Source organism: Collinsella sp. wc0583 (assembly GCF_046116915.1).
Classification (GTDB): domain Bacteria; phylum Actinomycetota; class Coriobacteriia; order Coriobacteriales; family Coriobacteriaceae; genus Collinsella.
The window spans coordinates 1-57,671 of sequence record NZ_JBJXBN010000001.1 but is presented as its reverse complement, the minus strand read 5'-3'; the positions used below and the strand labels follow the sequence as shown (position 1 = coordinate 57,671).

The following is a 57,671-nucleotide window of genomic DNA, read 5'->3' as shown; positions in this document are numbered from 1 at the left end:
CATATCGCGCTCGCGCGGATCGAGGCCAAGGCGCTCGCAAATGCGCAGGTCAAAGTCCTGCTCCGCGAGCAGCTGCGGCACGTCGTAAATGCTCGCGCAATCCTCGTTGGTAAAGACACAGTCGGTGTCGACGTCGCAGAAACTCGCGATCTTGCCGCGGATAGCGTCATCAATATGGTGATCGGAGCGCAGCACAATAATGTCGGGCTGGATACCAAAGCTGCGCAGCTCCTTGACGGAGTGCTGCGTGGGCTTGGTCTTAACCTCGTGGGCGGCGGCGATATAGGGAACGAGCGATACGTGGATGTAGCAGACGTTCTCGGGACCGGCCTCCTTGCGGTACTGGCGGATAGCCTCCACGAACGGCTGCGACTCGATGTCGCCGATCGTGCCACCCAGCTCGGTAATGACAACGTCGGAGCCAGTCTGCTCCTCAATGCGGCGGAATTTGTCCTTGATAGCATTGGTGACGTGCGGGATCACCTGGACGGTACCGCCCAAAAAGTCACCGCGACGCTCGCGGGCAATCAGGCTCTTGTAAATGGCGCCCGTCGTAAAGTTAGAATCGCGGGTCAGGTTCTCGTCAATAAAGCGCTCGTAGTGGCCCAGGTCCAGATCGGACTCGTAGCCGTCCTCGGTCACAAAGACCTCACCGTGCTGGAACGGGCTCATGGTACCGGGGTCGACGTTCAGATACGGGTCGGCCTTCTGCATCGTCACCTTGTAGCCGCGCGACTTGAGCAAACGGCCCAGCGATGCCGCGGTAATGCCCTTGCCCAAAGACGAAACCACGCCGCCGGTCACAAACACATGCTTAGTCATATTGAATTACCTGCGCTTCCCGTAGAAGTTGTCCATACACATCTTACGGGTCTTCATTGTAATACTCGAGAAAGAAGCAGTTCGCCATTTTTCACCAAAGTGCTTGCATTTCTCCATCTCGAAACAAAACGCCGCCCGGGACCCGAGCGGCGTAACAACATCTTAGGCGGCAGAACGTTACCGATCGGCAAGCTCGTCCCTGAGCATATCCCGAACGAGCATACCCGCGCGGATGCCTTTCAGATACCACCCGCCACGCTCGGTAAGGCAAATACCATTTGCAAGCTGGCCGCCATCCTCGCTATAACGCGAAACGACCTCGATCAAACCGTCAGAATCCAAGCGCTCAATTGCGGCGCGGGCTCGATACGGAGACACTCCAACGTGCTCCGCAAGCGTTTTGCGCGAGAAGCCATATGTCCCGCCACTTTCGGATTGCTGGGCAATCTCCATCAACACCAGCACTTCGACACGCTTCATATCGTTGACACTCGCACGACCCTTGCCCGCCATGGCAGCCTCCTCTAACCGAGCACGAGCATCCAGCGCGCCGTGCACGACCGACACACCTCACGATGGCAGGTAATATCCATCATGCGGCATCCCGCTAAGGATGAAACAGTTACGATTATTGTATACCGCCCAAATTGTTTTTAGGCAGGTAAACGGCTATTTTTCGCCGAAATAGACGCTTTATTGATCAAAAAGCCGTACTGGGCGCTAACCCGATACGGCCAAAATGCGATGCAATTACCGCGGTACTTCAAACTTAGCGATGGAAGAAACCACGACGCTCAAACTTGGGCTCGCAGCACACGTTGATGCCCAGTTTACGCAACACCGTCTCGTCCGTCGGCGAGATAATCACGCTAAAGAAGGCATCGCAACCGCGCAGCTGCTCCAGGCCCGAAAGGACACGAGCGGCCGTCTCGCTCGTAGCCGAGGTGATCGACAGCGCCATAAGCGTCTCGTCGGTGTGAAGGCGCGGGTTTTTGCTGCCCAGGAAATGCGTCTTGAGCTTGCTGATGGGCTCGATCGCCTCGTCGCTGATGACTTCAAGCTCAAGGTCGACGCCCGAAACATGCTTGAGAGCGTTCATAATGAGCGAACTTGCGGCGCCCAGGCGCGTGGAGGTCTTACCGGTCACCACGGAACCGTCCGGCATGACCATGGCGCCCACGGGACCACCCGTCAGCTGCTCCCTGGTTAGGGCCGCCGAGCGCGCCGGTGAGTAGTTCTTATCGATGCCGGCCTTCTTCATAATAATCTTGAGACGGTCGACTTGCTCATCGCCCACACCGGTACGGCGCACATTTTCGACCGCGGTAAAGTAGCGGCGGACGATCTCCATCTTGGAAGCGTCGCGGCAGGCATCGTCATCGGTGATGGCAAAGCCGACCATATTGACGCCCATGTCCGTGGGACTCTGGTAGGGGCTCTTGCCTAGGATCTTTTCCATCAGGGCACGGACCACCGGGAAGGCCTCGACGTCGCGGTTGTAGTTGACCGTGGTCTTGTTGTAGGCCTCAAGGTGAAAGGAATCGATGATGTTGGCATCGTCGAGGTCCGCCGTGGCGGCCTCGTAGGCAATATTGACCGGATGCGTCAGGGGAAGATTCCAGACCGGGAAGGTCTCAAACTTGGCATAACCGGCGGCGGTGCCGTGCTTATGCTCGTGATACAGCTGTGAGAGGCAGGTGGCGAGCTTGCCCGAGCCAGGGCCGGGCGCCGTCACGACAACGAGCGGACGCGTGGTCTCGACGAACTCGTTCTTGCCGTAGCCTTCGTCAGAAACGATCAGATCGACGTCGTGCGGATAGCCCTCAATGGGATAGTGCAGCTTGGCGGGAATGCCGAGTGCATTCAGACGATTGCGGAAGACGTCGGCAGCGGGCTGACCGGCATACTGCGTGATAACCACGGCCGCGACAGCAAAACCGTTGCCGCGGAACAGGTCGACCAGGCGCAAGACGTCCTCGTCATAGGTAATGCCCAGGTCGCCACGGGCCTTGTTCTTCTCGATATGGTTTGCATTGATTGCGATGATGACCTCGACGTCGTCGGCAATGCTCTTGAGCATGCGGAACTTGCTGTCCGGCTCAAAACCCGGCAGCACGCGACTCGCATGATAGTCGTCAAACAGCTTGCCGCCAAACTCCAAATAGAGCTTGCCACCAAACTGCGAGATGCGCTCCTTAATGTGAGCAGCCTGCAGCTCGATGTACTTCGCGTTGTCGAAACCCTGGCGCATGTGTGGCTCCCGTCCCGTTTCCATTTAATGTCCTAGGCGATTATAACGGAGCCCGCCCTCCCCGATACCCAGACCATCAACAGGCACCAACCAAACACGCTCACCACAACCACCGGGGACCCGGGGCAGCTCGTTTGGAACGGGGAACAAGTCACTCAGCACCAACAATGAAAACATCGCAGGCAGAGCCGAAGCCAGCGAACGGGCACCAGAGCGAGCAAGCTTCCCCCTGCACCAACAAGGGGAACGTCGCAGGTTGAGCATAAGTCAGCGAGCGACGTCCAAAACGTACAAGTTGGCATGAAAAAGGCAAGGCATAGACCTTCTGGTCATGCCTTGCCTTTTGAATGACAAATTGTCGTTCTGGGCGGTGCGCAACATGAGAGCGCCCCCTCCCGCGCACGGAACGGGAGGGGGCTAAAGGTAGGAGTCTACCGGTGGGTTGACCCCACCGGACAGACGATGACCAGGTGATCCTTTACAGGATCGTCAAGGTTTCCGTGGGGTACCCGTTGGGTACTTAGAGCATCACGCAAGCGACGGTCAGGATGATGGCGCAGACGACGGAGAGAGCGACGATGAGCTTAAGGGCAAACTTGAGCCAGGTCGTCCACTCGATCTTGGCCAGGGCGAGACCGCCCATGATGGCGCCGGAGGTCGGGGTGAACAGGTTCACAACGCCGATGGCAGAGGAGAAGATCATGACCATGACCTCGGGCGAGAAGCCGAGCTTAACAGCCAGCGGTCCCATGATAGGCATGGAGACGGTAGCCATACCAGAGGTCGAGGGGATCAGGAAGGACAGGCCGAAGTAGACCAGGAAGCTCATGGGAGCGAAGATCACGCCGGACAGGCCAGCCAGGGCATTGGCGGCAGCGTCGAGGACGTAGACGTCGAGGCCGGTGTTAGCCATGAGGACGGAGATACCACGGGCGAGGGCGATGACGAGAACAACGGACATCATGTCGGCAGCGCCGGTGATGAAGGTGTTAACGATCTGCTTCTCGGACAGGCCACCGATGATACCGATCAGGACGGCCATGAGGAAGAACCAGGTGGAAGCCTCATCGAAGTACCACTGGCCAATGGGTAGGCCGGTGATCAGGGCAGACCAGCCCTGGACGACGGCGTTACCGTCGGCGTCGTAGACAGCGCCAGCGTCGAAGAAGTTGGCGACGCCCTCGTTGAGGTCGGCCAGCGGAATGAAGCCGACGATCATGACGACGAAGGTGAAGGCAAAGGCGATCAGAACACCCTTCTGACGACCGGTGAGCTTGACCTCATTGTGAACCTCGGAAGCAGCCTTGCCGTGAGCCTCTTCGGCGTCCTTGAGCTCCTGCATCGACAGGATGGTGGAACCCTTGTCAGCCTTGACCTTCTTGGCATAGCTCATGACGAAGAAGATGGACATGGCAGTGGTAACAATCCACAGGACGGCACCGAGGCCGATGATGATGGACTGGTTGACCTCAATGCCAACGCCGGTCAGAGCGTCGACGGCAGCGCCGACGGCGAACGGGTTAACCGTGGAGCCCAGGCAGCCGCAGCCAGCGCCGAGCAGGACGGTAGCGGCACCGACCATCGGGTCGAAGCCGGCAGCCATCATGGTAGCGGCAAGCAGGGCGTAGAAGGGAACGGTCTCCTCGCACATACCATAGGTGGTACCACCGAGGGAGAAGATGAGCATCAGCACGGGAATGAGCATGATCTCGTTGCCCTTAAGCTTCTGCACCAGGACGGCGATGCCGTTGTCCAGAGCGCCGGTCTCGGTCATCATGCCGAGGAAGCCGCCCAGGATCATAACGAAGAGGCAGACGGGCAGAGCGTCAGCGAAGCCCTTAATCGGGGCGGTGCAGAAATCGCTCAGACGGGCGGCAGTAACCGCGCCGCCGGACGTGCCGGAGACGATAACGGTAATTACTGCAACAATTGCCAGCAGAGCAAGAAGAATGGTGAACGATGAAGGCATACCGCGCTTTTTCTTAGCGGTCTCAGTCATAGTTCTCATCCCCCCTTCATAAATCATTTACTGATCTCGCCCGAAGCGGCTCTTCCGTGCCGTGCCTGCCGCTTGATGCGAGATTTTTACCAGATAAAACCGCTCGGGGTGTGCTGTAATACACCCCGAGCAGGATGCTAGATGCTCTTACTTGAGCGTGGCGTACATGACAGCCTTAATGGTGTGCATGCGGTTCTCGGCCTCGTCGAAGACCTTGGAAGCGGGGCTCTCGAAGACCTCGTCGGTGACCTCCTGCTCGGTGATGCCGAACTGCTCGCACTTCTCGGCGCCAATCGTGGTGTTGGTATCGTGGAAGCTGGGCAGGCAGTGCAGGAAGATGGCGCCCGGGTTGGCCATAGCCATGACCTCGGAGGTGACACGATACGGGGTGAGCTGAGCGATGCGCTCGGCCCAGACCTCGTCAGGCTCGCCCATGGAGACCCACACGTCGGTGTAGATAACGTCGGCACCGGTGACGCCGTCCTTGACGTCGGTGGTCAGCTTGATGGTGCAGCCGTTGGCCTCGGCGATGGGCTTGCAGGCCTCGATGACGTCGTCAGCGGGCATGCACTCCTCGGGGCCGCAGGCCACGAAGTTCATGCCAAGCTTGGAGCAGACAACCATGAGGGAGCGAGCAACGTTGTTCTTGCAGTCGCCCATGAAGACGAGGGTCTTGCCCTTGATGTCGTAGTTGAAGTTCTCCTGGACGGTCAGGATGTCGGCGAGCATCTGGGTGGGATGCCACTCAGTGGTCAGGCCGTTCCACACGGGCACGCCGGACTTAGCAGCGAGCTCCTCGACATCGTCCTGGGCAAAGCCACGGAACTCGATGCCGTCATACATGCGGCCGAGAACGCGGGCGGTGTCCTCGATGGACTCCTTCTTGCCCATCTGCGACGAACCCGGATCGAGGTAGGTGACACCCATGCCCAGATCCATGCCGCCGACCTCGAAGGCGCAGCGGGTACGAGTGGAGGTCTTCTGGAAGAGCAGAACGATGTTCTTGCCCTCGAGATAGCGGTGCGGAACGCCAGCGCGCTTCATGTCCTTGAAGTTCTTGGAGAGCTTGAGCAGGTACTCGATCTCCTCGGTGGTGAGGTCGAGGAGCTTGAGGAAGCTACGGCCGGAGAGGTTAACACCCATGGTTCGTTTCCTTTCGAAGAAATGAATTACATAAGTAATTAGTGTTGCCCGTTTGACGGGCGAAACCGGTGCGGTTGTAGGGGGACCGCACCGGAAACGGAAAGACTTAGAGGTCCTCGCGCCAGAAGGGCATGCTCATGCAGCGCGGGCCGCCGCGGCCGCGGGAGAGCTCGGCGGAGGGCACGACGAGAAGGTCCAGGCCCTCCTTGTACAGCACGTCGTTGGTGACGGTGTTGCGGGCGTAGACGCAGATCTTGCCGGGCTCGACGCACAGGGTGTTGGAGCCGTCGTTCCACTGCTCGCGGGAGGCCGCGATCGGGTCGCCGCCGCCGCAGGGGATCAGCTTGACCTGGTCGACGCCGGTGGCGTCCTCCAGGACGTGCTCGAGGGTGTCCTCGATCAGGCGGATGTTCACGTCGCCCGGGTTCTTGCCGGCGGTCAGCTCGTAGACGCGCAGGGTGCCCATGATGGCGGGGTGGATCGTGAACTTATCGACGTCGATCTGGGTGAAGACCGTGTCGAGGTGCATGAAGGCGCGCGAGACCGGGATGTCGAAGGCAAGGATGCGCTCGACCTTGGAGTCGGAGTTCCAGAAGATGTTCTGGGCCATGATGTCGATAGCGGCGGCCTGGGTGCGCTGGGAGATGCCGACGGCGAGGGTCTTCTCGTTGATGTTCAGCACGTCGCCGCCCTCGGTGTGGAACTGGCAGTCGCGGCGGAAGTACAGGGAGACGTCCTTGTAGTCGGGGTGGTACTTGAAGATGTACTTGCCGTACAGGGTCTCGCGGTTGCGGGTGACCGAGTACATGCGGTTGAGGTTGACGCCCTCGCCGACGACCGCGAACGGGTCGCGGGTGAAGTAGAGGTTGGGCATCGGGTCGATGATCAGGTCGGACTCGGACTCGGAGTTGACCAGGGAGTCGAGGGTCGTGGACGCCGTGAGGGGCATGTCGATCTCGGCCTTGGTCATGCCGGCCATGGTCTTCTTGACGAACTCGAGGTTGTCCTCGATGGAGTCCAGCTTCTCGCGGACGATCTGCGGCATGTGCTGGCCGCGGATGCCGGCCTCGGCGATGTACTGGTCGGTGAACTCGGCGCGGGCGCCGGGGACCTGGTCGAACACCTCGGCGACGAGGTTCTCGAGGTAGAGCACCTCGACGCCCTGGTCCCTCAGGATCTGGGCGAAGGTGTCGTGCTCCTGCTGCGCGACCTCCAGGAACGGGACGTCGTCGAACAGGAGTCGCTCGAGCTCGTCGGGCGGCAGGTTGAGGAGCTCGTCGCCGGGACGGTGCAGGCAGACCTTCCTGAGCTTGCCGATCTCGGAAGGCACGTGCAGACCTTTCGTCATGGCCTCCTACCTTTCTTTCGGGCCTTACTGGCCGAATGTATCAGCGCCCCTCCATATGGGACGCTGCTTGCTGACAGCTCTAGTTATATCCAAATTCCATTCGTAATGCTACCTCGCCCCCGAACGGTCAGCAAAGTACGATGAACGGTATATCGCATATGATTTCCCATGATGCACTTCAGTTTCGTAAAGCAGATTTTCCTAGGTAAACGTTATTTTTCTAGGAAATCAAGCTTGAACACTCAAAGTTATCCATGATTCAAAATTGCATAGTGAAAACGGTTTTCTGCATATAAATGACGCTTGCCCTCGATTCAACCTACATTCGATTATATTCAGCTTGCTATCATTCTTATTCATACATTCTCACCAGTTGAGTGAGGATATAGATCGCTTGCTCAAATCACCGGACGTTAGTGCTTCGGCTTGTCAGCGTAAGAAGTAGGTAAAGATACCGTTCACGAGATACGTCCGTGCCGGCGGTCGACTAAATTGAGACAATAGTGAATTAGAGTTAGGCTACCGTCCCCTGCGGGGACTGAACGGACAGATGCATATGCCGAGCAAAATCGAAAAGAAGCAAAAGGCCGCTAAGCTGCGCAAGCCGCCGCGCGACTTCTCGTACACGCAAAACCGAGAGCTTAGCTGGCTGCGCTTTAACAACCGCGTGCTTGACGAAGCCTTCGACGAAACCGTTCCGCTGTTCGAGCGTCTAAAGTTCGTGTCGATTTTCGAGTCCAACCTCGACGAATTCCTTATGGTGCGCGTGGGCGGCCTGTCCGATCTGGCAGAGCTCAAAAAGCAGCCTGTCGACAACAAGAGCAATATGACCGCCTCCGAACAGGTCGATGCTGTCATGGCCGAAATGCCCGGGCTCCTTACCCGTTGGGAGTCCATCTTTAAGAGCATCGAAGGCAAGCTCGACACCCTGGGCGTTCACCGCGCCCGCATCGATTCGCTTACGCCCGAGGAGCGCACCTTTGTAACCCGCTACTTCCAGGCCTACGTGTCGCCGGTTATCTCACCGCTGGTCATTGACCCGCGCCATCCCTTCCCCAACCTGCGCAACGGCGCGCTCTATCTGGCTTGTGGCCTGGACGGCGTCACCGACGAGGAAAGCCTGCTCGGCCTTATCGAGATTCCCGCCTCGATGAACCGCGTGGTCGAGATTCCCTCGCCCGCCGGCACCTACTCCTATATCTTGCTCGAAGACGTTATCCTCGCCTGCCTGGACAGCTGCTTTGGCTCCTACAAGCCGCTGGATCGCGCACTGATCCGCGTCACCCGCAATGCCGATATCGACCCGGACGGCGAGGGCGTCGAGGAGGAGGAAGATTACCGCCAGCACATGAAGCGCATCCTCAAGAAGCGCCTGCGCCTGCAGCCGGTGGTGCTCGCCGTATCGGGCTCACTCGAAAAGCCAACGCTCAAGACCATCCGCAAGGCGCTCGAGCTTTCTCGCCGCTCGGTCTTTACCTGCGATATCCCCCTTGACCTTGGCTACGTCTTTGGCATTGAGGGTAAGATTCCCGAGCACCTGCGCAATGAGCTCCTCTTTACGCCGTTTAAGCCGCAGCCCAATCCCACCATCGATATGGCCCGCTCCATCCGCGAGCAGGTGCTGCAGCACGACAAGCTGCTCTTTTACCCTTACGAGGCAATGAACCCGTTCTTGGACCTGGTGCACGAAGCAGCCTATGACCCCGAGTGCATCTCGCTGCGCATCACGCTCTACCGCGTGGCCAAACAAAGCCGCCTGTGCGAGTCGCTCATCGATGCTGCCGAAAACGGCAAAGAGGTCACGGTGCTCATGGAGCTCCGCGCACGCTTTGACGAGCAGAACAACATCGAGTGGGCCGAACGTCTGGAAGAGGCCGGCTGCACCGTTATCTACGGCTCCGAGGGCTTTAAGTGCCACTCCAAGATCTGCCAGCTCACCTATCGTGAGGGCATGGCGCTCACCCGTCTCACGCTGTTGGGCACCGGCAACTTTAACGAGAAGACGGCCAAGCTCTACAGTGACTTTATGCTCATGACCGCCCATCCCGGTATCGGCGAGGACGCCAACCTGTTCTTCCGCAACCTGTCGCTGGGCAACCTGCGCGGCGACTACCGCTTCCTGGGCGTGGCGCCCGCCGGACTGAAACCGCTCATCATGCGCGGCCTGGACCGCGAGATTCAGCGCGCCCTTGTCGGCGAGCCCGCCCGCGTGTTCTTTAAGCTCAACTCGCTGACCGACCGCGAGGTTATCGATAAGATCGCCGAGGCATCGTGTGCCGGTGTGCGCGTGGACATGATCATCCGCGGCATCTCGTGTCTCAAGCCCGGTATTCCGGGCAAGACCGAGAACGTGCACGTGCGCTCCATCGTCGGACGTTTTTTGGAGCATGCGCGCGTCTATGCCTTTGGCGTGGACTCGGACATGATCTACCTGAGCTCGGCAGACATGATGACGCGCAACACCGAGCACCGCGTGGAGATCGCCTTCCCCGTGCTCGACCCCACCTGCCGCGCCCTGGTGCACGAGTACATGGGAATGCAGCTGCGCGACAACGTGAAGGCACGCAGCCTGACGAGTGACGGCACCTGGGTTCCGGTGGAGCGCAAAGAGGACGAGAAACCCTTCAACTCGCAAGAAGCTCTGCTGGAGCGCGCGTATCGCAACGCCGAAGCCGACACCGAGGCAGAACCCGCGCTCGCATCCCAGCCTGAGCCCGAGCCGCAGCCGGCCGCTCCCGAGGTCCAGAAGGTCCAAGCGACCATTATCGAGCCCGAACCTGCTCCCGCAGTCCAACCTCAGGCACCCACAACAACCCCCGAGAGCAACGCGTGTCACAAGAAGCCCGCTGGCAAAGCCAAGGCCATCGAGCGCCATCGCCCCGGCCGCGTGCGCATGGGCTTGGGTCTGATCGGCCTAGGCCTTAAGACGCTCATTACCGGCAAGACGAAATAGACGTTTGTAGAAGCGCCCCGTATTTGAGGAATGCCCCAGATACGGGGCGCTTTTCCCTGCTACCATGGTTGCGGACAATACCGCGAATGACAGGCAGGAACATGAAGCTCACCATAGAATCGATGACGTACGGCACCGACGGTCTGGCACATGCCGACAACGGCAAGGCCACATTTGTGCAAGGCGCCGTGACGGGCGACACCGTCGAAGCCGAGGTCGTGCAGGACGGCAAGTCGTTTATGCGCGCCCGCACGACCGAGATTCTGGAGCCAAGCCCCGATCGCATTCAGCCCCCCTGCCCCTTCGTGGGCATCTGCGGCGGTTGTTCGTGGGGCAATCTCTCGCGCACCGCTCAGCTTGCCGCCAAAGAGCAAAACCTGCGCTCCACGCTCGAGCGCATTGGCAAGTTCACCCCCGACCAGGTCAACGAACTTGTCCAGCCTATCCGCCACACCAAGGACGACTGGGGCTACCGCAATAAAATTGAGTTGGAGCCCGCCCTCGTTAACGGACGTGTGCGCCTTGGCATGCACGGCGTCGATCCCAGTAAGATCGTGACTGTCGATGCATGCCCGCTGTTCGATAAGCGTTTTCCCAAGGCACTCAAATCGGTCGTCGGCGCGCTCAACTATCTGAGCGGCAGCCACGACCTGGGTCTGGAGCGCGTGGGCATTCGCGCTTCGCGTCGCACCAAGGCGCTCGAGATCGCGCTTTGGACGCCCACAGGCTCCTTCCCGCGCTCACAGGTCTCGCGCGTGCTGGCAGACGCCGCACACCCCACGAGCGTCGTGCGCGTCATGAGCAAGGGCGAGAAGAAGGCCCGCCGCGTTTCCAAGGTGGAGATGCTCGCCGGTGAGGGCTCGTGGACCGAGAACATCGCTGACGGCCAGATGCGCTTGTCCGCCCCATCGTTTTTCCAGGTCAACACCAAGGGTGCCGAGATTTTGATCGAGCTCGTTATGGACGCCCTCGACCCGCAGGAAGACGAGCTTGCCGTGGACCTGTACTGCGGCGCCGGCACCTTTACCCTGCCGCTCGCCCGCCGCTGCGACTTTGTCGCCGCCGTCGAGGCCTACGGTCCGGCCGTGCGCGACCTGCGCCGTAACCTCGAGATCAACAAGCTCGACAACGTCGACGTCATCGGCGGCGATGCCGTGCGCGAGTTCCCCGACCAGGATGCCGATGTCCTGGTGGTCGATCCGCCGCGCGCAGGTCTGGCACCCGAGGCCATCGACCTCATCGCTAGCACGAGTGCACGCGATGTCGCCTATGTGAGCTGCGACCCTGCCACCCTGGCACGCGACCTTAAGCGCTTTGTCGAGGAAGGCACCTTCTCCCCCGTCAAGATCACGCCGGTCGACCTGTTCCCGCAAACCTTCCACTGCGAAACGGTCGTCCACCTCAAGCGCAACTAGACTGTTTGTCCAAGACCACGCTCGATGATTTTTTGGGGCGGGGACAAAAATAGATTTGCTCCGAATGATTATTTAATCCCCGTCCCGAAATTGAACCACCCCCTCATTTCTTGAACATTAGAAATGGGGGCTTCTTTATGGACGGGAGAGTCAGGCACGACGCCACGCTGAGGACTCTTGCAGCAGAGCTTTGCGACAGGGGGTACGGGCGCGCCGAAGGCCGGCGGGAGGCCGAAGGGTGCCCGTACCCGGCCGGGGCCGGCAGCGTGCGAGGGCAAGCTCATGCGACGGAGCTGCTGCCCGGGCGCCTGAAGGACGAATTCTACAGGAACCGGACGTGGCGGAGCTTCGAGGAGTTCAAGCGGGACCTCGAAGCCTATACCGTTCACTGGAACAAGAGGAGGCGGGTTAAGCAAAAGGGACTGACCCCGGAGGAGTTCCGGAATCAGTCCCCATGTGCGACATAGGTCGCTAATTGACCCGTCTAAGTTTCGGGGCGCAGTTCATTTCAGCGCCGCCCGAGAAAGCCAAACGCCTTCTGGCAGGTTGTCTCTGACACGGGGCGGCCGCCTCGACCGCCCTCGGCCTTCATCCACCTCAACTGCTCCTCAATTACATAGAGCTAGTCGAGGAGGGCGCAAGCTAGCGGACGCCTTCCTCGTCGTCGTTGGGTCGGTAGGTGATGAACTCGATAACAAAGGCCAGGACGGCAGAGACGAGCGCGGCGATGATCGCGAAGATCATGTGGGAGATCCCGGCGCCACCAGGGGTCCCGTCGATGAAGTTGAGCAGGTTGAAGACGCCGAGGCCGCCCGAGATGTACATGAGGGCGCCCGTCATTCCCACGATGGCGCCGCCAACGGCGGAGCTCAGGCATGCCACGACGAATGCGCGCTTGTTGGGGAGGGCGATGCCGTAGATGCCCGGCTCGGTGACGCCGAAGAAGAAGGCGGAGATCATCGCGGGAAGGGCGATGCCGCGGAAGCGCTCGTCCTTGTTTCTGAGGTACATGGCAAAGATGACCGCTCCGAGCGCGAACCCGTGGCCGATGGTGGCGGCGAGCACGCTGTCGTGGCCGAGGGTGTTCAGGTTCATGATGGAGATGGGGATGAGGCTCCAGTGGAAGCCAAAGATGACGAGGCACATCCACAGTCCGCCGACCAGGGCGCTGCCCAGGACGGAACCAACCACGGGAAGCTGGAAGATGAACGAGAACGCCGCGCTCAGCAGGTTGGTGATGAGGGTGGCCACCGGGCCGATGACGAGGTAGCCCAAGACGATGGAGACCGTCATCGTGGCGAGCGGGACGAGGAACATCTTGAGCGCAGCCGGCATCCAGCTCTTGAGCCAGCGCTCAAGGATAGAGCCGAACCACACCATGAGAAGGACGGGGATCACCGAGCTCACGTAGCCGGACACGGGCATGATGATGGGGAGCCCGAGGGCGGTGGCGTACCACGAGAACGTGCCGGCCACGCCGAGGTCGACGCTGCCGAGCGCCTCGCCCGAGGTCAGGGCGACCATCGTCGGGTAGAGGAGCGCCACGCCGATTGCCACGCCGGTGAACTCGTTCATGCGGAACTTGCGCGCGGCACTGAACGCCAGGGCGACGGGAAGGAAGTAGAAGAAGCCGTCAGCCACGGTGTAGAGCAGCGTGTAGAGGCCGTCGTTTGCAAAGGCCGGGACGAAGTAGGTGATGAGGGCAAGCAGTCCCTTCATGATGCCTGCGGCGGCAAGCGGTCCCAGGATGGGCTGGAAGATACCGGAGATGAGGTCGATGATGACGGAGGTCACGGTCTTCTCGCCCTGGGGCTCGTCGCCGGCGCTTGCGCCGCCCGAGAAGTTGCCGGCCTCCAGGACCGCGTCGTAGACGTCCTCGACGATGTTGCCCACGACCACCTGGTACTGGCCGTTGGCCTGGATGACCTGGATGACGCCCTTGAGGGCCTCGATCTTGGCCGTGTTGGCGCGGGACTCGTCCTTGAGCTTGAAGCGCACGCGTGTGATGCAGTGCACGACGCTGGTGACGTTCTCGGCGCCGCCTACGTTCTCGAGTATGGATCTGGCCAGGTCGTCGTATTTTTCTGCCATTATTATCTCCTTAGTGATATTGCCCGGGCGGCTAGCCCAGGTCGCCTCCGTTGGTGGCGATGGCCTGTTGATACCAGTAGAAGCTCTTCTTGCGCCTGCGCTCGAGCGTGCCGTTGCCCAGGTTGTCGCGGTCCACGTAGATGAAGCCGTAGCGCTTCTCCATCTCGCCGGAGCCCGCGCTCACGAGGTCGATCGGCCCCCAGGTGGTGTAGCCGAGCATCTCGACGCCGTCCTGCTCGATGGCGTCGCGCATGGCCTCGATGTGCTCGCGCAGGTAGGCGATGCGGTAATCGTCCTCGATCGTGCCGTCGGGAAGCACCTCGTCATAGGCGCCGAGGCCGTTTTCCACCACAAAGAGCGGCTTCTGGTAGCGGTCCCAGAGGTCGTTGATCGTGATGCGGAACCCCAGCGGGTCGATGACCCAGCCCCAGTCGCTCGTGCGCACGTAGGGGTTCTCCACGCCGGCGAAGGCGTTGCCCTCGGCGACGCCGCCCACGGAGTCGGGGTCGCCCGCGGTGCAGCGCGAGGAGTAGTAGCTAAACGAGATGAAGTCGACGGTGTTCTCCGCAAGGATGCGCTCGTCCTCGGCGGTCATGCCCACGTCGATGCCCTCGCGCTCGAGCATCTTGAGCGCGTAGCCGGGGTAGCGCCCGCGCGCCTGCACGTCCACGAAGAAGAGGTCCTCCTGGTTCTTGACCTGCGCCGCGCGAACGTCCTCGGGGCGGCAGGAGTAGGGGTAGTAGCTTCCCGCGGCGAGCATGCAGCCCACCTTGTTCTCCGGGTCGACCTTGTGGGCGATCTTGGTGGCCCAGGCGCTCGCCACGAGCTCGTTGTGCGCGGCGCGGTACTCGGCCTCGCGGGCATTCTCCCCGGGCTCGAGGACGATGCCGGCCCCCATGAAGGGACGGTGCAAGATCATGTTCATCTCGTTGAACGTGATCCACCAGTGCACGAGGCCGCGGTAGCGGTTGAAGAGCACCTTCACGAGCCGCTTATAGAGCTCGATGAGGGCGCGGTTTCGCCAGGCGCCGTACTTCTTGACGAGGTGGATGGGGCAGTCGAAGTGCGTGATGGTCACGAGGGGCTCGATCCCGTGCTCGCGGCAGCAGCGGAACACGTCCTCGTAGAAGGCGAGCCCGGCCTCGTTGGGCTCCTCCTCGTCGCCGTTGGGGAAGATGCGGCTCCAGGCGATGGAGAGGCGAAAGACCTTAAAGCCCATCTCCGCGAAGAGGGCTATGTCCTCGCGGTAGTGGTGGTAGAAGTCGATGCCCGTCTGGGCCGGGTAGTAGTACCCGGGCTCAAAGTCGAGCATGCGCCTCAGGCCGCGACTCACGTCGTTGCGCTCCGGCCCGTGTGGGATGACGTCGACGTTGGCAAGGCCGCGGCCGCCCTCGTCATAACCTCCCTCGCATTGGTTGGCGGCGGTGGCTCCTCCCCAAAGGAACCCTTTTGGAAATGGCATGGTGCCTCCTTCTCTCTGGCGCCCCCATCTCTGCGGGGGACGCTTTATAACGTCCTTGCGGCCTCGCGCGCCGGGCCCGTGGCCCTTTCCCTGATGCGCGCGGGCCGCCTGTGAAGGGGTGACTAGCTGACGGCTTGTCCCGCGGCGGCGCGACGTGCCTCCCGGCCTTCGACTAGGGAGGGGACCTGCGCCAGGCACACGCCGGCGAGGATGATGGCGACGCCCAGCCACTCGACGACGCCGAGCGGCTCGCCGAGGACGATCATGGCGATGAGCAGGCCGGCGGGGAGTTCCGCGGCGGCCATGACAGTGGAGAGGCCCGCGGGCAGGTGCGGAGAGCCCATGCCGAAGAGCAGGACCGGGCAGAGCATGCCAAAGAAGCCGGCGATGACGGCAAAGGGCAGGATGCCCTGGGCGAGGACGCCCGAGACGACGTAGTCCGGGCACACCGTGAGCGACATGACCACGGAGCCCGCGCATACGATGACGCCACGCTGCTCGGACGAGCAGGGGGCCTCGACCTTGCCGGAGAGGGTGACAAAGAGGGAGCAGGACACGGCCGCCCCCAGCGCGCAGAGCAGGGCCACGGGGTCGTACCCGGTGATGCCGGTCTTGTAGACGCCGCTGGCGAACACCGTCCCGAAGACGATGACCAGGGCGGAGGCCACTTGGAGGGGCCTCGGCGGCCGGCGCGTCATGACGGTCTGCCACACGAGCCCCAGCCACGTGAACTGGAAGAGGAGCGTGAGCGCCACCGGGGCGGGCAGCACGCTCATGGCGTAGCAGTAGAGGATTGAGGTGAGGCAGGTGAGGGCTCCCAGGCCCATGAGCTTGAGGGCGAGCTTCCAGCCCACGCGCTGCCAGCGGTGCCCGAGCGCGTGCCCTGCGAGCGTGGCGAGGGCGAAGAAGAGGCAGCCGAACCACGCCTGGCTCGCCACCACCTGTGCCGAGGTGAAGCCCGCGGCGTAGGCGAGCTTGTAGGTCGTGGCCATCGCGCCGTAGCAGGCGCCGCCCGCAAAGACCTGGAGCGCCGCCTTGACCTGTCCCGCGCCCGTGGCTCCTGCCCCGGCGGCCTGTTGCTTGATTGTGTTTGTTTCTGCCATTAGGCTCCCTTCCGTCTGCTCCCTGCAGTCGGAAGGTGGGCTCGTGCGGTCTTCTGGCGGTGCATGTGGTACCTGCTGCCAAGACGAAAAAAGCCACGCAACCGACTGCTCGGTTGCGTGGCAAAAAGGTGGCTAGCGCCCAGAAAAGTCCACGCGTTTTTAGACTGAGACAAGGTACTACAACAGGTGAGATTCCGTCAAGAAAAACCGAGGAAAAAAGTGAGCCTCTGCCCGCCGTACCTGTGGCAGTCGTTCCCCGAACGGGGCGGTGCTGTTGGGGACTGTCTCGATCTGTAACAGTAAGACCCGGTTTTGGTCCGTAGATGTTACAGATTTAGACGTTTTGTCGGGGCGGTTTCCGTTTGTCTTGATCTGTAACAGTTAGGGGTCAAAAGTGGGTCTAGATGTTACAGATTGAGATTGTTGAGGATGGGTGAGGGTAGCTAATTCGGACGGGGCTATTTTAGCTACCCTGCAAGTGGGGTAGCTAAAATAGCCCCGTCCCTTTTTAAACATTGGGAAATCGAGCGTGGCAAGCGGAGGTCTTCGGGGTATAAGACGGCTAATTGTATGCCGCCTATGAAAGGAACTCTCATGCCCAGCGTTGCCGTTCTCGCCGCCGATGGCTTTGAAACGATTGAATGCCTGACCATGGTCGACGTCATGCGTCGCGGCGGCGTGCGCGCCACGCTCGTCTCGATCATGCCCACGCGCGAGGTCGTGAGCTCGCTGCAGATTCCCGTGACCTGCGATGCACTCTTTGACGAAATCAACTTTGACGAGTACGACTGCGTCGTGCTGCCCGGCGGCCTGCCCGGAGCCACCAACCTGCGCGCCGACCAGCGCGTCTGCGACGTAGTCTGCGAGTTCGCCGCGACCAAGCACGTTGCCGCCATCTGCGCCGCCCCGTTTATCCTGGGCGAGCTTTGCCTGCTCGAGGGACGCCGCGCCACGTGCTTCCCCGGCTTTGAGAAGAGCTTCCCCGAGGGCACCTATACCGGCGAGAAGGTCACGCAAGACGGCAATATCATCACTGCTAGCGGCATGGCACAGTCACTCCCCTTTGCCTTGGAGCTGCTGCGCACGCTCGCCGGCGAAAAGGCCGTCGAGAAGGTCGCCGAGGGCATCCAACTATGATTTTGGCTTCGCAATCGCCGCGCCGCATAGAGCTGATGCGCGAGGCGGGCTATAACATTCGCGTAATTCCCGCAGACATCGATGAAACGCCTTTTGATGGCGAAGCTCCGCTTACGCTCGTCGAGCGCTTGGCGCGTGCCAAAGCTGCTGCCGTCGCGGCCGAGCATGCCGAGCCCAACGAACTGACCGTCGCGGCCGATACCATCGTCACCTTCGATGGCATGATTTTGGGTAAGCCGGCAAACGAGGACGAGGCGCGCACCATGCTCCGCGAGCTTTCGGGCCGCACGCACCAGGTGGCGACCGGCGTCTGCATCGTTAAAGCCGGCGACGCTACAGCTCCGCATGCCGCCGAGAGCCTGTCGTTTGTCGATGTGACCGACGTGACGTTCTACGAGCTCACCGACGAGCAGATCGAGCGCTACGTCGCCTCGGGTGAGCCCATGGACAAGGCCGGCGCCTACGGCATTCAGGGCACAGGCGGACGCATGCTCGTGCACGATATTTCGGGCGACTTCTATAACGTGGTGGGCTTACCCATCGCCCGCGTCGCGCGCGCGATTCAAAAACTCTCGTAATTGCATCTGGCGCTGGGTATTCCCCAGCGCCTACAATTTTGGCGTACCGTACGGATCCCGACCGGGCACAAGGCGCGGCGGAAAACCGATAGGAGTTAAACATGGATACACTGCTCGAGGCCATTGACGTCTGCGATGTCGATGGCTTTTGCTATGGCAACTATACGGACGAGGAGGCCGGCACCGGTTGCACCGTAATCGTGGCACCCGAGGGCGCCACCGGCGGCGTTGACGTTCGCGGCGGTGCTCCAGCATCGCGCGAAACCGACCTGCTGCGTCCCGAGAACACCGTCGACAAGGTCCACGCCGTCTGCCTTTCGGGTGGATCGGCCTTTGGCCTCGAGGCTGCAAGCGGCGTCGCTCGCGAGCTTGAGAGCCGCGGCATCGGCCTTCCCGTCGGCCCCACGCAGGTGCCTATCGTGTGCTCCAGCTGCATCTTCGACCTCGCCTTTGGCGACCCCACCGTGCGCCCCGACATAGAGGCCGGCATCGCCGCCGTGCGTGAGGCACTCGACAACACCCCCACCACGCTCGAGCAGGGCAATGTAGGTGCCGGCACGGGTGCCACCGTCGGAAAGCTCATGGGGCCCGCCACCTGCATGAAGGCAGGCCTTGGCGCTGCCGCCGTGGCGCTCGGCCCCATCAAGGTGGGCGCCGTGGTCTCGGTCAACGCCTGTGGCAACGTTGTCGACCCCTTCACTGGCGAATGGGTCGCCGGCATGCGCGCCGCAGCCGATAGCGAGCAGATCGTCGACATGGAGCTCGCCGCCTTTGCCGCCGCAGGCTCTATGCAGATGCCGCTCGACCGCACCAACACCACCATCAGCTGTATCGTCACCAACGTGGAGCTCACCAAGGCCCAGGCCACCAAAGTCTCTCAGATGGCCGCAGACGCCTACGCGCACGCCATCCGCCCCACACACACCACCAACGACGGCGACACCATCTACACCCTCGCCAGCGGCAAACTGGGTGCCCAGGCAAGCGCCGCCGTTCCCCTAGACCTGCTGGGTATGCTCGCAGTAAGGGCCCTAGAAGCTGCCATCGTAAACGGAGCCAAAACCGCCAAAACCTCCCACGGCATCCTCGGTGCCGCGAAGTAATCTCACTCGACCATCGGTCGGAGGCGGGCGGGCATTACGTTTGCTGCTCTACAGTCCTATGCAAGACGAAGGTCACATTAAGTGGCCTTCTTTGCATGCGGAACTCGCGACAAACGTAATGCCCGCCCGTCCCCGACCGACTTCCAACCTAATTCTTTTCAGCCCAGGCCCCTGTGTACCGCGCATCGAAGATCTTCAAATTCAGCTGCCTGACAATCGATTCTTATAGCAGAGGCCCCTTGGCCTTTAGTTTGATACAAGTTCCGCACGAGCCGGAAAGCACTTAATGTGCTTTCCGTGCGAGCAGGACTGTTCGCAGTAGCAAACTAAAGGCCAAGGGGCCCAGTCAACCTATCAGCAGCGAATACTCAGCAGCTAGTTGAATTTGAAGATTTTTGAGGCAAGACGGTATAGGCCGAGTGTGGTTTTGTCACCGGCACGACCGCGCAGATTGGTGAAGAAGCCGACCACGCCGTAGCGGGCACGACGATACATGCGCTCGTCGTAGGCCTTCAAATCACTCCACAACGTCTTCAGGCGCTCGTCGGCACAATCCTCGTCGGAAAGCTTAGTAAGCACCGAGCAGATTGCCATCATCATGGTGAAATAGCCCATCATGTACGAGCGCAGACGCGATGACTCAACATCGGTGTACAGATGGAACGACTCCATCATGATGCGCGTCACACGGAACTGCTGGTCCAGACGCTTGACCATCGTGGCCTCGTTGACGCTTTGGCCCTCGCGACCGATAAAGTAGCGATAGAGGTCGATGTCGGCGTAGTACATGGTCTTGCAGCGCGGCAGCGGCACGTAGGCGTAGATGTTGTCTACATAGAACGTGTGCGGCGGCATAGGCAGATTGGACGCGCGCAGCACATCCGTGCGATAGCACAGGCTGTGCATGAGTAGGTTCTGGTCCAGGCGGAAATGACCGATCTGATCCCAGGTAAAGATCTTTTTTCGCGGCAGGGCAAACTTGTAGCCAATAGCGGTGTGCGTACCCTCGTAAACCTTCTCGTACACATAGTTCGAGATAAAGAGGTCGACGCGCTGGTCGCGCTCCTCAAAACCGCGAAGAATCGAAAGCATTGTCGACAGGGCTGCGCCATCGAGCCAGTCGTCCGAGTCGACGACCTTGTAGTAGGTGCCCTGTGCCTCGCGCAAGCCCGAAAGGACGGCAATGCCGTGGCCGCCGTTCTCCTGATGTACCGCGCGGATGATTCCGGGGTAACGCGTCTCCCACTCATCGGCCTTGGCCGCCGTCTCGTCCTTGGAACCGTCATCGACGATGATGATCTCGATATCGGTGGCGTAATTGCTCCCCTCCAGAATGGAGGTGATGCAATGGTCCATGTCCTTGGCGGCGTTATACGAGGGAATACCGAATGATATGACTTTATGCATGGCAGGCGATAATCTCATCCGAAAGATCGAGGGCGGAGTTGGTCACGGCATCCATATCGTAGTAACGATACTCGGCCAGACGACCCACCGGGTGGAAGTTCGTCAGGTTCTGGACGCGCTCAAGATAGCGTTCATAGAGCTCGCGGTTCTCGGGCTCCAGAATGGCGTAATAGGGCGTCTCGCCCGAGCCGGGCGTATAGGCCTTGGAATACTCCTTCATGATGGTGGTCTTGCCGGGCAGGACCTGACCAGTCATGTTCTTGAACTCGGTGATACGCGTGTAATCCTCACTCGTGGTGTAGTTGACGGTGCCCACGGGCTGGAACTGGTCCATATCGAGCGTCTCGAACTTCATGTCGAGCGTACGGTACGGCAGAGCGCCCAGGTCGAGGTTGAACAGCTCGTCGAGCGGACCGGTGTAGACGATCTCGCCGCCATAGACCTTACCGTCGATCTTGACGGTGGTCTCGTCGATCTCGAAGAGGTCGCGGGCGTCCACGTCGCAGAACACATCAATCAGATCGTGGTCGAGCATGTGCTCGAACAGCGCGGTATAGCCGTCCTGCGGCATGCCCTGGAAGGGAGCCTGCGGGAAGTAGCGGTCATCGTCGCCCACAAAGACGGGAACGCGGCCGGTGATCGAGGGATCGATCTGATCGGGCGTCTGGCCCCACTGCTTCATGGTGTAATGCAAAAAGACGTTCTCGTAGACGTAATCGGCGACCTCGGCAAGATCCGGGTCGTTCTTCTTGCGCAGCTCCATGATGGGCACCTTGACGTCCTTGCCAAAGGTCTCCACGAGCTTCTGATACAGCTCCTCGCCGCGCTCGTCGCCAAAGGCGAGCTTGAGGCTCGCGTGGTTAAAAGGCACGGGCATGAGGGTGCCGTTGATGTTGGCAAGCACCTTGTGCTGGTAGTCCGTCCACTTGGTAAAGCGCGACAGGAAATTGTGGACGCGCTCATTAAAGGTATGGTAGATGTGCGGACCATACTCGTGGACCAGGATTCCGGCCTCATCAGCGCAGTCGTAGGCGTTACCCGCAATGTGGCTACGGCGCTCCAGAACGGCAACACGATAGCCGATGGTCTCGGCGAGACGGCGGGCACAAACGGCACCGGCATAACCGGCACCGACGACAATCATGTCGTATGCGCCGGCGTTAAAGCCTTCAGGCAGGCCTGAGGTAATCTGCATCGATACTCCTTGTCAAAAGCCACGGGCTCGTTAGCTGGGCTTTTCTCGAACATTCTTCGAGACATATTTATCAGAGCGATTATAGCGCTAATGCGTCCTATAATGAGCTTGCCACACAAGGAAAGCTCAAGCACCGCGGCGTACATAATTGAAAGGTAAACCCGCTAGCAGCGGGTTTATTCGTGAACAGCCGGGCGCCTGGAGCTTAGCGAAACGCTTGTAAGGAGTAACATGAGCGATTTCCTAAACCGTATGAAGTCTGCCGCCAAGGCCGACCTTAAGACGATCGTCCTGCCCGAGGGCGAGGATCCGCGCACCATCGTCGCGGCCACCAAGATCATCGAGGAGGGCCTGGCAAAGATCGTCATCCTGGGCAACCCCGACGAGATCAACGTTCCCGGCGCTACCGTCATCGACCCGCGTAATGCCGAGAAGCACGAGGAGTACGCGCAGAAGTTTGCCGAGCTCCGCGCCAAGAAGGGCGTCACCATCGAGCAGGCTCGCGCCCAGGTAATGGACGCTACCTACTTTGGCACCATGATGGTCAAGATGGGCGATGCCGACGGCCTGGTCTCCGGCGCCTGCCACTCCACCGCCGACACCTTGCGCCCCGCGCTGCAGATCCTCAAGACCGCCCCGGGTACCAAGCTGGTCTCGGCCTTCTTCGTGATGTGCACCGACACCCCGCAGTTCGGCACCGACGGCACGCTGATCTTCGCCGACTGCGGCCTCAACATCAACCCGTCCTCCGACGAGCTCTCCGAGATCGCCATCGCCTCCGCTCACTCTTGGTCCACCTTCATGGGCAACGTTGAGCCGCACGTGGCCATGCTCTCCTACTCCACCATGGGCTCCGCCGGCGGCGAGGTCGCCAAGAAGGTCCAGGAGGCCGTGAAGTTCTGCCACGAGAAGGCTCCCGAGCTCGCCATCGATGGCGACCTGCAGCTCGACGCCGCCATCGTCCCCACCGTCGCCCAGCTCAAGGCTCCCGGCTCCTCCGTCGCCGGCAAGGCCAACGTGCTCGTGTTCCCCGACCTCGAGGCCGGCAACATCGGCTACAAGCTGGTCCAGCGCTTCGCCGGCGCCGACGCTTACGGCCCCATCCTGCAGGGCATCGCCAAGCCGGTTAACGACCTTTCGCGCGGCTGCTCTGCCGACGACATCGTGGGTGTCGTGGCCATCACCGCCGTCCAGGCTCAGATGGCTGAGTAGCGGACATATCCCCGCCGAAGGCAGCACAGGTTAACCCCTGAAAACGTCCTCGACCAATGAAACGCCCCCCGTTCTGCTCCTTCGGAGCTATGAACGGGGGGCGTTTCTGGTCTGCGGAATGTTTTCAGGGGTTAACCTGTGCTGCCTTCTACCGCCACGTGACAGTCAGGGTATCTGGAGTGGACGACGGCTTGGCTACGAGCTGGAGCTGAGAATCTGAATGGTCGGATTCCGTTGTTGGGAGCGCAAGCGTTGCTGGCGATGGTCACTTTGGGACTGGAACTTCCGCCTGCTTGCAAAAAGGCCTCCGGAGTTGTTGCTCTGGAGGCCTTTTTTGTCAATTACAGACGGCTGCGTTAGTTGTTCTTGGTCAGGCGTTCGACGTCGTGGGCGATCATGTATTCCTCGTCGGTGGGGATGACCATGACCGTGACGGCGGAACCGGCGGCACTGATGACCTGCGGGCCGTTGCCCACGGCCTCACGGTTCTTGTTGTTGTCGATGCGCACGCCCAGCCACTCAAAGCAGTCGCAGAAGGCCTTACGAATCGACCAGTCGTTCTCGCCGATGCCGGCAGTGAAGGTGATGGTATCCACGCCCGCCATAGAAGCGATCATGGAGCCGGCCTGCTGCATAGCCTTATAGGCGAACATATCAAAGGCGAGCAGGCAGCGCTCATCTCCCTCGGAAGCGCGCGTACGGATGTCGCGGGCGTCGTTGGAGATACCTGAGATGGCAAGCAGACCAGACTGCTTGTTCATCATGTCGTCGACTTCCTGGTAGCTGTAGCCGCCCTCGCGCTGCAGGTAGCACACGGTAGCCGGGTCGATAGAGCCGCAGCGGGTTCCCATTATCAGGCCGTCAAGCGGCGTGAGGCCCATCGTGGTGTCGCGGCACACGCCGTCCTCGATGGCTGCGAGCGAGGCGCCGTTGCCCAGGTGGCACGAAAGCAGGCGGTGGCAGCGCGAGCCCAGGATCTCCTTGGCCATCATCCACTCATAGCGGTGGCTCGTACCGTGGGCGCCGTACTTACGCACGTGATACTTGTCGCACACGTCCTTGGGCAGGGCGTAGGTGTAGGCAACCTCGGGCATGGTCATGTGGAACGAGGTATCGAAGACGGCCACGTTGGGCAGCTCCGGATACTTCTCGCGACAATACTCAATCGCTGCGGCCTCGCCGTAATTGTGCAGCGGGGCGAGCGGGGCCACCTCGAGAATCTTAGCCATGACCTCGTCGTCGACAACTGCGGAATCATCGAAGTGCCAGCCGCCCTGAACGATACGATGTCCAATGCCATCGATCGTAAAGTCGGTCTTCTCGAGCTCCTCGAGCACGCGAGCGATAGCAGAGCGATGATCGGGGAAGGGAACCTCCTCGGTCTGTTTGGCGCCACCGTTCTCGGAGTGGCCAAAGATGCCCATGTCCGATCCGATACGCTCGCAGTTGCCCTTGGCGAAAACCTCGCGGGTATCGGTATCCAAAAGCTGATATTTAAGGCTTGAACTGCCGGCGTTGACAACAAGTACGTTCATGAGACTCCTTTGCAGTGCAATACGGCCGACGCAGACCCCTTAAGGCGGCCGTATTTTACTAAGAAGTTATCATATCTTGATAAATAGCTATCAGCATATCGCCCAACGAGCGCAAAAGAGGGACTAAACGACACTTGGTCGTCCAGCCCCTCCCCTCTTGCAATTACTTGCCGTTGACGATGCGCTCGACGTCGGAAGCGATCATGAACTCCTCGTCCGTGGGGATGACGAAGATCTTGACCTTGGAATCCTTGGCAGACAGGCACCAAGCGCCGTCGCCACGCAGGGCGTTACGGGCATGGTCCATCTTGACGCCCATAAAGGCCAGACGGTCGGCAACGCCGGCGCGAACGGCCGGAGCGTGCTCACCGATGCCGGCGGTGAAGACCAGCGTGTCCATGCCGCACATGGAAGTGGCCATCTCGGCAGCCTTGGCGGCAATCTTGTAGACGAACATGTCGAAGGCGAGCTGAGCCTCGGGGTCGCCAGCGGCGGCAAGCTCCTCGACGTTGCGGCAGTCGTTGGTCTTGCCACCGGTCACAGCCAAAAGGCCGGACTTCTTGTTCATCATCTCGTCGACCTCGTCGAAGGTGTAACCGCCCTCGCGCTGCAGGTAGCACACGGTAGCCGGGTCGATGGAGCCGCAGCGGGTGCCCATCATGACGCCGTCGAGCGGGGTGAGGCCCATAGTGGTATCCATGCACTTGCCGTCCTCGATGGCGCACAGGGAGGCACCGGAGCCGATGTGGCACACGACAACCTTGCGGGCCTCGCCGTTGGTCATCTCGGCGACCTTCTTGGAGATGTAGCGATAGCTGGTGCCGTGGGCGCCGTACTTACGGATGTGCAGCTTGTCGCAAACATCCTTGGGAAGGGCGTAGGTCTTGGCGACCTCGGGCATGTTGAAGTGAAAAGCGGTGTCGTAGACCGTGACGTTGGGCAGGTCGGGATACTGCTCCAGGCAGTACTCGATAACGTTGGCCTCGGGGTTGTTGTGCAGCGGCGCCAGCGGAGCGACCTCGCGGATCTTGGCGAGGACGTCCTCGTCGACGAGGGAGGAATCGCCGAAGTACCAGCCACCCTGAACGATACGGTGACCAATGCCCTCGATCTTGACGCCGTTGGCCTCGAGGTCCTTCAGAACGACCTCGATGGCGACCTTGTGGTCGGGGAACTCGATGTTCTCGGTCACCTTCTTGGAACCGTTGGCAGCGTGGGTGAAGGTACCGCCGGTAAAGCAGACGCGCTCGCAGGAGCCCTTTGCGGACACCTTGTGGGACTTGGTATCGATGACCTGATACTTAAGGGTCGAAGATCCTGCGTTGACGACCAGAACGTTCATGTGTCTCCCTACTAACAGGCGGTGTGGCGCCGCCAGGTTACATACGCTTCAATAATAAACCCAAACGCCCTCGCGCTCGGGTTTATTGCGTTGATATATAAGTTATCGGTGCCAGAGCTTCCGTTTCATTGCACGGAAGAAGCGTCCTCAGATGAGGTTCTCGCCCAGGTTTTTGCCACCGAGGACGTGCATGTGGAAGTGCATGACGGTCTGGCCGGCGTTGACGCCCTTGTTGGAGATGACGCGGAAACCGTCCTCCAGGCCCTTGACCTTGGCGACCTCCTGGATGGCGTGAGCCATGGCGCCCATGGTCTCGGCGGGCACGTTGTCGGCGATGTCGCTGTAGTGCTTCTTGGGGATCACGAGTGTGTGGACCGGCGCCTGGGGATTGAGGTCGTCGAACGCGATGACCTGATCGTCCTCATAGACAACGGTCGAGGGGATCTCGTGGTTGGCAATTTTGCAGAAGATGCAATCACACATGGTTGGTTCCTTTCTCGCAGACCAAGGTAATCTTTTTGGGACGGGGCTTTTTTGACTACTTTTTCGCAAGCGCAGGCACTCGGCGAGCCGTCGCGCAAGGGTAGTCAAAAAAGCCCCGTCCCAAAAAGACTACCCCAAAGTTGGCTGCGAGGTGGTTAGAACGAAAGGTTGTCGTCCGTGTTGGCGGCCTCGCCGTCGGCGAGCACGTCGTTGCCGTCGACGTCCTTAAGGAGCACCGAGACCTTCTGCTCGGCATCGGACAGGCGGGTGCGCAGGCTCTTGAGGAGCTCGACGCCGCGGGTATAGCTCTCGAGCGACTCCTCGAGCTCCATATCGCCCGACTCCAAGCTGCGGATGATGAGTTCCAACTCCTGCGAAGCCTGCTTGTACGTAAGCTGCTCGACCGGGGTCTTCTCTGCCATATCTGTTTCCTTTCCTAAAGGCTTATCGCTATGTAACGCGGCCTACTCGACCGCATCGACCGTTGCCGCCACATTGCCGTCTGCCATGCGCACGCGGATGGCGTCGCCGGGCTTAAAGGTCTTGGCGGTCGTAGCCACCCCATCATCGCTGTACGCGATGGAATAGCCACGGGCAAGCACCTTGAGCGGCGACAGGGCATCGAGCGACGCGGCAGCTCGGCCTAAGTCGGACGCAGGCTTGCTGAGCATCGTGCGCCCCTGATGCTCCAGACGGGAGCTCGCAAGTGTGAGCGCATGGCGCTTGCCATCGAGCCCCGAGGTGCTTGCAACCAGACGCTCGGGCAGGCGCTCAAAGTTGGAGCGGAATGTCCCGACCGAGCGTGCTATGGCGCCCGACAGGCGATCGGCAGTCAGCGCAAGCTCAGACTCGCGACGCTCGACCATAAATGTGGGGTCGTTGAGGCACGGGCGGCATGCGGCGGCATCGAGCGCATCGCCCAGACGGGCCGTATAGGTATCCCAGGCGCGGCGACCGCGCTGATCGAGCATCTCCAGGTCGACCTGGGCCGACCCTACCATCGATGCCATCGCGGCACCCAGGCGCTGATGGCGCGCCTCGAGCACATCGACCAACTCCGTCAGAGCCGGCGCCACCGATTCGGCCGCCGCCGTGGGCGTGGAGGCACGGCGGTCGCTCACCATATCGCAGATCGAGGTATCGGGCTCATGGCCAATGCCGGTCACCACGGGCACAGGACAAGCCGCCACCGCGCGGGCAAGCTCCTCGTCATTGAAGGTCATGAGGTCCTCAAAGGAGCCGCCGCCGCGCACCAGCAAAATACAGTCGGGCGCCGGCGTAATGGAAGCGGCACGGCGCAAGCCCTCAATGAGCTCGACCGGCGCACCCTCGCCTTGAACCTTGGCGCCCACGCAGACAAGCTCGACGAGCGGATTGCGACGGCGCAGCGTACGCTTGACGTCGTCGATTACGGCGCCCGAAAGCGAGGTGACGACTGCCACGCGCGAGCAGAACACCGGAATGCGACGTTTGCGCGCTTCGTCCATCAGGCCCTCGCGGCGAAGCTTTTCGGCCAACTGCGCCACTTGTTGACGCAGCAAGCCCTCCCCCGCCAGCGAGAACGAGCGGGCGACAAAGCTCATGCGGCCCGTGGCCTTATAGAGATTGAAGCTACCCTTAAAGCTCACCTGCATGCCGTCGCGCAAGTCGAAGGTGCGCTTGAGATAGGCGCCCTTCCAAATGATGCAGTCAACGGCGGCCGAATCGTCCTTGATCTGGAAATAGCAGTGACCGCTTCGGCCGTTAGGACCACGAAAACCCGTGACCTCGCCCAGGACACTCAGCTGCGGAATGGCATCGAGCGCACCGGCAGCGATTTCTACCGCCTGGCTCACGCTGAGCTCCTTGCGCTCCTGCTCGTCCGAACCGTCGAACTCGGCGGAAACGGCATTACCGGTTAGGTTCCAGCCTGCCACGCAGCCTCCTTTCGTCATCGTGCACAAGGGCTCCGGCCCCGTGCGAAATTAAGTCCAACACATAGTACAGCGCCGCGAGGACGCGAATCCCCGCGGCGCCCAGCGACCCAATTTGTTATCGGTTGGAGTTTCTGTTGTAGCGAGCCATAAGATAGAGCAGCTGAATAATCGAGGTGAGAGCTGCAGCAACATAGGTAAGTGCGGCTGCCGTCAGCACCTTCTTGGCGCCGTTGACCTGCTTGGAACTCATACCCGACTGCTCGATGTACGCCACAGCACGTCGGCTGGCGTCAATCTCAACAGGCAACGTAACGAGTTGGAACAGCACGCTAAACGAGAAGAAAATCAACGCGAGGGTCGTAAGCCCCGCGATGTTCATAAACAGGCCCATGAGTAGCACGATGGTCCAGGTGTTCTGGGTAAAGTTAACGACCGGGACCAGGGCGGTGCGCACCTTCATCATGGCGTAGCCGCTTTGACGCTGGGCGGCATGGCCCGCCTCATGGCAGGCCACGGCAACGCTTGCGACCGATCCGCCCGAACGGTTGGCATCAGAGAGGTACAGGTTGTTGTCCTGCGGGTTGTAATGATCGGTGAGCTCACCGGCGACACCCTTGATACCCACGGCGTTGCAACCGTTGGCGTCGAGCATGCGGCGAGCGACCGTGGCACCCGTGTCGCCGTCCGAGCGAACCTTGGACCAGGTCTTGTACGTCGAGTTGATATAGCTCTGCGCCGCAAGACCAAGCACCGTACAAACAAGGACAACCAGCAGGTACAGCGGGTCGATGCCAAAGCCGTAACCATAGTAATAGGGCATGCGAATTCCTCCGAATCGAATTACACGTTGGAGGCATTCTACCCACTCAGCTGGCAAGCAAATCAGCATCGATGTTTTGGCACCGTCAGCGAAAACGGTCGAAAGCGAGCAAGGTGACGTGAAAGAGAAGCGACGCGTACTTTGGTACGCGAGCGACGATTGAACGTCAGATTGCCGCTCTCGGCCGTTTGCAGCGTCGAGCTGTTAGGCGGTTTGGTAAAACCGCGTAACTATATACCTACAGGAGCTCGATTTTGCCGTCCTTCACGGTGAGTCCCATATTGCCCGAGAGCAAATCGTCCAGGCGCGAGCCCACAAGCTCAAAACGCCAACCTTCGCGCAAACGGCTTTGCTCAGGATGCTCAATGTAGTCGGCCAGGTCATCGCGCGAGGCAATGACCGAGGTCGCCACGCCCGAGCGCTCGGCAACCAGGCGGATGAGCGCGTACATGAGATCCGTCACGCTCTCAAGCTCCGGCGAAATCTGGCGATGCCCGCGCACCATGAGCGGCAGGCGATCGTGCGGACAGCTTGCGCCGCGCTTGATGGCCATCAACGCGCCATCCACGTCGCGCTCCCCCAGCTGGTCGGTACCGCGGATGCTACGGAACTCCTCGACACGCACGGGATTGCGCTTAACCAGGGCCAGCAGCGTATCGTCGGACATGACCCACTTGCGCGGGATGTTGCGACGCTCGGCGCGGTCCTCGCGCCAAGCGGCAAGCTCGCGCGCAATGCCCAGCTGATGGCGGCTACACGAGTTGATGCGTTTGACCTTGCGGAATGCCTCATGGCGGTCGGCGCGGTAGTGCGACTCGTCGGCCAAAGGACGCAACTCGTCGAGCACCCAGTCCACGCGGCCCAGCTCACGCAGGCGGCTCATCATCTCGGTATAGGCGACGATTAAGTACTTGACGTCATCGATCGCGTACTCGATCTGCTTATCGCTCAGCGGGCGGCGCGACCAATCGGTCAGCGACTCGGTCTTGGGCAGTGATACGCCGCAGAACGTCTGAACGAGCGCACCATACGAAATCTGCTGGCGCTCGCCCAAAAAGGCGGCGGCAACCTGCGTGTCAAAAATCGGTCGCGGCAGTGCGCCCACGGTATGGAGCATAACTTCCATGTCCTGTGAGCAAGCATGGAATACCTTGACCACGCCCTCGTCGGCCATAAGCTCGGCAAGCGGCGACAGGTCGTCGATCACCAGCGGATCGACAGCGACACTCTCGGCGGGGGTGGCAATCTGGACCAGGCACAGGCGCGGATGAAACGTGCGCTCGCGCAAAAACTCGGTATCGACGGCGATCGCGTCGAACTCGCGGGCGCGCTGGCAAAAGTCGACCAGAGCCTGATGTGTGGAAATGTACATATCAACCCATCGAATAAGGTTAGGCCCGAAAAACACGGGTAGGATATCGGCATTGCTCTACAACTATACTCGGTTAGTCACAGAACGGGAACGTAAGTATGCGCTGCCTTATCATCCACAACCCGGCATCGGGCCCCAGCTCAGATGAAATCTACGCGTTCACGCACGCCCTCGCGCAGGGCGGCGACGAGGTCGTGATGCGTTTTATCGGCGATGGCATGGAGCCCGAGGACGCGGTAGCGGACGTTCGCGAGTTCGATCGCGTGGTCGTTTCGGGCGGCGACGGCACCGTCTCCAACGTGCTCGACCAGATGCGCGGGTGCGGTGTCCCCACGCTTGTCTTCCCCTCCGGCACGGCCTGCCTGTTCTTTAACAACATCGGCAATGCCCCCGAGGCGGCGGCACTCGCCAAGGCTTGCCGCGACGGCCGCACGGTCAAAGTGGACATGGGTGAGCTCTTTTGGCTCGACGAGAACGGCAACGAGAAGCGCCACGGCTTTATCATCATCGCCGGCTCGGGCTTCGACGCCGAGATCATGATGAAGGCCGCTCCCACCAAAAACGACATTGGCGAGATCGCCTACTTCCTCTCCGCGCTCGCCACGCCCAACCCCACGGTGGCGCACTTTACCATTGAGCACGACGGCATTGTCGAGGAGCTCGACGGCATCTGCTGCATGGCAGGCAATACCTCGGTCATCCAAAACGACATCAACCTGTTCCCCAACTGCCGCATGGACGACGGCATGGTCGACATCGTCGTTATTGAGCCCGTGCGCACGATGCAGCTGCTCCCCACGGTAATTACCGCCGCGCTCGACCCCGCTGGCAAAGTGCTCGGCCGTCCGCAGTTTAAGATCATCCAGACCAAGGAAGCCAAGATCACCTGCACGCCATCGCTGGGTATGCAGTTCGATGGAGAGATCATCTCCAGCAACTCCGGCGTCTTTGGCGCTCGCGCGCTGCCGCAATGTCTCGACCTCATCGTCGACGATTTTTCACCGCTCGGAAAATAGGAGGACCCCATGAACGACAATCCCCTGATTGGCTTTATCGTCATCGTCTTGGCCATGCTCGTTGGTTACGCCATCAATGTGATCCACCGCCGAAAGAAGTAAATCCACATTGGTATGATATTCATCCAGTTATCGACTCTCCCGTTGTTTATGCAAATCCTAAACAGCGGGAGAGTTTTCTTTTTGAGCATTGTCTGGCGCTTTATTCAGCTACAGTAAATGCAGGGTGCCTTTATTTAACTAAAGCAATAAAATGAGTATTATTATCCGCTCATCGTATATTTCTTCACGCTCATCGAGTAAAAGCTGTTGTCGAATGAATACTCTTTACACTTCCTTTAGGCTAGTAGATGTATTTATTAGCTGAAACTCCGTACGGTTTCGCGGGGTTTCAACAGTTGGGAGGGATCATGAGGTTTACTCATCCTGTCAACACGCTCAAGAAGCTCGGCTGCGGCCTTGCATTTGGAGCAGCGGCCATTATGGCCATGCCGACTTCGGCGCTCGCTTGCACCCAGATCTACATGGGCAGCCAGCTCACGGCAGACGGCAACACGTACTACGGACGCTCCGAGGACTTCGGCCCGCGCTACATCAAGCACTTTGGCATCGAGCCCGCACACAAGGACGGCAGCAAGTACACCTCGGTCGAGTCCGGCTTTGAGTACAAGTCCAAGGGCGCAACCTACCGCTACACCTTCGTTCGCGACAACCCCTCTCAGTGGGAAGATCGTTACGACGCATATTCCGAGGCTGGCATCAACGAAAAGGGCGTTTCCTGCTCTGCCACGCTGAGCACCTCCTATAACGAGAAGGCAGAGGAAGCCGACCCCGTCACCGAGGAGACCGGCATCGGCGAGTACAACTACGCCAGCGTCATTCTGGGCGAGAGCGCCACGGCCCGCGAGGGTGTCGAGCTCCTCGGCAGCCTGATTGACGAGCAGGGCGTCTGCTCCAACGACCAGATCATCATTGCCGACAACAACGAGACCTGGTTGTTTGCAGCGCTTTCCGGCCACCAGTGGATCGCTATGAGGCTCACCGACGATATCGCCTCACTCAACCCCAACATCGGCAACCTCACCTATGACGTCGACCTCGACGACACCGAGAACTGCCTCCACTCCGAGGGCATCGAGTCCATGCCTAAGGAGAAGGGCTTTGCCGAGTACACCGACGGCAAGTTCGACGTCGCCAAGACCTACGGCGAGGAGATTAGCGAGGCCGGTATGCACCAGTGGTCGCGCTATGTCCAGGGCCGCGATTACTTCATGGCTCCGCTTGCCGAGGGCACCGACTATGAGATCGTCAAGGACGAGCGCGAAGACGCTCGTGCGACGACCGGCGCCCTGGTCCACGAGATGCAGCCGCTGTTCTTCCAGCCCGGCAAGTCCGACTGGAGCACCTTTGAGATGATTCGTTCCTTCGCCGCTCGCGGCGAGAATGTCGCCGGCCTCAACGCCAACACCGACGGCGCCTATGCCATCGGCTCCAACCGCAACACCGAGATCCACACCTTCCAGATCCGTCACGGCATGGACCCCGAAATCGCGACCATCCAGTGGGAGATGCTCTCCAACGCCGAGTTCTCCGTCGCTATCCCCCTCTATTCCGCACTGCTCACCGAGGTCAGCCCCTACTTCAGCGATCAGGATGTCTCCTTCGATCACTGTGAAGAGGAAGACGTCGTGAACAACGAGGAGCCCAAGAACTCCATCAACTACGTCCTCATGGACATCAACACGCTCGCCTATGAGAACCGCGACAGCTGCGCCACCGGCGTCCGCGCCTATCTCGACGCCCTGCAGAAGGAGCTCATCGAGCAGAACCTAACCGTCGACGAGGCCATGCAGGCCGCCGAGGACACCGAGGCCCGCACCGCCCTGGCCAACAAGGCCGGCAAGGCAGCGACCAAGAACACCTACGTCAAGTGCAAGGCCATGCTCGAGGAGATGCGCGACTACCTCAAGGAGGGCGACTTCTCCGAGGAGTTCGTCCCGAGTGACTACGATGCCGACAACGACTGCCTGGTCGAGTCCATCACCTACGCCGACGAGGCTCTCTCCGATAAGGACGTTGCCGAGCCCGAGGCTGAGGAAGAGGCGACCGAGGAGAAGTCCGAGGGCAACAACATGGCCGCCATGGCCGTTGGCGCCGTCGTCATCATCGGTGTCTGCGGCTTCGTGCTTTATCGTCGCAAGAAGGCCTAAGGCCCTTGCGTTCCAAGAGACGGGCGGGGTCGCATGAGTCATCCCGCCCGCTCAGCCTGCCCTTTTGACCGGCAGGAAACGCCGCCGAAATCTTTTCAAAAAAGATTTCCCCGCACACACTTCGCTGTGCTATAGTGCAGCGCAACAGCAACGAGGTGCGACCGCGCCAAGGCATCACGAAAGGAGCCACCAAGATGATGAACACGATGAAGTCTCTCAACAACTGGTGGTGGCGTGATGCGAATACGATCGGTCGAAAGTGAGTCCCTCACGCCTGTTTTGCGCTCTAGGTGATTGGAAGGCCTCCGGTTTCGACCGGGGGCCTTTTTCTATCTCGAGCCCGATCGCATTCGCATCACGCGCCTCCGTTTTTCTCTTACACTCCCCTTTTTGAAAGGACTTTCACCATGTCTCAGAACACCACCGCCACCGCCCAGCCCCGCACCGTCCAGACCGCCGACCGCGGTAAACTCGATATTCGCGCCCTTGTCCTGCTCGCCATTCTGCTTGCCGCCGGCTTCATCCTCAACTTCACCGTCGGCAAGGCAATCTCGGGCATCTCGGGCGGTATGATCAGCCCCGAGTTCATTATCTCGGCCTTCTGCCTCACCATCCTGGTCATTCGTCCCAACATTGGCCAGGCGCTCGTCATTGGTCTCATCTCGGCGGCCGTAATCCAGATCACTACCACCTCGCCGTTTGTCGATTTTGCCGCCGAGGGTATCGCCGCCATGCTCATGGCCGTCATTGTCAACGCCGCCGCCAAGGACGGCCAGGTTAAGCCCGTCGTCGCCATCGTCGCAACATTCGTGACCACCTTTGTCTCGGGCGTCATCTTCATGGTCATCAAGATGGCCATGCTCGGCGTGGTGGGCGAGCTCGCCGCAGCCATGCTACCCGTCGTCGCCATGACCGCCGTATTTAACGCCATTCTGGTCGGCGCCCTCTACCTGCCCATCCAGAAGGCCCTGAAGCTCAACTAACCCGCTCGGCTTTACGAGCCACCCCATCTTGGCGTTCATTCGTCGCTCGCGTACCCAAGTACGCTTCGTTCCTCTTTCGCGCCAACCTGGGGCACCCCGTAAAGCCGTCTCCGTGCTTCACCACCAAAGACCGTCCCAGACAACGAGCTCTTGGGGACGTTCTTAAACGACTGGACATGCAAGAACGTCCCCAATGACTATGAAAGGTACCCATGGAAACGATCATCAACGTCGACGATGTCTCGTTCTCCTATGGCACGCAAACCGAGCAGGCGCTCAGCCACGTTTCGCTCAGCGTGAACAAGGGAGATTTCATCGGCATCATCGGGCCCTCGGGCGCCGGTAAGTCCACACTTGCCGCCTGTCTGTCGGGCGCCGTGCCTCACCACTACACCGGCGCCTTTTATGGCTCCGTGTTAGTTGACGGCCACGACACCTGCGAGGTCTCGCTCACCGACATATCGCAAATCGTCGGTAGCGTGCTGCAGGACATCGACACGCAGATGGTCGCTTCGGTCGTTGAGGACGAAATGCTCTTTGGCCTCGAGAACTTTGACGTTCCGCACGACCAGATTGAGCAGCGCGTGAGCGAGACGCTTAAGACCGTCGGCATTAGCGACCTGCGCGACCGCGAGATCGCCACCCTCTCGGGCGGCCAAAAGCAAAAGGTAGCTATCGCCGCCATCCTCGCCATGCGTCCGCGCGTCTTAGTGCTCGATGAGCCAACCGCAGCGCTCGATCCCGCCAGTTCCACCTTAGTCTTCGAGACGCTGCGCGAGGCAAACCGCGCGCTCGGCATCACCATCGTCGTCGTTGAGCAAAAGGTCGCCTTGCTTTCGGAGTACTGCAACCGTGTGTTGGTGCTCGATCACGGCCAGATCGCGCTGCAAGGTGAGCCGCACGAGGTCTTCGCACGCACCGACGAGCTTCGCACCATCGGCGTCGATTGTCCGCGCGTCACGCGCATCTTCAACAGTCTCGAGGCCGATGGCTTGGTAAGCGGCACGCCCTGTCTGGATGTCGACGAGGCAGAACGCCTAATCACGGAAATCGTCGACCCCGACCGTGCGACAAGCGACACCCGGGCGCCCGCAGGCTCCCCGCACGCGCCATCGCTGCGCCCGCATACGAAAGACGCCGAGCCGGTGCTCACCTTTGACCATGTCGAGTTTTCCTACCCCCGTGGCGGCGCCGCCGTTCACGACCTCAACTTGACGCTCTACCCCGGCGAGCTCGTGGGCATTGTCGGCCAAAACGGAGCCGGCAAAACCACGCTCACCAAACTGCTCACGGGTTTGCTCAAGCCCGCATCGGGCAGCGTACGCGTTACGGGCTTGGACACGGCATCGGTTCCCACGAGCCGCATCGCACACGAAGTGGCAACGCTTTTCCAGAACCCCGACCGCCAAATCTGCAAAGACACCGTGCTCGACGAGGTCGCCTTTGGTCTAGAACTTGCCGGCATCGACCGCGCCGAAGCCCTGCGTCGCGCCCAGCTGGTCATCGACCGCTTTGGTCTGCCCGCCGACGAGGCACCGTTCTCACTGTCGCGCGGCCAACGCCAGATGGTGGCGCTGGCCTCCGTTGTGGTGATCGAGCCCAAGATCGTGGTGCTCGACGAACCCACGAGCGGCCTGGACTACCGCGAGTGCATGACCGTGATGGAAACGGTGCGCACCATGGCAGAGCGCGGTTGCGCCGTCATCATGGTCTGTCACGACATGGAAGTCGTTTCCGACTTTGCCGAGCGCATCGTGGTGATGGCCAACGGTCGCATCCTCGACCGCGGCCGCACGCACGAGCTGTTCTCGAACATCGAACTCATGCAGCGTGCCTACGTTGAGCCGCCCCAGGTCATCGAACTCTCGCGCCGTCTGGCATCCACCGTCTCGCCCGCCTTTACGCAGGTGAGTGAGGTCACTGATATCGTTCGCATTACCGAGGAGATGGTCCGCCGTGGTTAACGTCATCGACTACATGCCGGGCGACACGCTGCTACACCGCCTGAACCCCGTCATCAAACTGGGCCTCGCCGCCGCCATCATCATCGGCATTTTCTTGTCCGACACCTATGTGGCACTGCTGGGCTTTCTGGCACTCACGCTCGCGCTGGGAGCCTACGCCGGCGTCGTCGACCGCCTGCTCGCGCTGCTCAAGCTACTGATTCCACTCGCGCTCATCATGCTGGTGCTGCAGCTGGCTTTTATGCGCGATGGCAACGTGGTGTGGAGCTTTGTCACCGATGAAGGCCTCATCACCGGAACAAAGGCCTGTCTGCGTCTGCTGGGCGTGGCGCTACCGCTTATTCTGATGCTCATGGTGACCAAGCTCAACGACCTTGCCAACGCCTGCGTCGAGGTGCTGCACGTTCCGTATCGTTATGCCTTCACCTTTACCACGGCGCTGCGCTTTGTGCCAGTGTTTGGCCAGGAGATGAACGCCATCATGGAGGCGCAGACCGCACGCGGCATCGAGTATGACACCAAGAACCCCATCAAGAAGCTTCAGCTCATGCTGCCGTTGTGCGTGCCGCTACTGATCTCGAGCGTGGGTAAAACCGATGCCACGGCCTTGGCGGCCGAGCAGCGCGGCTTCTACCTGCGCACGCGCGCGAGCTCGTACAAGCGCTACCCCATCAAGGGCCAGGACATTGCCATGCTTATTGTTAGCATTGCCCTCATTGTCCTCGGCTTCCTGTTCTAACCCATCGCCACCGGCAACCGATAAATTCAAAAGGCCTCGGCTCGCACCAAACGAGTCGAGGCCTTACTGTTCCCCCAGATAAAACCTACCAAAATAAACCTGTCCCTTTTTGGCAGGTCGAGGGCTAAAGGCGGTAGGGGGCGCCGCTGCGGATGATGGATTCGCGCACCAGGACGTCCATGGCGTCAAGGGTAATCTCGGGCATCTCTCGGTACTTTTTCAGCACCGAGAGCTCGGTGCAGGCCAGAATGACGCGGTCGCAGCCGCTGCGGGCGAACTCCCACATCACGCGGTCAAACTTGTCCATATCGGGCTCGCGTCCGGCCTTCACGTCATCATAAATCAGCGACATCACGTCGGCCTGGCGCTTCTCGCTGGGATAGACGACCTCGACGCCCGCGGCCTCGCACTCGCGCCCGTAGACGCCGGCACCCACGGTGCCGTCGGTGCCCATGATGCCGATCTTGCGCACCGGCTCGGACGGCATGCTCAGGTTGGGATCGAACTCGCACTCCCCCATCACCGCGCCCGCCAGGGCATAGCGCACCGACTCACGCGGCATGTGGATAATCGGCACCTTGGTAAACGACTGAATCTGGTCGTAGAAGTAGTGCGATGTGTTGCAGGGAATGGCGATATGGGCACAGCCCAGCCCCTCGAGTGCCCGTGCACATTCCTTCATGGTCGCCAGCAGCTCGGCATGCTCGCCGGTCTTGATGGCCAGCGTACGGTCGGGCATGGTCGACTTGGAAAGCACCACCATGTCGATATGCTCCTGATCACAGGCAGCAGCCGTATGACGCACGACCTGGTCGTAGTAATACGACGTGGCCTCAGCGCCCATGCCGCCGATAACTCCCAGCTTTTCCATCGCCGCCTCCTTGGTGACGCCCATGCAATTGCTCGTATCATGCCCGCGCCCGTCCGTTGCAAACCGGGCGGGCGCCGCGCTCATCTACTTGTAATACGTCTTGAACAGCTTAAAGTGACGAAGCTTGGTGTGCCACATGCGCAACCAGCGGTTAAAGACAAAATCGCCCTTCATAAACGAAGGATCGGCGGCCTTGCCCTCCTTGGCCAGACGATGCGCCTTCGCACGCAGCTCGGGGTCCTTGACATACTTGTCAACGACACCCATGGGGACGACCATCCACAGAGCCTCGTCCTGCGCCGTCACAAATTCCGGCTCAAACGGACGGTTATAGACGTACTCATCCACCACGTACTTGGCAACGTTAAAGCCGCTGTTGGTGACGTAGTAGTTACTGCGGCCCTGACGCGTGTTGAAGTCGAAGAACTTAAACGAACCATCGCGTTGGTCGTACTTGACGTCGAAGTTGGAGAAGCCCGTGAACTTAAGGTCCTCAAGCAGCTTGCGCACGCCACCCATGAGCTCGTCGTTGGGCTCGGTGATGATGCAGGCGTGGTTGCCGACACCATGGGGCTGATGCTCCTCGAGCAGCACGTGACCCAGGCACATCATGCGAACCTTGCCGTTGCGGTCGGAATAACTGGTAAGCACGCGCATGTACTCGTCGTTGCCGGGCACGCGGTCCTGCAAGATGAGGTCATCGGTGTAGCCACTGGCGTACACATCGCGAATGACCTGCTCCAGCTCGGCGCGATCGGCAATCTCGTAGGCCTTCTTCTGGCCCTCGAACTCGTGCTCCCACCACATGATGCCGTCAGAGGGCTTCAGAATCATCGGGAAGGGAAAGTCGATCTGGTCGAGCACCTCGGCGGAAGCCTCGCCCTGGGCGTTGAGCATCGCCATGGTAAAGGTAAACGTGTGCGGATAGGGCACACCGTGCTTCTCGCACAGCTCGTAGAAGATCTCCTTCTTCTGGCACTGCTCGAGCATGCTGTAGGGCGCATAGGGCGCGATGACGTTGGAGGCAAGCTGGCCGGCATCCTGAGCCTGTGCGGCAAGCGCGACGTAGTTATCGCCGCAGCCCATGAGGATAATCTTCCTATCGGGATTGGCCTGTGCAATGCCGTTGACGGTCTCGATCATGACCGGCATAGTGTCGATATCCACATTGGGCGTATAGTCGATAATCTGGCTGCGGTATGCAGGACCCGTCTGATACTTGCCAAAGACCAGGCTCTTGACCTGATACTCCTCGTAGAAGGCGCGCGCCACCGAATAGGCGTTGATATCGCCGCCGAGCAGCACGGGTATAAACTCGCGCTCTGTAAACTGCAATGCCATGGAAACTTCCTATCATCAACTGCCCGTACGATGGGCGGTCTTTATGCAACTGGTTTATTCTAGCGTGCCAAACCGTCGCTTCCCAAAGTTCCACCATATCTATGGCAAGCAGGCGCTTATGATCGAGCCCGCAGGGTTCCGTAACGTTAAAGTTGAACTCTATGGTTTCTTAACAATTCACTATAACTGCAGGTCAAGGCCAAAACCTCAAGTTCAACTTGACCCTTTAGAACCTTTAAGGTTCAAGTTGAAGTCGAAAGCAGTAGTAGAATACCTTTCGAACTATAACCTACGATTGATTGCAGAGGGACTGGATGCAGCATTCGAACCATCGCACCGCAGCGCTCATCGCGTCGAAGCCGGCTCGTATCATCACGAGCGCCGCGCTTGCCGTTACACTGACGGCCGCGCCGATGCTCTCCCCCGTCGCAGCCTATGCCGCCTCGCAGGCAACGCAGGATCAGCTTTCCGCTGCCCAGCAGAAAATCGAAACCGCCACGAGTGCCTACAACGAAGCCCGCACCAAGCTCGAGGATCTGCAGAAGCAAATCGACACTAACGAGGCAAGCATCGAGAAGATCGAAGCCGAACTTCCCGATCAACAGGCCAAGGCGAGCTCCGCCATGCGCGATCTGTATAAGTACCAGAAGGGCACCAACCCCATCGTGAGCTTCCTGGTCAACGCGCAGAGCCTGGGCGAGTTCATCACCACCTGCAAGTACACCAACCAGATCACGAGCTCGAGCGTCGACGAGATCGAAGAGCTCAACAAGATGCAGACCGAGCTCGAGCAGAACAAGACCGAGCTCGAGCAGGCGAAGTCCCAACTCGAGACCGAGCAGAAAACCGCCGAGGACGCACTGGCACAGGCCCAGCAGCTTCGCAGCGAAGCCCAGGCAAAGGCCGAGCAGGAGAATGCCGCAGAGCTGGCCAAGCTCGAGGCCGACAAGGCCGCTGCCGCCGAGAAGCTCTCGGGCGAGGGCGTGAGCGGCAACAACTCCAACAGCCAGGCCAATAACGCCAACACCACTATCGACACCACGGTGAACAACTCCAATACCGGTAACTCCGATTACGACTCGTTTATCAACGAGTGGACGAGTCGCATCGACAACTACCTCGCCGGCTCCCCCATGGCAGGCCAGGGTTACAACTTTGCCGTGGCAGCCTGGAACACCGGTGTTGACCCTCGCTGGTCTCCCGCCATCGCCTGCATCGAGAGCAGCAAGGGCCTCTATTGTGCCGGCTCCTATAACGCCTGGGGCTGGAGCGCCCGCGGCGGCGGCTGGCGGAGCTTTGGTAGCTGGAGCGAGGGCGTCTCTGCCCACGTTGCCTACCTGGGCGCCAACTATGGCTCCACGCTTACCCCGGCAGCCGCCAAAAAGTACTGCCCGCCCACGTGGCAGGACTGGTACAACAAGGTTGCAACCCAGATGAACCGCATCTAAGATCAACGTCAAAGGGCCCCAATTGGGGCCCTTTTTCTTTTACGCGACGGAGGTATCGACGACGCCAGTCGCGTTTGCAATGGCAACAATGATAGTCATTACCAACAAGAGCACACCCATAGCCTTGAGCCAGAGCTTTGCAAGCTTTTTACCGCGGTATCTATCGAGTAGCTCAAACCGCCGGCGAAGGCGGCGTTTGTCGAGCATCACAAAATGGATGAGCACTACGAGACCGTCGACGAAGATAAAATACTCAATCGCGAGAAACCACATCGGGTAGTTTTGGTTGGCGCCCGTAGGATGAAAAACGGCAAAATGGCTTCCGGCAAAGAAAACAAGTAGCGAAAGATAGACGAATGCGTTCCAAATGCGCCCAACGGTGTCGGGAATGCGGGAGAGTAAATTCGGGCGCTCAGGCACCAACGGCAATCCGCCCTGAGACTGATCCGTGGGGAGCACGGGCGCAGGGCACACGGCTCGCCGCTCCGGAGGCTCTTGGAAGGAAGCAGCATTCGGCGCGGACGACGGCGTCGGTGCGGACAACGCATAGGATGCACGCGCAGCGTGCCCTAGCGCCTTCGCGCTTGCAAAGCGCTTGTCCGGATCGAGCGCCATCGCCATGCAAATAACATCGGCAAGCGAGGCGGGGATATCATATGCCTCGCATTGCTCGCGCATGTTCCGACCCGGCTTGGGGTCGGCCCCCGTCAGACAAAAGAACAGCAGGGCACCGAGCGCATAGACATCGCTGCGCACGCTCGTCTGGCCAAAACCATACTGCTCGGGCGGCGCATAGGGACGCGTGCCAAACTTAACGGTATCGGCATCGGCTCCCTCGCGCCACACGCGAGCGATTCCCAAGTCGATAATCACCAGCGATGAAAATGTCATGCCTGTATCGGGCGTATAGTTTGCGCCCGATACGATGATATTCGAGGGCTTTAGGTCGCGATGGATCACCGGCGCAGCCATCTCCCCCGCCGACGCAAAGCCGGCATGGAGCTCCGCAACTGCATCACAAAGGGCGCCAAACAGCTCACAGGCATAATCGGGCGTCGCACCCAAACGCCCCACCAGGGCCCCGAGCGTTTCGCCTTCGATGTATTCCATGACCACGCAAAGCTCGTCGCCCACGCGGCGGCAATCGACAATCCGAGGCAAGTGCTCGTAACGTCGCCCAGCATGCTGGGCCGCAAACAGGCGTTCATACGCCCCGCCAATCTGGGCCGACGCGTCGATGCGCTTGCGAACAAAGGGGCCAAGAGATCCTCCGCCGGAGCCCTCAAAGTACACGAGCTCGGTCGTCTCGACGTCGGAGTGCTTGAGCACACGGTCTACGCGATAGCTGTCATCACGCTCAAGTGACGCCAGGTGTCCGGCGAGCGCAGCGGTCAGCTCATCATCGGAATATGTTGGGCTCTGAGTATCCATAGCGTCCATAATAACGCAGGGCGCGGACGCCCCATGACGCCCGTGCCCTGCACGTTCTAAATATCGTGAACGGCGCTTCCGCCGGCAGCCAACCGTTAGCTCACCGTCTCCTCACCAAAGCGATACAGCTCCTCGTTCACCTTTTGCAGGCTGCAGCCACGATCGATACAGAAAATGATGATGGCGTCACGGCGGTCCTTGCAGTTGAGGACATTGGCGCCCGCCGCCGACAAGGCGCGGTTGGTCTCCTTGAGCGTCAGCGCCATGGCAAAGGCAATCTGCAGCACCTTATTGCGGCTCGGATGCCGCGCACCGGTAAAGATCTGATAGCCAAACGTCTCGTTGAGGTCGGCCATACGCACCACGCGCGAGCGCTCCAGCCCCTTTTCTTCCAAAAGCTGTTTCAGATACTCCGAAAGCGACGGGGCGGTAAAGTCGTGCTCTTTGATATAGCCCTCGATACTCGGAGCATCGAGCAGCTCGTTGAGCAACTCTTCGGTTAGCTTCTTATCAGGCATATGGCCTCACCCCCCAGCTCGCATAGTAACCATGTTTTTAATTCTAGTTAAAAACCGCTCACGTCAGAACGTTCCCAGCTGGCAACCTGGTCGGGAGATACCGTGCTCATCGCTTCGAACTTCCAGGTGCCGCCCGCTTTGAGATGGTTGGTGTTCGCAAGAGCCGTTCCCACCTGATTGCCGTCTGCGTCATACAGAACATACTCAATCTGAATGTAGCTTTGCTCTTTATCCGTATTATTGGTCAACGTGCCAGTGATCTTATACGCGAACTGATTAGACGTATCCCCGGCCTCATCCGAAACCGTATAGGGTTCTTGTGCCTCTTTTTTCTCCTCGACTTGCTGGGTCTGTTCGGCAGGCTTTGCTGCATCACCCGTAGACGAATCAGACGAGTTGCCGCCCATAGACCCTACGACGCCGGCAACAACGAGCACCACGATGACACCCAAAACGATCTTGCCGATCGGCTTCTTTCCCTCTTTTGCCATTATGCATCCTTCCCACGATCCGGCTACCGTGCCGGCACACAGCACATCGTAGGAGGCAGCGAACTCAAATTCATTAGCTGGGAGCTAATGTCGCAACACAGTTTGCCATCTGGCACTCATTGAGTCTTTTTTTCCTTCACCGAACTCATGCCTTTGTTGTTGACTATTAAACATTTAGACGTAAACTGCTTTGTTACCTTGTCAACATCTGAAAGGAACCTCATTGGGAAAAGACGTACTGGTGCAGCAACTCGTCGACTCATTCGACAGCTGGCCCGCCAAAAATTCCGGTTGCGGATCGTCCCGCATGACACAAGAGCTCTATCCTTTTGACAAGCTCTTCTCTCCCATCAAAATTAACAAGCTCACCGTCAAAAACCGCATTGTCATGGCGCCGATGGGCAATATCGACATGTGCGAGGAAACTGGCCGCCCCAGCGACATGATGCTGCAGTACTTTTTCGCCCGCGCCAAAGGCGGCTGCGGCCTCATCACAACAGGACTCGTACCGGTAAGCCACGGCATCGATACCACGGTCACCGAGCTGGACAAGCTCACCTATTTCCCGCGCATCGATCGAAGCCGAACCGTTATGGCAGGCTGGCGCGACCTTGCCCAAGGTGTCCATGCCTTCGGATCACGCATTTTTGTCCAGCTTACGGCCGGACTCGGCCGCGTGGGCAACCCGCAATGCCTCATCACGCAAAAGAAGTTTCCGGTCTCGGCGAGTTTCTTGCCTAACTACTACATCCCCGCCATTCCATGCATGCGCCTCTCGGACCAAAAGCTGCGCCGTATCGTAAACAATATCGGCCAAGCGGCGGCCGATGCTCATGCCATGGGCATCGATGGCGTCTATTTGCACGGGCACGAGGGTTATCTTATCGAGCAGCTCGGAAACCCCGCCTTTAACCATCGCAAGCTCGGACGTTATGCCGATTGGCGTCAGTTTGGCCTCGATATGATCAAAGAAATCCGTCGCCGCGTTGGGCCCGACTACCCCATCATGTACCGCATCGACCTTTCGCTTGCACTCGAGGAAACCTATGACGAGCAGGTCATGAATTCGACCTATCTGGGACGCATGCGCGGCGGCCGTACAGTCGAACAGACCCTGGGTTATATGGAAGAGCTCGTGGCGGCGGGAGTAGACATCTTTGACGTCGACCTTGGTTGCTATGACAACTGGTGGATGCCCCACCCGCCTGCGAGCATGCCCGCAGGCTGCTTCGTTCCCGTGGCGCGCGCCGTTCGAGAGCGCTTTGCCGCCGACAATATCCGCTCCAATGCCGGCCTTCCCGTACCCGTTGTCGCGGTGGGTAAGTTGGGCTACCCCGACATTGCCGAACGCGCCCTTCGCAATGGCGACGCCGATATGATCATGCTCGGACGCCCGCTGCTTGCGGATCCCGAGTGGCCCAACAAGGCGTACGCCGGTCGCGTGGCAGATATTCGCCCCTGCATCGGATGCCAGGAAGGATGCCTCAACGAGTTTGTCGAAGGGGGCCATCCGCAGTGTGCCGTCAATCCACGCTGCAGCTTTGAATACCTCATGCCCCAGACACCCGCTCCCGCCAAAGAACCCAAACGCATAGCGGTGATAGGAGCCGGACCCGCTGGGATGGTCTGTGCGCTAATCGCCGCGCGTCGTGGCCACGACGTAAAGCTCATCGATGCCGAAGATGAACTTGGAGGAAAACTCCTCTCCGCCAGCGCCGCCCGGATCAAGTTCGACCTCGATAACTACCGATCATATCTTGTTCGACAGGTGCGCGAGCAGGCAGAAAAACCCAACGGGAACCTGACAATCGAACTTGGACGGGCAGCACGCGCCGAAGATCTTGCAAAAGCAGGCTTCGACGCAATCGTGTGCGCGACAGGCACTTCCAATGCAATACCGCCCATCCCCGGTCTTACGGAGCTTGCAGCATCGGGCCATGCCGTGCTGGCAACGCAGCTACTGCGCCAACCCGCGCTGCTTGGCAACGCCAAAACCGTCACCATCATTGGCGGAGGGGCCGTGGGCTGCGAGGTTGCCCAATGGCTCACCGTCGAACACGGCATACCACAGGTCAGCGTAATTGAAATGCTGCCTCACATGATGCAGGGCGCCTGCACGGCAAATCGCGGCCACCTACTCCATACGCTCAGGGGACGCAATGTGCGGCTCCTCAATATGACACGCGTCGAGCGCGCGGAAGTCGGCGGCAAACGCGAGTCTGGAGCCCCATCGAGGTGTGCGCGTCTCCACTTGAGTCGCAACTGCCACAAAAACGTTCCCGACCCCTACGTCTCGTGGTCACCGGTCTTGCCCGAGAACGTCGAAAACCCGCTTGCACCCAAAATCGGCAACGACTGGAAGTCACTCGAGCTAACCTGCGACTTGGTAATCATTGCCTGCGGCGGACACCCCGACGACGCGCTGTTCTACAAACTGCAGCAGACGCACGCCGCTGACGAGCTGCATAACATCGGCGATGGGTTTGCGCCCGGCCGTGTGCTCGAAGCGGTCCGTGCGGCATACCGACTCGGCACCAATATCTAACACGAAAGGATGGGCTCACAGATGAACCTGACCTCCCAACAACAAGCCCTGCTCGACGGCGCCAAGGGCCCCGCCATGGCCAAAGTGGTCAAGACCCTCGTTATGTACGGCGAATGCTTTGGCGCCGAGCGTATGGTTCCCGTGACCGGCGCAAACGGTCATCTTGTCACAAGTTTTGGCCTCTCCATGCTCGGTCCAGTCTATGACCTTATGGATGAGCTGCTGAAAGACGGCGCCCTGTCCGGTCAGTCATTCTCGGTCGACCCGAGGCCCCTCGACCCCGCCGTCCCGGCCAACCCGCTGCAAAAGCTGCTGTTCAAGATTATGTATTCCAAACAAGACGATTATGAGGCACAGCTGCGCAGCATGGGTCTATTGGACAACGATGCTTTCACCTGCACCTGTTACCAGCCCGAGGTTGGCAATCGACCTCGGCGTGGCGACATCCTAAGCTGGGCAGAAAGCAGCGCCGTGGTCTTTGCCAACTCCGTGCTGGGCGCTCGCTGCAATCGCAACTCCGGCATCATCGAGATGTTCGGCTCAATTGCCGGCTTTGTCCCGGAATTCGGCCTGCTCACCGATGAGGGCCGCAAGGCGACCTGGATCATCGAAGTCGACTGTAAGCGCAAGCCCGAAGCGCAAGTGCTTGGCAGCGCCATTGGCATGAAGGTGATGGAAGACGTCCCTTACATTAAAGGCCTCGACCGCTGGCTTGGCCGCGAACTCACACCCGGCACGCAGGACTACCTTAAGGACATGGGCGCCGCCAGCGCATCGAACGGCGCTGTCGGGCTCTACCACGTGGACGGCATCACGCCCGAGGCCGTCGAACAAGGCGAACACCTCATAGCACCAGACGCCCAAATCTATCGCATTGACGACGCCGAGCTGGAACGCATCCGCTCGAGCTACCCCGTTATGTGGAAGAACCCGGGCGCGCGCCCCAAGCTTGCCTTCATCGGCTGCCCCCACCTCTCGTCTGCACAACTCGCCCATTGGGCAGACGCCATCTGCGATGGGCTGAGCGCCTCCGGCAAGTGCCGCGTGCAAGTACCCACCGTACTGACCGCCGCCCCATCCGTGGCAGACGCCTTCCGCAAGACTGCGGCATACAGACGCCTCTCGACTACCGGCGCCGTCGTCTCGAGCATCTGCCCGCTTATGTACACCAACAACCCGCTGTGCGGCAGCATGCCCATCATCACCAACTCCAACAAGTTGCGTACGTACTCGGCATCGCGCTACTACACCGACGACGAGGTGCTCGCCTACGTCACCACCGGAAAACCAATCAAATAGGAAGGCGACTCCTCATGGAAAAAATCTTTCACGGCCGCGTCGTTGTCCCCGGAACTGCCCACGCCAAGGCACTTGTCTCTCACGGAGGGCTCAACACACTCGCATCGTTTCAGAAGGCACTGATGTTTGGCGACAAAAAGGCCACGTGTTCCGACCAAAACAATCCCGACTTGTACGGCAAACCTTTGGCGGGATGTGCCTTGTGTCTTCCGCAGACTATCGGCTCCACCACAGGCGGCATGGTGCTCTTCTGCGCCACCAAAATGGGGCGCCAACCCGCATGCCTGCTGTTTTCCAAACCCATTGACAGCCTTGCCGCCGCTGGCGCGATCCTCTCGGGCGTATGGACCGACACCCCCATGCCCACCATTGACAACCTGGGCGATGAGTTTCTCGATGCTGTGTCGACGGGAGACGCCATCACCGTGACCGAAGACGGCACGGTCATCGTCGGCTAAGGCTATCCGACCCGCCGCCCGCAGATGAACAACGTGTTTCGCCATTTCCCACGCGCGGTGCGGGCGATAATCTTGACGTATTCGATATACAACACGAAAGGAGTCCCACCATGGGAGCATCGGTATCGGTCGCACAGGGCGCGCCTCTTGATGCAGGCACCTACAAGGCAGACGAGGCAGCCGTCGAGCGCTTTTGCGAATTGCTGCGCATCCCCACCGTTTCGCGTGAGAACATCGCCGAGCGCGACGATGAGCCCTTCAGCCAGTGGATTCCCACGCTTCAGCGACTTTATCCGCATTTCTTTAAAGTCGCCGAGCTCACACGCGTCGACAACTTTGGCATGCTCCTGCGTTGGCCTGGCGCCGATTCCGCCTTGGACCCCATCGTCATGATGGCGCATCAGGACGTCGTGCCCGTCGAGGGCCAAGACTGGAAGCACGATCCCTTTGGAGCCGAGATCTTCGACGGCGAGATCTGGGCCCGCGGATCACTCGACACCAAGTGCATCGTCTCGGCTTTCTTCGAGGCCGCCGAGCATTTGATTGCCCAGGGCTTCGTTCCCCCGCGCGATGTCTGGTTCTTCTCGAGCGATGGCGAGGAAATCGCCGCACCTACTGCAACCCATGCAGTGCAGTGGCTTCGCGAGCATAACATCCATCCCTACATGGTGCTCGATGAGGGTGGCGCCGTGGCAACCGACGCCCCGCTCGGCGTCACCGAACCCGTTGCCATGGTAGGCGTGTCCGAGAAGGGCCACGTCGACCTTACCGTCACGGCGCGCGCCGACGGCGGCCATGCCTCTACGCCTGCGGCAAACGATGCCTGCCGTCTTCTCTGCCGTGTATGCGAGACTATCTCGGCCAACCCCGGCAAGCCGCAGCTCACGCCCGCCGTCGAGGCCACACTGACCGAGTTGGGTGCCCGTAGCAGCGCGACGTATCAGGCAATCTTTGGCAACCTGTGGCTCACGCGCCCCGCGGTTACCAAGATCATGGCCGCCAGCCCCGAGACCTCGGCCATGCTGCGCACAACCTATGCGCTCACGCAGCTCGAAGGCTCCAATGCGCACAATGTGCTGCCACCAGTTGCTCGCGCCAACTTCAACGTGCGCATCGCTCCGTTCGAGACCATCGCCGATGCCGTTGAGCGCGCCCGCAAGCTCGCCGCCCAGCAGTGCCGCGCCTCGGGCGTAAGCCCCGACCATGTCACCGTCGAAATCAACGAGGCGATTCCCTACACCGAGCCCGCGCCCATCTCGCCTTACGAAGACGATGCCGCCTTCAACTACATCCATCGCTGCGTGTCGGGTGTCTATCCCGAGGCCGGCTTTTCTCCCTACGTGCAGAACTCCTGTACCGACTCGCGCGAGTTCAACGAGATCTGCGATCGCGTCTACCGCTTCTGCGGCTTTATCTACTCGGGCGAGGCGCGCAAGCTCATCCATGCCGCCAACGAACGCATCGGCGTCGACGTCTACAAGCGCGGCATCGAATTCTATGTGGCGTTTCTCGCCAACCTTGAACAACTGTAGAACGGGGGCCGATAGCACCCCTCCCCGCTTTTACCGACCAGGAGAACCAGCATGACCCAACCAAATCTTAAGCGGGCGGCCCGGCTCGACACCAAGGCCGTCGCCCTCGCCTCCCTACCCTTTATGGGCATGATCAGCTTTTGGCAGGTCTACGACGGCATCGTTCCCAAGATGCTCACAGGGACCTTTGGCCTATCCAACTCGCTCACCGGCGCGATCATGGCCATCGATAATGTCTTTGGCCTGTTCCTGCTTCCGCTCTTTGGCATCCTCTCGGACCGCTGCGCAAGCAAACTCGGGCGCCGAACGCCCTTTATCTTGGGCGGCTCCGCGGTGGCAATGCTCTCCGTCCCGCTCATCGCGATCGCCAACAACATGGGCAGCCTACCTCTGCTCATTGGCGCGATTATCCTCACGCTTTTGGCAATATGCGCCTACCGCACCATGACGGTCGCCATCGTGGCAGATATTACGCCTCGCCCACTTCGAACCAAGGCGGACTCAATCGAAAAGATCGTCGGCTATGCGGGAACGGGTCTTATGCTCGTCGCCATCTCGGTCATGGTTCCCAAGGCCGACAAACCTGATTATCTTCCGCTCTTTATCTTGCAGGCCGCCTTTATCCTCGTGTCAGCCGTTGTCTACGGCATCTTTGTCCGTGAGCCCGCCCTCGTCGAAAAGATGCGCGAGAAATCGCTGTCAATGGGCATCGACGAGGATCAGATTGACAAAGACGACTCCCCCGAGGCCGGCGGTAAGGAACGCGTTGCAGACACCGACGTGCGTCGCTCCATCATCATGCTGCTCGCCGCAACGTTTTTCTACTACATGAGCTATAACGCCATGACCACCAATATCAGCCGTTATGCCGATTTGTTCTATGGCATGGAGGGCGGTTCCTATGCCATCATCAATATCGTGACGATTGCAGGCGCGCTGCTAAGCTACGTACCCCTGGCAAACCTTTCGCTCAAAATCGGCCGCAAAAAGGTCGCCCTGGGCACCGCCGTCATCATGGTTTTGTGCCCCACGCTTCTTTGGCTGGCACCCGGCTTCTCGCCCGTGTTGTACGGGGTCTTTTTGTTGATGGGCGTCGCGCTGGGCGGCGTGGACCTGTGCGTGTACACGATGATTCTGGAGTGTTGCAGCTCCCAAAGCGTGGGCCGCTACTCCGGTTACTACTACACCGTGAGCATGGCGGCTCAGGTGGCGACGCCGATTCTCTCCGGCATCGTTATGGACGTGGCGCCGTCGATGCTCTTCGCCTACATCACGGCAATGGGCATGATTATGGCCGCGAGCATTGCCGCCGCCAAGCACGGCGATGCCATCTTGATCGACGAGGTCGCTCGCCGCGAGGCAGCCGGGTAAGACCGAATTGACTACCGAGCGAAAGGGGCCGGATAGGCAAAGTGCCCATCCGGCCCCTTTTCGGTTCATCCTCAAAAAGGCAATCGAAGCCTACCCCACCGTGACGGATTCCCCAGTAAAGGTGCTCACAAGCAACAAGAAAAAGAACGCCAGATAACTGATGCTCAATAGGTAGGCGACAACCAAAAAGAAGGCCCATCCGACATTGGTCTTGCCGTCGGCACGGCGTTGCTCGCGAGAACGGCAGAGCCAAATCGTCACGCCAATGGCCACAATCAACAGCGCAAGTGCCGCTGCTGCCAGTCCAGCAAGCGCAAACATCACGCCAATGCTCACAGCAATAACCGGGAGCAGCAGCAAGCCGCACCCGCACCCACCAGGACTATACACGGCAGACCATCGGCGTCGTTCCATCGTCACTCCAACCTCAACATCTTTGAGCGCTACAGCGCAACGGCCTGCTGAACGGGAACGATCTTATCCAGTTCCGGTTCGATGCGCCTCTTCTCTGCCTCGAGATCAAACGCCATCTGGGCTCGAAGCCAGTAGCCATCCATCAGGCCAAAGTAGCGGCAAAGGCGAAGGTCGGTGTCGGCCGTCACGCGACGCCTTCCCAAGATAATCTGCCCAATGCGTTGAGCCGGAATCCCGGTCTCCTTAGCAAGGCGATATTGAGAAATGCCCATAGGGGCAAGAAATTCCTCTTTGAGAAGCTCGCCAGGAGTCACCGGCGGCAGCAAATCAGACGCAGTCTCATCACTTGTGATAATCGACGATTTCGACATTCCAAGCCATCCCCTGTCTCCACTCAAAACAGACCCGATAGCGCTCATTGACACGGATACTATATTGACCGGCGCGATCGCCCTTCAACGCTTCAAGACGATTGCCTGGCGGAACGCGAAGATCATCAAGCGAAGCGCAGATCTGCAGTTGGCGAATCTTCCTCAAGGCGACCCGCTCAAAAGGAATGAACTTCCTAATCCGCACACCCATTGCAAAGCGTTCAGTGTCTTCATCTTTATATGATGCAATCATAGTATCGCCTTACGTTAATAACGTCAAACGTTTCTATAGAGCTACATCTCTATTATAGCGTACATCTGTTCGTATTTTCGAGAAGATGCGTCCCCGTCGACTAACAAAGCAAAAGCAATCGTTTGTAGACATCGAGGCCCTTGAGCAAAATTTCCTCATCAAAGAGCATGGTATCAGTGTGAAGAGCGCTCATCGCATAGGCTGGGCAGCCATCAGCGTCAATCGGGTTTTCTTGCGCCTCCGGCACGCCCGTGCCCAGCAGGAAGAACACGCCCGGCAGATGGCGCTGATAGAAGGCGAAGTCCTCGGCAATCAGCAAAGGCTCATCTACGAGCTGTAGCTCGGGCAAGGCGGGCGCGACATTGACAAACAACTCGGGGTCGTTGTCGACCGGCGGATAGCCCTCGGCAAAGTCAAGATCGTACGTGCAGCCCGTTGCAGCGCATGCCTCATCAAGCACGCGGCGCACGCACTCACGCGCACGGTCGAACATGTCGTCCGTAAACACACGCAGACTGCCGGCAACATGGGCCTCCCCCGCCACCGCATTGCAAACCGTACCGGCCTGCAGCAGACCAAACTTGCCGATACAGGGCTCGTCGGTGCCCAAATCGTCCATCAGCTCGCGCTCGGCAACCAAAAACTTTGCTGCCGCCAGTGCCGCATCGTGCGACTCCTCGACCGGTACACCATAGGTCTTAGCGATATGAATACTCGTACCGTGAATATGGATATGCGTCTCGCTCGAACGCGCTAGCAGCGGACCGGAACAACTCGTCAACATGCCGGCAGGCAGATCGGGCCACACATGGAAGCCAAAAATGCGGTCGACCCCGTAGCGCTCGAACACACCGCTCTCGCATACCGTCTTGGCACCACCGGTCGTTTCCTCGGCCGGCTGGAACACAAAAAGCACGTTGCGCCTCATGGCGCCCGGCCGCTCGCGAATCGTACGGTCGACATGCGTCGCGGCGGCAAGTGCCATAGCCATGTGTCCGTCATGTCCGCAAGCGTGCATCTTGCCGGGATGGGTCGAGGCGAACGCTGCCCCTGTTGCCTCGGCAATGGGCAGCGCGTCCATGTCGGCCCGAATCGCCGTGGCATGTGCGGCGCCAACGCCAGCATCGAAGAAAGCGCAGACGCAGCTGGGGCACGGATGGGTCACCTCGCAAGCGAGCGGTGCCAGTACGCCCTCGATATAAGCGATGGTTTGCGGAAGATCGAAATCGAGCTCCGGAATGCGATGGAGATCGCGGCGATAGCGACGGAGTTCTTGGAGCTCGGTCATAGAGGATCCCTTCGTGAGGCATATCTGTTGCAACTTATTGTGATACAGGATTGTGGCACACATGTTTCCAGCATATTGCTGCATTTTTTAAACGTTATATACGAATACTCTTGTTTGGTAAAGTGCAACGTGGTAGGGTCGTTACCACTTGATAGAGGCGCGGGCACGAAGAACCGCGGGCGAGCCGGCAGGCTTTGACCCCGTGGGGAGGCGAAACCCGCCGAACTGGGTTTTTCGGGCACGAACAACCTGGTGGGCCTGTGGGAAACACCCACAGGACTGTCTGCAGCAATGCGGGAGCGCTATCCGGACATTGGGTCCACGCTATGCGGATTCGATGCGCAGATGGCGCCGTCTGGATAGCGAGGTTTACGGGACATGGCATTGACCCCCAACGAGGCATATGCGGCCAAGCAGCCGTTTGTGGACAAGGAGACACTCGAGCATATCGTCGAGCAGTTCCCCACGCCGTTTCATCTATACGACGAGGCGGGCATCCGCCGCAACATGCAAGAAGTGCGCGACGCCTTTGCATGGAACCCGGGCTTTAAGGAATACTTTGCCGTCAAGGCCAACCCCAACCCGGCGCTCATCTCCATTCTCAACGAATACGGCTGCGGCTGCGATTGCTCGAGCTATACCGAGCTCATGATCGCCCGCTCGCTGGGCATCACGGGACACGACATCATGTTCTCTTCCAACGACACGCCGGCTGCCGACTTTGAGCTCGCCAACAAGCTGGGTGCCATCGTCAACTTTGACGACATCAGCCACATCGAGTTCTTTGAGCGTGTTGCGGGGCCCATCCCCAAAACGGTCAGCTGCCGCTTTAATCCAGGCGGCCTGTTCCAGCTCTCCAACGGCATCATGGATAACCCCGGCGACTCCAAATACGGCATGACCACCGAGCAGCTCTTTGAGGCTTTCCGCATGCTCAAGGCCAAGGGCGCCGAGAATTTTGGCATCCATGCCTTCCTTGCCAGCAACACCGTCACCAACGACTACTACCCCAAGCTCGCGCGCATCCTCTTTGAGCTTGCCGTGCGCCTGGAGCGCGAGACCGGTGCACATGTCGCCTTCATCAATCTGTCCGGCGGCGTCGGCATCCCCTATCTGCCCGAGCAGCAGGCCAACGACATTCACGCCATCGGCGAGGGGGTGCACGCGGCCTACGACGAAATCCTGGTTCCCGCCGGTATGGGCGATGTGGCCATCTGCACCGAGATGGGCCGCTTTATGATGGGGCCCTACGGCTGCCTGGTCACCAAGGCTATCCACGAAAAGCAGATCTACAAGGACTATATCGGTGTCGACGCAAGCGCCGTCGATCTGATCCGTCCTGCCATGTACGGCGCCTACCACCACATTACGGTAATGGGTCAGCCGGGTGGCGACGACAAGACCACAGCGCCCGTCACGGACACCTACGACATCACGGGCAACCTATGCGAGAACAACGACAAGTTCGCCATCGACCGCGAGCTACCGCAGATCGACATGGGTGATGTGCTCGTGATCCACGATACCGGCGCGCATGGCTACTCCATGGGCTACAACTACAACGGACGGCTGCGCTCCGCCGAGGTCCTGCTGCGTCCCGATGGCTCAGCCGACCTCATCCGCCGCGCCGAGCGCCCGGGCGATTATTTTGCCACGCTCGACGTGCTGCCGAGCGGCCGAGAGCTGCTGGCCAAGTCGCGCGCCGAAAGTGCCCGCCGTCGCGCCCAAGACGAGCGCCTGGCAGTCGCCGCTCAATGGAACAAACGCATCCAGATCGCGGACGCGAAGGAGAAGAACATGGACATCCGCAATCTCGAGGGCTCAATCGTCGCCCTTGTTACGCCGTTTAAAAAGGACGGCAGCGTCGACTTTGACGCACTCGAGCGCCTTATCGATTTCCACCTGCAAAACGGCACCGACGCCATCCTCACCCTGGGCACCACCGGCGAGAGCGCCACGATGACCGACGACGAGGACAACTCCGTTGTCGCCGCAGTGGTCAAGCAAGTTGCAGGACGCATCCCCGTCATCGCCGGCTCGGGCTCCAACTCCACGCAGACCATGCTCACCAAGTCGCTCACTTACCAGGGCCTGGGCGCCGACGGTCTGCTGCTCATTACCCCCTACTACAACAAGTCCAACGAAGAGGGTATCTATCAGCACTTTAAGACCGTCGCCGATGCCGTGGACATCCCCTGCATCCTGTACAACATCCCCGGCCGCTGCGGCTGCGGCATCAGCGAGCGCAACGTAGAGCGCTTGGCCGCGCACCCCAACATCATGGGCATTAAGGAAGCCTCGGGCAACGTCGCCTACGCGGCCAAGATCGCCCACCTGCTGTCCGACGACTTCCGCATGTACTCAGGCGAGGACGCCCTCACCGTACCGCTCATGAGCCTGGGTGCCTCGGGCACCATCAGCGTGTGGGCCGACGTTCAGCCGCAGCTCGTGCACGACATGTGCCGCGCCTATCTGGACGGCGACGTGGAGCGCGCCCGCGATATCCAGATTGCCGGCCAGCCGCTCATCAATGCCCTCTTTAGCGAGGTCAACCCCATCCCCGTCAAGGAAGCACTCGCCCAGATGGGTATGATCGAGGCAAACTACCGCATGCCGCTGTGCCCCATGGCAGACGACACGCGCTCCGCACTTACCGATGCTCTGAAAGGAGCTGGTCTGCTTGATTAAGACCGTCATTATGGGAACGGGCCGCATGGGCTCGCTCATCCGCACCACCGCCGAGGGCATTGTCAACACCGCTGGAGAGCCCGTTTTTGACATCGTCGCCCAGATCGGCTTCGACTTGTCCGAGCTCGAGAGCGCACCGGCCGCCGATGTAATCATCGACTTCTCGAACGTCGTGACCTTCGATGCCGTTGTCGCCTATGTCGAGCGCACGGGTGCCGCACTCGTTTCCGGCACCACGGGCTATACGCCCGAGCAGGTGGATCGCCTGCGCGAGCTGGGTCAGAACGCCCGTGTTATGCACTCGGGCAACTACTCTATCGGTATCGCCGCCCTGCGCCATCTGGTTGCCCAGGCCACGCGCGAGCTGCCCGGCTTTGACTGCGAAATCGTCGAGACGCACCATAATCAAAAGGTCGACGCCCCCAGCGGCACTGCCAAGTTGTTGCTCGACGCCGTCGTCGAAGCCGAGCCCGAGGCAGGCTACCACCCCGTCTATGGCCGCGAGGGCATGTGCGGCGCGCGCGACCCCAAGGAGATCGGCATGCACTCGCTGCGCGGCGGCACCGTCGCCGGCGTGCACGAGGTAAGCTTTTTCGGCCAGGACGAGGAGGTCACGCTCGCGCACCGCGCCACGAGCCGTCAGATCTTCGTCAACGGCGCCCTGGCAGCCGCGCAGAAGCTCGTCACCCGCGAGCCTGGCTTCCATACGTTCGACCAGGTCATGTTTGCCTAACCAGGTATCAACCGGATCCACTCAAAGGAGAGACAGCAAATGAGTAATGCAGCCGAGATGGATGCACAGGAGATTATCAACTACATCGCAACCGCGCCCAAGAAAACGCCCGTCAAACTGTACGTGCGCGAAAAGCCGGGCATGAAGGTCCAGTGGGGCAATGCGCACGTCTACGGCGGTCGTCGTGGCAAGACCGTCTTTGGTGACTGGGATGAGCTCAAGGCAATCCTCGACGCCAACGCCGACTCCATCGACTACTACGACGTAGAGAACGACTGCCGCAACTCCGCCGTGCCCATGCTCGACCTCAAGGGTATCAACGCCCGCATCGAGCCGGGCGCGATCATCCGCGACCGTGTCGAGATTGGCGATCGCGCCGTCATCATGATGGGCGCCATCATCAACATCGGCTCCGTCATTGGCGAAGGCTCCATGATCGACATGGGCGCTGTGCTGGGCGGCCGCGCCACCGTGGGCAAGAACTGCCACATCGGCGCCGGCACCGTACTGGCAGGCGTCGTGGAGCCCGCCAGTGCCACGCCCGTCATCATCGAGGACGACGTTATGATCGGCGCCAATGCCGTGGTCCTGGAGGGCGTGCGCGTGGGCAAGGGTGCTGTCGTTGCCGCCGGCGCCGTATGCGTCGACGACGTCCCCGCCGGCGCCGTCGTGGCCGGTGTCCCCGCCCGCGTCATCAAGATGCGCGACGAGAAGACCGACAGCAAGACCGGCCTGGAAGAGGGTCTGCGCCAGCTTTAATAGTTACGGCGTTTTACCAAACGCCGTAACGACCCGACGCTGCACCTTTGGTTCCGTCGTTCTAACGAACGACGGATCTCTCGACGCTGCAAACGCCCCTAAGCGGCAATCTGACGTTCAATCGTCGGTCGCGTACCGAAGTACGCTTCCCTCCTCTTTCACGTCACCTTGCTCGCCTAGGGGCGTTTTCGCTCATATGACCCAATCCGCTGTCAAGAGCCACAATGGCCCCGCCGACCGCTTGCAATCGTTCGGCGGGGC

Annotated in this window: 48 protein-coding genes and 1 riboswitch (1 of these 49 running past the window's edge); of the genes, 21 read left to right on the top strand and 27 right to left on the bottom strand. The window is 60.1% G+C overall.

Going from position 1 to position 57,671, the window contains the following annotated elements:
- From ACKUUJ_RS00240 to arcA, 6 genes are all read right to left on the bottom strand, one after another.
- Window positions 1-822: the beginning of a CTP synthase gene (locus ACKUUJ_RS00240; RefSeq protein ID WP_409064261.1), read on the bottom strand. Its footprint begins 840 nt before the window's first position; only the first 822 of its 1,662 coding nucleotides appear in the window; it begins with the start codon at window positions 820-822; the stop codon falls past the left edge of the window.
- A 177-nt stretch (window positions 823-999) separates the two neighbouring features.
- Window positions 1,000-1,335 carry a hypothetical protein gene (locus ACKUUJ_RS00235; protein WP_118080324.1) on the bottom strand — a complete coding sequence of 112 codons (336 nt, stop codon included), beginning with the start codon at window positions 1,333-1,335 and terminating at the stop codon, window positions 1,000-1,002.
- Between the two features lie 256 nt (window positions 1,336-1,591).
- The gene (locus ACKUUJ_RS00230; protein WP_022094206.1) at window positions 1,592-3,073 is read right to left on the bottom strand and encodes a DUF1846 domain-containing protein; all 1,482 of its coding nucleotides are present in this window, start codon (window positions 3,071-3,073) and stop codon (window positions 1,592-1,594) included.
- A gap of 520 nt (window positions 3,074-3,593) precedes the next feature.
- Window positions 3,594-5,081, bottom strand: coding sequence for a YfcC family protein (locus ACKUUJ_RS00225; RefSeq protein ID WP_369831688.1), 1,488 nt, complete (start codon window positions 5,079-5,081; stop codon window positions 3,594-3,596).
- Between the two features lie 138 nt (window positions 5,082-5,219).
- Entirely contained in the window at window positions 5,220-6,215 is a 996-nt protein-coding gene (gene argF, locus ACKUUJ_RS00220; protein ID WP_006234279.1) for an ornithine carbamoyltransferase, read from the bottom strand.
- Between the two features lie 106 nt (window positions 6,216-6,321).
- On the bottom strand, window positions 6,322-7,563 hold the full coding sequence (gene arcA, locus ACKUUJ_RS00215; protein ID WP_055252566.1) for an arginine deiminase: 1,242 nt from the start codon (window positions 7,561-7,563) through the stop codon (window positions 6,322-6,324).
- A gap of 550 nt (window positions 7,564-8,113) precedes the next feature.
- On the opposite strand from arcA, the gene ppk1 reads away from it, so the two are divergent.
- The 3 genes from ppk1 to ACKUUJ_RS00200 all read left to right on the top strand — a co-directional run bounded on the left by ppk1 (window position 8,114) and on the right by ACKUUJ_RS00200 (window position 12,398).
- Entirely contained in the window at window positions 8,114-10,516 is a 2,403-nt protein-coding gene (gene ppk1, locus ACKUUJ_RS00210) for a polyphosphate kinase 1 (protein WP_409064260.1), read from the top strand.
- 86 nt (window positions 10,517-10,602) lie between these two features.
- Window positions 10,603-11,931, top strand: coding sequence for a 23S rRNA (uracil(1939)-C(5))-methyltransferase RlmD (gene rlmD / locus ACKUUJ_RS00205; RefSeq protein ID WP_409064259.1), 1,329 nt, complete (start codon window positions 10,603-10,605; stop codon window positions 11,929-11,931).
- A 137-nt stretch (window positions 11,932-12,068) separates the two neighbouring features.
- Window positions 12,069-12,398 carry an IS3 family transposase gene (locus tag ACKUUJ_RS00200; protein ID WP_409064258.1) on the top strand — a complete coding sequence of 110 codons (330 nt, stop codon included), beginning with the start codon at window positions 12,069-12,071 and terminating at the stop codon, window positions 12,396-12,398.
- Window positions 12,399-12,573: 175 nt separating this feature from the next.
- On the opposite strand, the gene ACKUUJ_RS00195 is transcribed toward ACKUUJ_RS00200, so the two are convergent.
- The 3 genes from ACKUUJ_RS00195 to ACKUUJ_RS00185 all read right to left on the bottom strand — a co-directional run bounded on the left by ACKUUJ_RS00195 (window position 12,574) and on the right by ACKUUJ_RS00185 (window position 16,587).
- On the bottom strand, window positions 12,574-14,022 hold the full coding sequence (locus ACKUUJ_RS00195) for a PTS transporter subunit EIIC (protein WP_409064257.1): 1,449 nt from the start codon (window positions 14,020-14,022) through the stop codon (window positions 12,574-12,576).
- A gap of 31 nt (window positions 14,023-14,053) precedes the next feature.
- Window positions 14,054-15,484, bottom strand: a complete 1,431-nt coding sequence (locus ACKUUJ_RS00190) for a 6-phospho-beta-glucosidase (RefSeq protein ID WP_409064256.1) — start codon at window positions 15,482-15,484, stop codon at window positions 14,054-14,056.
- Window positions 15,485-15,606: 122 nt separating this feature from the next.
- Window positions 15,607-16,587: an EamA family transporter gene (locus ACKUUJ_RS00185; protein WP_409064255.1), complete on the bottom strand. Its 981-nt coding sequence runs from the start codon at window positions 16,585-16,587 to the stop codon at window positions 15,607-15,609.
- Window positions 16,588-17,181: 594 nt separating this feature from the next.
- Here ACKUUJ_RS00185 and ACKUUJ_RS00180 point away from each other — a divergent pair.
- The 3 genes from ACKUUJ_RS00180 to ACKUUJ_RS00170 all read left to right on the top strand — a co-directional run bounded on the left by ACKUUJ_RS00180 (window position 17,182) and on the right by ACKUUJ_RS00170 (window position 19,405).
- The gene (locus ACKUUJ_RS00180; RefSeq protein WP_409064254.1) at window positions 17,182-17,724 is read left to right on the top strand and encodes a DJ-1 family glyoxalase III; all 543 of its coding nucleotides are present in this window, start codon (window positions 17,182-17,184) and stop codon (window positions 17,722-17,724) included.
- Window positions 17,721-18,302 carry a Maf family protein gene (locus ACKUUJ_RS00175; RefSeq protein WP_409064253.1) on the top strand — a complete coding sequence of 194 codons (582 nt, stop codon included), beginning with the start codon at window positions 17,721-17,723 and terminating at the stop codon, window positions 18,300-18,302. The genes ACKUUJ_RS00180 and ACKUUJ_RS00175 overlap by 4 nt, the downstream gene beginning before the upstream one ends.
- 101 nt (window positions 18,303-18,403) lie before the next feature.
- The gene (locus ACKUUJ_RS00170; protein ID WP_409064252.1) at window positions 18,404-19,405 is read left to right on the top strand and encodes a P1 family peptidase; all 1,002 of its coding nucleotides are present in this window, start codon (window positions 18,404-18,406) and stop codon (window positions 19,403-19,405) included.
- A 375-nt stretch (window positions 19,406-19,780) separates the two neighbouring features.
- On the opposite strand, the gene ACKUUJ_RS00165 is transcribed toward ACKUUJ_RS00170, so the two are convergent.
- Together ACKUUJ_RS00165 and glf are read right to left on the bottom strand one after the other, a co-directional pair.
- Window positions 19,781-20,812, bottom strand: a complete 1,032-nt coding sequence (locus ACKUUJ_RS00165) for a glycosyltransferase family 2 protein (protein ID WP_409064251.1) — start codon at window positions 20,810-20,812, stop codon at window positions 19,781-19,783.
- On the bottom strand, window positions 20,805-22,007 hold the full coding sequence (gene glf / locus ACKUUJ_RS00160) for a UDP-galactopyranose mutase (RefSeq protein WP_217749944.1): 1,203 nt from the start codon (window positions 22,005-22,007) through the stop codon (window positions 20,805-20,807). Before glf ends, ACKUUJ_RS00165 begins: the two co-directional genes overlap by 8 nt.
- A 231-nt stretch (window positions 22,008-22,238) precedes the next feature.
- Here glf and pta point away from each other — a divergent pair, with 231 nt between their 5' ends.
- Window positions 22,239-23,219 carry a phosphate acetyltransferase gene (gene pta, locus ACKUUJ_RS00155; protein ID WP_055252341.1) on the top strand — a complete coding sequence of 327 codons (981 nt, stop codon included), beginning with the start codon at window positions 22,239-22,241 and terminating at the stop codon, window positions 23,217-23,219.
- A gap of 356 nt (window positions 23,220-23,575) precedes the next feature.
- Here the strand turns inward: pta and ACKUUJ_RS00150 are convergent, their stop codons facing one another.
- The 7 genes from ACKUUJ_RS00150 to rnd all read right to left on the bottom strand — a co-directional run bounded on the left by ACKUUJ_RS00150 (window position 23,576) and on the right by rnd (window position 30,687).
- Complete coding sequence (locus ACKUUJ_RS00150; RefSeq protein ID WP_409064250.1) at window positions 23,576-24,754, bottom strand: acetate/propionate family kinase; 1,179 nt, start codon at window positions 24,752-24,754, stop codon at window positions 23,576-23,578.
- Window positions 24,755-24,917: 163 nt separating this feature from the next.
- A complete protein-coding gene (locus ACKUUJ_RS00145) occupies window positions 24,918-26,096 on the bottom strand; it encodes an acetate/propionate family kinase (RefSeq protein ID WP_006234305.1) in 1,179 nt (392 codons plus the stop codon).
- A 147-nt stretch (window positions 26,097-26,243) separates the two neighbouring features.
- Window positions 26,244-26,579 carry a histidine triad nucleotide-binding protein gene (locus ACKUUJ_RS00140; RefSeq protein WP_022094103.1) on the bottom strand — a complete coding sequence of 112 codons (336 nt, stop codon included), beginning with the start codon at window positions 26,577-26,579 and terminating at the stop codon, window positions 26,244-26,246.
- Window positions 26,580-26,734: 155 nt separating this feature from the next.
- Window positions 26,735-27,001 carry an exodeoxyribonuclease VII small subunit gene (gene xseB / locus ACKUUJ_RS00135; RefSeq protein ID WP_006234311.1) on the bottom strand — a complete coding sequence of 89 codons (267 nt, stop codon included), beginning with the start codon at window positions 26,999-27,001 and terminating at the stop codon, window positions 26,735-26,737.
- Between the two features lie 42 nt (window positions 27,002-27,043).
- Window positions 27,044-28,495, bottom strand: a complete 1,452-nt coding sequence (gene xseA / locus ACKUUJ_RS00130) for an exodeoxyribonuclease VII large subunit (RefSeq protein ID WP_409064249.1) — start codon at window positions 28,493-28,495, stop codon at window positions 27,044-27,046.
- Window positions 28,496-28,610: 115 nt separating this feature from the next.
- Window positions 28,611-29,315 carry a zinc metallopeptidase gene (locus ACKUUJ_RS00125; protein ID WP_117855647.1) on the bottom strand — a complete coding sequence of 235 codons (705 nt, stop codon included), beginning with the start codon at window positions 29,313-29,315 and terminating at the stop codon, window positions 28,611-28,613.
- Between the two features lie 238 nt (window positions 29,316-29,553).
- Window positions 29,554-30,687 carry a ribonuclease D gene (gene rnd / locus ACKUUJ_RS00120; RefSeq protein WP_117745907.1) on the bottom strand — a complete coding sequence of 378 codons (1,134 nt, stop codon included), beginning with the start codon at window positions 30,685-30,687 and terminating at the stop codon, window positions 29,554-29,556.
- Window positions 30,688-30,785: 98 nt separating this feature from the next.
- On the opposite strand from rnd, the gene ACKUUJ_RS00115 reads away from it, so the two are divergent.
- The 5 genes from ACKUUJ_RS00115 to ACKUUJ_RS00095 all read left to right on the top strand — a co-directional run bounded on the left by ACKUUJ_RS00115 (window position 30,786) and on the right by ACKUUJ_RS00095 (window position 37,599).
- Window positions 30,786-31,703, top strand: coding sequence for a diacylglycerol kinase family protein (locus ACKUUJ_RS00115; protein WP_055252351.1), 918 nt, complete (start codon window positions 30,786-30,788; stop codon window positions 31,701-31,703).
- A 410-nt stretch (window positions 31,704-32,113) separates the two neighbouring features.
- Window positions 32,114-33,913, top strand: a complete 1,800-nt coding sequence (locus ACKUUJ_RS00110; protein WP_409064248.1) for a C69 family dipeptidase — start codon at window positions 32,114-32,116, stop codon at window positions 33,911-33,913.
- A 407-nt stretch (window positions 33,914-34,320) separates the two neighbouring features.
- Window positions 34,321-34,896: a hypothetical protein gene (locus ACKUUJ_RS00105; protein ID WP_055252353.1), complete on the top strand. Its 576-nt coding sequence runs from the start codon at window positions 34,321-34,323 to the stop codon at window positions 34,894-34,896.
- A 212-nt stretch (window positions 34,897-35,108) separates the two neighbouring features.
- Window positions 35,109-36,860, top strand: a complete 1,752-nt coding sequence (locus tag ACKUUJ_RS00100) for an ABC transporter ATP-binding protein (RefSeq protein WP_409064247.1) — start codon at window positions 35,109-35,111, stop codon at window positions 36,858-36,860.
- Window positions 36,853-37,599 carry an energy-coupling factor transporter transmembrane component T family protein gene (locus tag ACKUUJ_RS00095; RefSeq protein ID WP_409064246.1) on the top strand — a complete coding sequence of 249 codons (747 nt, stop codon included), beginning with the start codon at window positions 36,853-36,855 and terminating at the stop codon, window positions 37,597-37,599. Before ACKUUJ_RS00100 ends, ACKUUJ_RS00095 begins: the two co-directional genes overlap by 8 nt.
- A gap of 124 nt (window positions 37,600-37,723) precedes the next feature.
- On the opposite strand, the gene ACKUUJ_RS00090 is transcribed toward ACKUUJ_RS00095, so the two are convergent.
- Window positions 37,724-38,470: an aspartate/glutamate racemase family protein gene (locus ACKUUJ_RS00090; RefSeq protein ID WP_409064245.1), complete on the bottom strand. Its 747-nt coding sequence runs from the start codon at window positions 38,468-38,470 to the stop codon at window positions 37,724-37,726.
- An 84-nt stretch (window positions 38,471-38,554) separates the two neighbouring features.
- Window positions 38,555-39,811, bottom strand: a complete 1,257-nt coding sequence (locus ACKUUJ_RS00085) for an ATP-grasp domain-containing protein (protein WP_409064244.1) — start codon at window positions 39,809-39,811, stop codon at window positions 38,555-38,557.
- A gap of 314 nt (window positions 39,812-40,125) precedes the next feature.
- Here ACKUUJ_RS00085 and ACKUUJ_RS00080 point away from each other — a divergent pair, with 314 nt between their 5' ends.
- Entirely contained in the window at window positions 40,126-41,259 is a 1,134-nt protein-coding gene (locus tag ACKUUJ_RS00080; protein ID WP_118081795.1) for a glucosaminidase domain-containing protein, read from the top strand.
- 39 nt (window positions 41,260-41,298) lie between these two features.
- On the opposite strand, the gene ACKUUJ_RS00075 is transcribed toward ACKUUJ_RS00080, so the two are convergent.
- From ACKUUJ_RS00075 to ACKUUJ_RS00065, 3 genes are all read right to left on the bottom strand, one after another.
- Window positions 41,299-42,690 carry a serine/threonine protein kinase gene (locus ACKUUJ_RS00075; RefSeq protein WP_409064243.1) on the bottom strand — a complete coding sequence of 464 codons (1,392 nt, stop codon included), beginning with the start codon at window positions 42,688-42,690 and terminating at the stop codon, window positions 41,299-41,301.
- Between the two features lie 95 nt (window positions 42,691-42,785).
- Window positions 42,786-43,208 carry an XRE family transcriptional regulator gene (locus tag ACKUUJ_RS00070; RefSeq protein ID WP_349125610.1) on the bottom strand — a complete coding sequence of 141 codons (423 nt, stop codon included), beginning with the start codon at window positions 43,206-43,208 and terminating at the stop codon, window positions 42,786-42,788.
- Between the two features lie 47 nt (window positions 43,209-43,255).
- Window positions 43,256-43,699: an FxLYD domain-containing protein gene (locus ACKUUJ_RS00065; RefSeq protein ID WP_349125611.1), complete on the bottom strand. Its 444-nt coding sequence runs from the start codon at window positions 43,697-43,699 to the stop codon at window positions 43,256-43,258.
- A 223-nt stretch (window positions 43,700-43,922) separates the two neighbouring features.
- Here ACKUUJ_RS00065 and ACKUUJ_RS00060 point away from each other — a divergent pair, with 223 nt between their 5' ends.
- From ACKUUJ_RS00060 to ACKUUJ_RS00040, 5 genes are all read left to right on the top strand, one after another.
- Entirely contained in the window at window positions 43,923-46,244 is a 2,322-nt protein-coding gene (locus ACKUUJ_RS00060) for an NAD(P)/FAD-dependent oxidoreductase (RefSeq protein ID WP_409064242.1), read from the top strand.
- Window positions 46,245-46,265: 21 nt separating this feature from the next.
- Window positions 46,266-47,543 (top strand): aconitase X, encoded by a 1,278-nt coding sequence (locus ACKUUJ_RS00055; RefSeq protein ID WP_409064241.1) that lies wholly within the window; start codon window positions 46,266-46,268, stop codon window positions 47,541-47,543.
- Window positions 47,544-47,557: 14 nt separating this feature from the next.
- The gene (locus ACKUUJ_RS00050; protein WP_195544163.1) at window positions 47,558-48,001 is read left to right on the top strand and encodes an aconitase X swivel domain-containing protein; all 444 of its coding nucleotides are present in this window, start codon (window positions 47,558-47,560) and stop codon (window positions 47,999-48,001) included.
- A gap of 110 nt (window positions 48,002-48,111) precedes the next feature.
- Window positions 48,112-49,533, top strand: coding sequence for a M20/M25/M40 family metallo-hydrolase (locus ACKUUJ_RS00045; RefSeq protein WP_409064240.1), 1,422 nt, complete (start codon window positions 48,112-48,114; stop codon window positions 49,531-49,533).
- A 51-nt stretch (window positions 49,534-49,584) separates the two neighbouring features.
- Window positions 49,585-50,904, top strand: coding sequence for an MFS transporter (locus ACKUUJ_RS00040; protein WP_409064239.1), 1,320 nt, complete (start codon window positions 49,585-49,587; stop codon window positions 50,902-50,904).
- Window positions 50,905-50,994: 90 nt separating this feature from the next.
- Here the strand turns inward: ACKUUJ_RS00040 and ACKUUJ_RS00035 are convergent, their stop codons facing one another.
- From ACKUUJ_RS00035 to ACKUUJ_RS00020, 4 genes are all read right to left on the bottom strand, one after another.
- Window positions 50,995-51,264: a hypothetical protein gene (locus ACKUUJ_RS00035; RefSeq protein WP_409064238.1), complete on the bottom strand. Its 270-nt coding sequence runs from the start codon at window positions 51,262-51,264 to the stop codon at window positions 50,995-50,997.
- 83 nt (window positions 51,265-51,347) lie between these two features.
- A complete protein-coding gene (locus ACKUUJ_RS00030) occupies window positions 51,348-51,689 on the bottom strand; it encodes a HigA family addiction module antitoxin (RefSeq protein WP_409064237.1) in 342 nt (113 codons plus the stop codon).
- Window positions 51,661-51,942 (bottom strand): type II toxin-antitoxin system RelE/ParE family toxin, encoded by a 282-nt coding sequence (locus ACKUUJ_RS00025; protein ID WP_271744584.1) that lies wholly within the window; start codon window positions 51,940-51,942, stop codon window positions 51,661-51,663. The genes ACKUUJ_RS00030 and ACKUUJ_RS00025 overlap by 29 nt, the downstream gene beginning before the upstream one ends.
- Before the next feature lie 100 nt (window positions 51,943-52,042).
- Window positions 52,043-53,230, bottom strand: a complete 1,188-nt coding sequence (locus tag ACKUUJ_RS00020) for an N-acetyldiaminopimelate deacetylase (protein ID WP_409064236.1) — start codon at window positions 53,228-53,230, stop codon at window positions 52,043-52,045.
- A gap of 144 nt (window positions 53,231-53,374) precedes the next feature.
- Window positions 53,375-53,543, top strand: a riboswitch (Lysine riboswitch).
- Window positions 53,544-53,608: 65 nt separating this feature from the next.
- On the opposite strand from ACKUUJ_RS00020, the gene dapA reads away from it, so the two are divergent.
- The 3 genes from dapA to dapD are packed head-to-tail and all read left to right on the top strand — an operon-like array spanning window position 53,609 to window position 57,410.
- A complete protein-coding gene (dapA, locus tag ACKUUJ_RS00015; protein ID WP_409064235.1) occupies window positions 53,609-55,918 on the top strand; it encodes a 4-hydroxy-tetrahydrodipicolinate synthase in 2,310 nt (769 codons plus the stop codon).
- Window positions 55,911-56,651, top strand: coding sequence for a 4-hydroxy-tetrahydrodipicolinate reductase (dapB, locus tag ACKUUJ_RS00010; RefSeq protein WP_409064234.1), 741 nt, complete (start codon window positions 55,911-55,913; stop codon window positions 56,649-56,651). The genes dapA and dapB overlap by 8 nt, the downstream gene beginning before the upstream one ends.
- Window positions 56,652-56,690: 39 nt before the next feature.
- Entirely contained in the window at window positions 56,691-57,410 is a 720-nt protein-coding gene (gene dapD / locus ACKUUJ_RS00005; protein WP_349088879.1) for a 2,3,4,5-tetrahydropyridine-2,6-dicarboxylate N-acetyltransferase, read from the top strand.
- Window positions 57,411-57,671 lie beyond the last annotated feature (261 nt).

Excerpts from the sequence above, each read along its gene's own strand:
- ACKUUJ_RS00235 (WP_118080324.1), bottom strand. The coding sequence starts at position 1,335 with ATGGCGGGCAAGGGTCGTGCGAGTGTCAACGATATGAAGCGTGTCGAA.
- ACKUUJ_RS00230 (WP_022094206.1), bottom strand. The coding sequence starts at position 3,073 with ATGCGCCAGGGTTTCGACAACGCGAAGTACATCGAGCTGCAGGCTGCT.
- ACKUUJ_RS00225 (WP_369831688.1), bottom strand. The coding sequence starts at position 5,081 with ATGAGAACTATGACTGAGACCGCTAAGAAAAAGCGCGGTATGCCTTCA.
- argF (WP_006234279.1), bottom strand. The coding sequence starts at position 6,215 with ATGGGTGTTAACCTCTCCGGCCGTAGCTTCCTCAAGCTCCTCGACCTC.
- arcA (WP_055252566.1), bottom strand. The coding sequence starts at position 7,563 with ATGACGAAAGGTCTGCACGTGCCTTCCGAGATCGGCAAGCTCAGGAAG.
- ppk1 (WP_409064260.1), top strand. The coding sequence starts at position 8,114 with ATGCATATGCCGAGCAAAATCGAAAAGAAGCAAAAGGCCGCTAAGCTG.
- rlmD (WP_409064259.1), top strand. The coding sequence starts at position 10,603 with ATGACAGGCAGGAACATGAAGCTCACCATAGAATCGATGACGTACGGC.
- ACKUUJ_RS00200 (WP_409064258.1), top strand. The coding sequence starts at position 12,069 with ATGGACGGGAGAGTCAGGCACGACGCCACGCTGAGGACTCTTGCAGCA.
- ACKUUJ_RS00195 (WP_409064257.1), bottom strand. The coding sequence starts at position 14,022 with ATGGCAGAAAAATACGACGACCTGGCCAGATCCATACTCGAGAACGTA.
- ACKUUJ_RS00190 (WP_409064256.1), bottom strand. The coding sequence starts at position 15,484 with ATGCCATTTCCAAAAGGGTTCCTTTGGGGAGGAGCCACCGCCGCCAAC.
- ACKUUJ_RS00185 (WP_409064255.1), bottom strand. The coding sequence starts at position 16,587 with ATGGCAGAAACAAACACAATCAAGCAACAGGCCGCCGGGGCAGGAGCC.
- ACKUUJ_RS00180 (WP_409064254.1), top strand. The coding sequence starts at position 17,182 with ATGCCCAGCGTTGCCGTTCTCGCCGCCGATGGCTTTGAAACGATTGAA.
- ACKUUJ_RS00175 (WP_409064253.1), top strand. The coding sequence starts at position 17,721 with ATGATTTTGGCTTCGCAATCGCCGCGCCGCATAGAGCTGATGCGCGAG.
- ACKUUJ_RS00170 (WP_409064252.1), top strand. The coding sequence starts at position 18,404 with ATGGATACACTGCTCGAGGCCATTGACGTCTGCGATGTCGATGGCTTT.
- ACKUUJ_RS00165 (WP_409064251.1), bottom strand. The coding sequence starts at position 20,812 with ATGCATAAAGTCATATCATTCGGTATTCCCTCGTATAACGCCGCCAAG.
- glf (WP_217749944.1), bottom strand. The coding sequence starts at position 22,007 with ATGCAGATTACCTCAGGCCTGCCTGAAGGCTTTAACGCCGGCGCATAC.
- pta (WP_055252341.1), top strand. The coding sequence starts at position 22,239 with ATGAGCGATTTCCTAAACCGTATGAAGTCTGCCGCCAAGGCCGACCTT.
- ACKUUJ_RS00150 (WP_409064250.1), bottom strand. The coding sequence starts at position 24,754 with ATGAACGTACTTGTTGTCAACGCCGGCAGTTCAAGCCTTAAATATCAG.
- ACKUUJ_RS00145 (WP_006234305.1), bottom strand. The coding sequence starts at position 26,096 with ATGAACGTTCTGGTCGTCAACGCAGGATCTTCGACCCTTAAGTATCAG.
- ACKUUJ_RS00140 (WP_022094103.1), bottom strand. The coding sequence starts at position 26,579 with ATGTGTGATTGCATCTTCTGCAAAATTGCCAACCACGAGATCCCCTCG.
- xseB (WP_006234311.1), bottom strand. The coding sequence starts at position 27,001 with ATGGCAGAGAAGACCCCGGTCGAGCAGCTTACGTACAAGCAGGCTTCG.
- ACKUUJ_RS00125 (WP_117855647.1), bottom strand. The coding sequence starts at position 29,315 with ATGCCCTATTACTATGGTTACGGCTTTGGCATCGACCCGCTGTACCTG.
- rnd (WP_117745907.1), bottom strand. The coding sequence starts at position 30,687 with ATGTACATTTCCACACATCAGGCTCTGGTCGACTTTTGCCAGCGCGCC.
- ACKUUJ_RS00115 (WP_055252351.1), top strand. The coding sequence starts at position 30,786 with ATGCGCTGCCTTATCATCCACAACCCGGCATCGGGCCCCAGCTCAGAT.
- ACKUUJ_RS00110 (WP_409064248.1), top strand. The coding sequence starts at position 32,114 with ATGAGGTTTACTCATCCTGTCAACACGCTCAAGAAGCTCGGCTGCGGC.
- ACKUUJ_RS00105 (WP_055252353.1), top strand. The coding sequence starts at position 34,321 with ATGTCTCAGAACACCACCGCCACCGCCCAGCCCCGCACCGTCCAGACC.
- ACKUUJ_RS00100 (WP_409064247.1), top strand. The coding sequence starts at position 35,109 with ATGGAAACGATCATCAACGTCGACGATGTCTCGTTCTCCTATGGCACG.
- ACKUUJ_RS00090 (WP_409064245.1), bottom strand. The coding sequence starts at position 38,470 with ATGGAAAAGCTGGGAGTTATCGGCGGCATGGGCGCTGAGGCCACGTCG.
- ACKUUJ_RS00085 (WP_409064244.1), bottom strand. The coding sequence starts at position 39,811 with ATGGCATTGCAGTTTACAGAGCGCGAGTTTATACCCGTGCTGCTCGGC.
- ACKUUJ_RS00080 (WP_118081795.1), top strand. The coding sequence starts at position 40,126 with ATGCAGCATTCGAACCATCGCACCGCAGCGCTCATCGCGTCGAAGCCG.
- ACKUUJ_RS00075 (WP_409064243.1), bottom strand. The coding sequence starts at position 42,690 with ATGGATACTCAGAGCCCAACATATTCCGATGATGAGCTGACCGCTGCG.
- ACKUUJ_RS00070 (WP_349125610.1), bottom strand. The coding sequence starts at position 43,208 with ATGCCTGATAAGAAGCTAACCGAAGAGTTGCTCAACGAGCTGCTCGAT.
- ACKUUJ_RS00065 (WP_349125611.1), bottom strand. The coding sequence starts at position 43,699 with ATGGCAAAAGAGGGAAAGAAGCCGATCGGCAAGATCGTTTTGGGTGTC.
- ACKUUJ_RS00055 (WP_409064241.1), top strand. The coding sequence starts at position 46,266 with ATGAACCTGACCTCCCAACAACAAGCCCTGCTCGACGGCGCCAAGGGC.
- ACKUUJ_RS00050 (WP_195544163.1), top strand. The coding sequence starts at position 47,558 with ATGGAAAAAATCTTTCACGGCCGCGTCGTTGTCCCCGGAACTGCCCAC.
- ACKUUJ_RS00045 (WP_409064240.1), top strand. The coding sequence starts at position 48,112 with ATGGGAGCATCGGTATCGGTCGCACAGGGCGCGCCTCTTGATGCAGGC.
- ACKUUJ_RS00040 (WP_409064239.1), top strand. The coding sequence starts at position 49,585 with ATGACCCAACCAAATCTTAAGCGGGCGGCCCGGCTCGACACCAAGGCC.
- ACKUUJ_RS00030 (WP_409064237.1), bottom strand. The coding sequence starts at position 51,689 with ATGTCGAAATCGTCGATTATCACAAGTGATGAGACTGCGTCTGATTTG.
- ACKUUJ_RS00025 (WP_271744584.1), bottom strand. The coding sequence starts at position 51,942 with ATGATTGCATCATATAAAGATGAAGACACTGAACGCTTTGCAATGGGT.
- ACKUUJ_RS00020 (WP_409064236.1), bottom strand. The coding sequence starts at position 53,230 with ATGACCGAGCTCCAAGAACTCCGTCGCTATCGCCGCGATCTCCATCGC.
- dapA (WP_409064235.1), top strand. The coding sequence starts at position 53,609 with ATGGCATTGACCCCCAACGAGGCATATGCGGCCAAGCAGCCGTTTGTG.
- dapD (WP_349088879.1), top strand. The coding sequence starts at position 56,691 with ATGAGTAATGCAGCCGAGATGGATGCACAGGAGATTATCAACTACATC.